Raw genomic sequence first — 54878 nt, forward strand, 5'->3', positions numbered from 1 at the left:
ACAGCTGATTTTCTATTCTTTTTGGGGTGGGTCAAGGATGAAAACATATGCAGAAACTTGGAGAACGCATCCGTCATGCACGGGGCAGAATGTCCCAGGAGGCTTTTGCCGGCCTGCTGGGCATCAGCAAGGGCGCTCTGGGCGGTTATGAACGTGGGGAAAATTGTCCCAATGCTGATGTTATCTTAACTATTTGTAATAAATGTAAAATCAATGTATCCTGGCTGATGTCTGGAGCCGGGGCCATGCATGCCCCGGACAACATTGATGAGGACGGCCAGCCGGAAAACAGACCTGCCCCCCTGGAAGACGGAAGCCGGACGGCCGGAGAATTGTCCTGCCAGATGGCGCCCGGCCAGGATTGCAAGGCAGAGAACAACGCCTTGCGGGCCCATTGCCGCTGGTTGCAGGAGCGCCTGGACCAGCTGGAAGCGGAGCGCCGGGATCTGAACAGGGAAAACAGGCTGTTATGGCAAAAAAATGCCGATCTTGGCGAACGGCTTGCCCGCCTGGAACAGTCACAGGAGATGGCCCGCGTGAACGCCCGTGCATCGGGAGAAGACACGACGGCAGCCCTGACTGTTTCCCGCCACGGCATGCGCTGCAACCGTCTGCAGGAAAGCTGCAAGACGGACAGGACCTAGGCAGAAGATCCTTCTGTCATGCGGCCGTTGCTGCAGGCATGCCCGCTTTCCTGCATGCCTGCTCACGGACAGGGCCTGCCCCATGCTCTTGACGGGACAGGCAGATATCGTACTCTGTCAGGGCTTAAACTGATTGCTTGAAATATGATAAGAAATATGTAAATATACTCTTTATGAGCAGATTATGCACAATAGGTGAAGCAGCGCGATTGCTTGGAGTATCCATTCCCACCCTTCGCAGATGGGAAGAGAGCGGAAAACTGGTTCCCGAGCGTACAGCCGGCAAACACCGTCGATATGACATCACAAAACTCAAGCCCGAGCTGGCGATCGCAGATACGACCCGTACGACCATTGCCTATGCCCGGGTCTCCAGTCATGACCAGCGGGAAGATCTTGAGCGGCAGAAGCAGGTGCTCGAACTCTACTGTGCACAACACGGCTGGAACTTTACGCTGCTTTCCGATCTCGGTTCAGGAATGAACTACCACAAAAAAGGATTGCGCCGTCTATTGGATGCCATCCTTTCCGGGGATGTCGGACGGCTGGTCATAACCCATAAAGACCGGCTGCTCAGATTCGGTGCTGAGCTCGTATTCGCCATCTGCGAAGCAAAAAATGTTGAAGTCGTCATCCTCAACCAGGGGGAGGAATGCTCTTTTGAAGAAGATCTTGCCAAAGACGTCCTGGAGATCATCACGGTCTTTTCCGCCCGGCTCTACGGCAGTCGATCCCATAAAAACAAAAAGCTTCTTGAAGACGTCAAAAAAGCAGTCGAGGATAATGCCCTGTGCTGATGGCCCACAAGATAGCCCTTGACCTCAACAATCATCAGCGGACGTACATGCTGCGTGCGACTGGTGTTGCCCGGTTCGCGTATAACTGGGCTCTTGAACAATGGGGCATCCAGTACAGGGCATGGCGCGAAGACGACACGCTTCCAAAGCCTTCCCAGTTTTCCCTCCGCAAACAGCTGAACGAGATCAAAAAGGAAAGCTTCCCCTGGATGCTCGAGGTGACGAAGTGTGCCCCTCAACTGGCGATCATCCAGCTTGGAGAAGCCTTCAAGAACTTCTTCGCGCATCGTGCCGCCTATCCGAAATTCAGGAAGAAGGGCGTGCACGACAGGTTCAGCATCTCCAATGACCAGTTCGCCGTTCAGGGAAAACGCATACGGATCCCCAAGCTTGGATGGGTCAGGATGCGTGAGGCTTTGCGATTTTCAGGAAAGCTCGTATCGATCACTGTTTCCCGCATGGCCGACAGATGGTTCGTGAGCATCACGGTGGATACGGAAGACAGACGACAGCAGCACAACGAGAACCAAGAAGCTGTTGGTGTCGATCTTGGGGTATCCGCCCTTGCGACGCTCTCCACCGGGGAAGTGGTACAGGGGCCGAAAGCTTACAGCAAGCTTGTCAAAAGGCTCGTGCGACTCTCACGAAGTCTTTCGCGAAAAGCGCGTGGGTCGAACAATCGTGAAAAAGCACGACGGAAGCTCGCCAGGCTCCATGCCAGGATCGCCAATATCAGGCAGGAAGGACTGCACCAGCTTACGACATCGCTTGCCAGAAGGTTCTCCATCATAGGCATCGAGGATCTGAATGTACGCGGGATGCTGAGAAACAGACGTTTATCCAGATCCATAGCAGATGGCGCCTTTTATGAGTTCCGTCGGCAGCTGGAATATAAAAGCGGCATATATGGCGGGACAGTTGTTGTGGCCGACCGCTGGTTCGCCAGCAGCAAAACATGTTCCGACTGTGGTCACCGGCTGGAAGCCTTGCCTCTGTCCATGCGTCATTGGGTATGCCCCGAATGCGGGACATACCATGATCGTGACGTCAATGCTGCCATCAATTTAAGAAACAATGCCGTGAGTTCCACGGTGTAAGCCTGTGGAGAGGAAGGCTCTGGCTTTCTTTTCGGAGAAAGTGAAACCGGCCTCGATGAAGCAGGAAGTTAGCATTGAATCTATTTGTCTAGTTATGAATAGATTTAAGTAGGTATAACAGAACGGCAAGACCTGACATCTGGAGCGCGCATGAACAGCAGTTATCCTCTGGTATTTTCCGTCACCTCGGGCAAGGGGGGCGTGGGCAAGACCAATATCTCGGTCAATCTGGCCCTGACCCTGGCGGCGCGCGGCAAGCGCGTGCTGCTTCTGGACGCCGACCTGGGACTGGCCAACGTGGACGTGCTGCTGGGCCTGCATCCCGAAAAGAACATCTTCCACCTGTTCCATGAGGGGGCGTCCCTGCGGGACATCCTGCTGCCCACGGAATACGGCTTCTCCATCCTGCCCGCCTCGTCGGGTGTCAGCGAGATGCTGGCGCTCAATCCGGGGCAGAAGCTGGAGCTGCTGGATGCCATGGACGAGCTGGAGGACGATCTGGATTTCCTCATCGTGGACACGGGCGCGGGCATCAACGACAGCGTGCTCTATTTCAATGTGGCGGCGCAGGAACGCCTCCTCGTCCTGACCCCGGAACCCACCTCCCTGACGGACGCCTATGCCCTGATCAAGGTGCTGAAGACGCAGCACGGCGTGGACCGCTTCCAGGTCTGCGTGAACATGGCGCAGGACATGAAGAGCGCCCGCGAGATGTTCGTGCGGCTCACGGACGTCTGCGACCACTTCCTGGGCGGGGTCTCTTTGGATCTGGCCGGTGTGCTGCCCCGCGACCCCGGCGTGCACGAGGCCGTGGTGCGCCAGCAGCCCTTCTGCCGCTGCCTGCCGGAAAGCCCGGTCTGCCGGGGGCTGGAAAAGATGGCGGACACCATCCTGCGCTGGGAGCCCGCTCCCAGTGCCGACGGCAACATCAAATTCTTCTGGAAAAAACTGCTCTACCGCTGAGACGTCCCTTGCGGGGACGGATGGCGGCCGGACGGAAGGCCATAAAAAAAACGGCGTCGAAAGACGCCGTTTTTTGTTGTGCATGAGCTGTCCCCGGGCTGCGGGGCAGGGGGCCGTCCTTACTTCACGGTCACCAGCTCGTAATCCACGTTGCCGATGCCGATCTTCCGGGCATGCTCGATCTGGCTGCGCCAGTTGGTCTTGGGATGGATATCGGTGAAGTGGTCGTTGTGCTCGTGGGCGCACTGGCCCAGCACGCTGGTGCTGATGGCGGGCGCGGCGTTGACCGCGTCGATACAGGCGTGGTCCAGGGCCACGGGGTCGAAGCCGGCGAACATGCCGATGTCGGGCACCACGGCGGCGTCGTTCTCGGCGTGGCAGTCGCAGTAGGGCGAGACCTGGTTGACGATGCTCACATGGAAGTGCGGGCGGTTCTGGATGACGGCCTTGGTGTATTCGGCCATGCGCTCGTTGAGGATGGTGCTCTCGGCGTCGAAGGTGTTGCTGATGGCGTCGAAGTTGCACACGCCGATGCAGCGGCCGCAGCCGGCGCACAGGTCATGGTCGATGCGGGCCTTGTGGTCTTCGCCGATGCTGATGGCCGACTGGGCGCAGTAGTGCGTACAGGTCTTGCAGCCGCGGCACTTTTCGGCGTCGATGCCGGGCTTGCCGATGCTGTGCATGGCCATCTTGCCCGCACGGCTGCCGCAGCCCATGCCGATGTTCTTGATGGCGCCGCCGAAGCCGGTCAGCTCGTGGCCCTTGAAGTGGGTCAGGCTGATGAAGATGTCGGCGTCCATGATGGCGCGGCCGATGAAGGCGCTCTGGAAGTGGTCACAGCCTTCCAGGGGCACTTCCATCTCGTCGGTGCCCTTGAGGCCGTCGGCGATGATCATCTGGCAGCCGGTGCTCAGGGGCGAGAAGCCGTTTTCCTGCGCGGCGGCCAGGTGTTCCAGGGCGTGCTTGCGGCGGCCCACATACAGGGTGTTGCAGTCGGTCAGGAAGGGGCGCCCGCCCAGGGAGGTCACCTTGTCGGCCACCACCTTGGCAAAGTTGGGACGCAGGAAGGACAGGTTGCCCGGCTCACCGAAATGGATCTTGATGGCCACGAACTTGCTGTCCATGTCGATGCTGTCGATGCCGGCCTTTTCGATCAGTTTTTTCAGCTTGTCCAGCAGGCCGGTGCCCACGGGGCAGCGCATGTCGGTGAAATAGACTTTGGAAGCGCTCATTGTCGTCTGTTCTCCAGCGTAGAGGTGTTGAGCGCCGCCCCGGAGGACGGCGCGGACGTTCGGATGTTACAGGCCGTACTGGCGGCCCAGGGAAAAGGCCTTGCCCAGCGGCTCGCCCACGCGGCAGTACTGTTTCTGACCGCCGTCGTAGAGCAGGGGATCGATGCGGTACATGTCGGGCTGGCCGCTTTCGTTGAGGCAGTCGCTCTCGATGCCCACGTTGAGGATGCGGCCCACGAACTGGGTATGGCTGCCCAGTTCCAGCGTGGCCTGCAGTTCGCATTCCAGCACCAGCGGGCACTCGTCCACATAGGGGGCATCCACCACCTTGCTGCGCACGGCGGTCAGGCCGGTGGCGGAGAATTTGTCCTCCCTGGCACCGGAGACCATGCCCGCAAAGTCCACCATGGCGGCCTGGGCCGCCGAGGGCACGCAGACCGTGAACGCCTTGCGCGCCACGATGGCCTTGTGCGTCCAGCGTTCGGGCCGCACGGAGACGGCGATGCAGGGCGGGTTGGAGCAGCAGATGCCGCCCCAGGCGGCGGTCATGATATTGGCTTTGCCTTCTTCATCATAGGCGGCCACCAGAAAGGCCGGCATGGGGTAGGCCAGGGTGACGGGACCAAGAGCTTTTTTCATGGTGTGACCTCCTTGTCATGCATGATGTGTTCCGCGCAACCGCTTGTGAAGGATGGCTGTATAGCATCGCCTGCGGCCTGTAGCAACATGTGGGGAGTAACATGTTTGCTGCAAAGGTGTCATTGTCTTTTCCTCTCGACATGCATCGCCGGGAGGGCCGCGGGGCTAGCCGTCCTCCAGGGGTTGCAGGGCGTGGTGCAGGCGCGGCAGCCGGCGCACGCCCGCCAGCAGGATGCCCAGGGCCACGCAGGGGGCGGCCGCCAGGGCCAGGAAGGCGGGGCCGTAGCCCAGCAGATGGGCCACCAGCCCGCCGTAGGAGGCGCTGCACGAAGCGCCGATGCCCTGCAGGGTCATGATGACGCCCAGGCCCAGGTTGACGTGGCCGGTGCCGTTGAGCAGCCGGGCGGCAAGGCCGGGCGTGACCACGCCCAGGATGCCCGCGCCCACGCCGTCCAGCATCTGGACGGGGATGATGCTCCACGGGCTGTGCCAGAAGCCCGCGATGCAGCCGCGCAGGGGCAGGGCCAGCAGCGCGCACCAGAGCAGGATGCCGTAGCCGCGCCTGCGGGCCAGACGGGCGGCCCAGAGGGCCACGAGGATCATGGTGCCCTGGGCGATGACCACGGTGGCGGCGGTATAGGCCGCGCCGTTGATGGCGAAGCGGGCCACGGCGGACTGGCCCAGCAGGGGCAGCATGTGGGCGTTGCCCAGATGGAAAAAGAGCATGACCAGCCCCACGCAGAGCACGGGCAGGGCCGCGGGGCCGTGCCAGAGGGCCGCGCGCTGTGCGGGCGTGGCGTGTTCCGCTTCAGGGGCGAGCCCCCGCGCCTGGGCATGGTCGATGTCGCGGGGCGCGATGCCGTGCAGGGCATAAAGGCTGAGGAGCAGCATGCCGCTCATGACCACGAAGACGCCGGGCACTCCGTACCAGTAGCCGATGGCCCCGCCCAGCATGGCGGAAAGGCCGTTGCCCGCGTGGTTCCAGGCCTCGTTGCGTCCCAGCTGGGCGGGCAGGTGGGACTGGCCCGCCAGCCCCAGGGTCAGGCCGCTGATGGTGGGGGCCATGGCGGCCGCGCAGACGGCCTGGACGATCTGGGCACCGCCCACCAGCAGGGGATGCTGGCAAAGGAAGATCAGGGCCAGGGCGGCCACGATGCCCAGCGAGGCCAGGGCCAGCAGCAGGCGCTTGCGGCGGGTGGCGTCGGCCAGGGCGCCCAGGGGCGCGGTGACGGCCATGCCCGCCAGACCGCCGATGGTCATGACGTAGCCGATGCTGTCCGGCGTCCAGCCGTGGCTTTGCAGGAAGATGCCCAGAAAGGGCCCCAGGCCGTCGCGGACGTCGGCCAGGGCGAAGCAGAGCAGGGAAAGACAGGTCAGGGAGCGCGTCTTGGTCGCCAGATCCGGCGGCAGGGAGCGAGGAGCGAAGAACGACAGGGCGGACATGCGGCCTCGGTAAAAGACTGAAGGTTGGAAAACAAAAATTGTTCCGAAAAAGTCCCGCGTTGGCAAGAGCAGGGGGCGCAGGGCGGCATGACGGGATCCGTCCGCAAAAAGGAGAGCGGCGGTGACGGGCCGGGGGACGCGCTGCCCGGGTCTCCGGCCGGTCCGTGTGCCGGCGCGCTGGCCGGAGGGGGCATTCTTTCATGCCGGGGACCCTTGCCAAAGGGGGAGGAAAAGGGATAACAGATCGCTTTTCATCAAAAATTTCTTTGTGGTTTGAGACCTTCCCCTTCAGGGAGAACAGAGCGGCTTGACAAGACGGCGAAGCCGATGGAAGCCTTTTCCGCAATTCCTTCCTTCAGGGAGGGGCGATCCGCGCGACCCCCATCCGTCGGTCGCGGAGCCAGTCGGCGGACGGGGCGACTGTGGATTGAAACATTTTCAGGAGAGGAGGCTGCTGTGGCATCTCCCTATATGGATGGTGTGCGCCGGGCCCTGCCCATCGTGCTGGGCTATGTGCCGGTGGCGTTCGCCTTTGGTGTGCTGGCCGTCAAGAGCAACATCCCGCCCGCTCTGGTGGTGGCCATGTCGGTGTTCCATTTCGCCGGTTCCGGGCAGTTCGTCTGCGCGGGGTTGTGGGGAGCCGGTGTGGGGGCCATGTCCGTCATCGTGGCGGTCTTCGTGGTCAACCTGCGCCATCTGCTCATGTCCGCCGCCATGGCCGAGCCGCTGGCGCCGCTCAAGCGCTGGCAGCGCTTTCTGTTCGGCTGCGAGATGACGGACGAGACCTTCGGCGTGCATATCACGGCCTTCCAGCGCGGCTGGAAGCTGTGCACGGCCACGCTCTTTACCTGCAACCTCACAGCCCACGCCTCGTGGGTACTGGGGACGGTCATCGGCGTGTTCTGCGGCGGCCTCGTCCATGACGTGAAGCCCCTGGGCCTGGACTATGCCCTCACGGCCATGTTCCTGGCCCTGCTGGTGCCGCAGTGCGTCAGCCGCCTGCATGTGCTGGTGGCCATCGTGACGGCCATCCTTTCCCTGAGCCTGAAGCTGGCCGGCATGGGCCAGTGGAACGTGGTGGTGGCCACGGTGCTGGGCGCCACGCTGGGCGTGATCCTGTTGCACCGCAACAAGAGCGCCCTGCCGGAAAAGAAAGAGGAGGACGCGGCATGATCTGGATACAGCAGCACGCGGAACTGCTTTTTTGCCTGGTGGGTTGCATGCTGGTGACGGTCATCCCCCGTGTGGGGCCGGTCATGTATCTGCATGCCGAGAGCCTGCCCGACCTGCTGCGCCACTGGCTCTCCTTCGTGCCCGTGGCGGTCATGGCGGCCCTGCTGGGCCCGGACGTCTTCATCTATCAGGGAGAGTTCATGCCCACGCATCACAACCTCTTCCTGATGACGGCCATCCCGGCCCTGCTGGTGGCCTGGTGGAGCAAGAGCTTTTTCGGCACCATCGCCTTTTCCATGGGCTTCGTGGCCCTGATGCGCTACCTGGGGTGGTACTGATGGCACACGAGTCCCGGCCGCACTGTCCCTTCCACCTGCGGGAGGCCCATCTTCCCCCGGCCCTGCGCAAACAGCGCAAGCCCGCGCCGCCCCTGCCGCCCCCGGCCCGCAGCGCCCGGCTGCTGGTGCGTCTGGCCGCGGAGGATACGGCCCTGTTCCGCTTTTTGCTGGAAGGCTATGACAACACGGCCTATTTCACCGTGCTGGAGCCGCGCACGGCCCTGCTCAAGCTGGTCTTTTCGCCGCACCGGGAAGAGGCCCTGCGCCGGGCCCTGGCCGAGATGGCCGAGAGCCTGGATTTTTCAGTGGAACCCTGGCCCCTGGACAGGGCCTGATACCGTTGACGGGGAGGTGCCCGGCAGGGCGGCCGTCCCCGGCGTCCCCGGCACGTCGTCTGCCCGTCACAGGCAGCGGACAGCCGGGAGACGGGAGTTTTTGCCATGGAGAAGGATGCCCCTTCAGATGCGGGGACCCGCGCGGACCAGTCCCGCCCCGCCGGGGAGGAGAGCGCCCCGGACGGACAGCTGGACGCCCTGCTGGCGACCCTGGCCGCCGCGAGCTTCGATGCGGAGCGGCAGGACGGGCCCGGCAGCCTGCGCGCCACCTGCGCCTTCCACCGTCGTGACGAGGCCTATGTGCTGCACCGCAAGGCCACGCTCTGGGCGGCGGAGACGCACGAATACGTGCAGGTCCACTGTCTGCCCCGGCTGGACATGGCCGCCTGGGAGCGCATCCGTGACGGGGCCCTGGCCTGGGGGCAGGAGCGCATCCGGCCCCACGACGAGCATATGGCCTCGTATGTGAGCGTCATCATCCTTTGTCGGACATGGCATCAGGATGCGGCGGCCGCCGTGGAGCGCTGCCGTGTCTGCAAGAGTTTCTGGCTGGGCCTGCGCGGCTGGATGCGTCTGCGCGCGCTGGCCCTCATCCTGCCTTCCGCGCCGTGGCGCGACACCGTCCCCCCCGATGCCGCCTGCGTCTGCAACAAGGCAGCCCGGGCCACCCTGCTGCCGCTGGCGCGCAGGGCGTTCCCGTCCCATTTTCCTCAAGAGCGTGCATCATGAATTCCCTGTATCTGCTCCTTGGCGGCCTGGCCCTGCTGGGGCTGGGCTATTTCGTTTACGGCGCCTGGCTGGAAAAGGTCTGGGGCGTCGATCCCTCCCGGCCCACACCGGCCCACCAGTTCCGCGACGGCGTGGACTACATGCCGTCCAAGGCTCCGGTGGTGCTGGGCCACCATTTTTCGTCCATCGCCGGGGCCGGGCCCATCAACGGCCCCATCCAGGCCGCCGTCTTCGGCTGGCTGCCCTGTTTCATCTGGGTCGTCGTCGGCGGCATCTTCTTCGGCGGCGTGCATGACTTCGGCTCCCTGTTCGCCTCCCTGCGCAACAAGGGCCGCTCCATCGGCGAGGTCATCGCCGGCAGCATCGGTCTGCGGGCCAAGCGCCTGTTCGTCATCTTTTCCTTCCTGACCCTGGTGCTGGTGGTGGGGGCCTTCGCCTCCATCGTGGCGGGCACCTTCAACGGATTCATGACCGATGCCTCGGGCGCGCTGGTCCACAACCACGTCAACGGCTCCACGGCCACCATCTCCCTGCTGTTCATCGTGCTGGCCGTGATCTTCGGCCTGCTGGTCTACCGTTTCGAGATGCCCCTGGGCAGGGCCACCCTGCTGGGCGTGGCGGGAATCGTGGGCGTCATCGCCCTGGGCCTGCGCTTCCCCCTCTACGCGGGCTACGATACCTGGATGTGGCTGCTGGGCCTGTACATCCTCGTGGCCTCGGTGACGCCCGTCTGGATCCTGCTCCAGCCCCGCGACTACCTCAGCTCTTTCCTGCTCTACGCCATGATGCTGGCCGCCGTGGTGGGCATCGTCGCCGCGCATCCGGTCATCGAGCTGCCCGCCTTCACCTCCTTCGAGGTCAACGGCCAGTATCTCTTCCCGGCCCTGTTCGTGACCGTGGCCTGCGGGGCCATCTCGGGCTTCCATTCGCTGGTGGCCTCGGGCACCACGTCCAAACAGTTGAGCAGCGAGCGTGACGCCCGCCTGGTGGGCTTTGGCTCCATGCTCATCGAAAGCGCGCTGGGCATCGCCTCGCTCATCGCCGTGGGCTACATCTTCACCCAGAACGGCCATGCCTTCACCAGCCAGACGCCCACCCAGGTGCTGGCCGACGGCCTGTCGCAGATGCTGGCCTGTGTGGGCCTGGGCAGCGAGAGCGCCCGCGGCGTCACTTACGGCCTCATCATCCTGGCCGTGTCCACCTTCTGCCTGACCTCGCTGGATACGGCCACCCGTCTGGGGCGCTACATGTTCCAGGAACTGTGGCTGGCCCCGGGCCAGAGCGTGAAGGACGTGCGCGGCTGGCGGGCCGTGCTGGTCAACAAATATGTGGCCACGCTGGTGACCGTGGGCCTGGGCATGAGCCTGGGCTTTGGCGGTTATGCCAAGATCTGGCCCCTGTTCGGTGCGGCCAACCAGCTGCTGGCCGCGCTGGCTCTGCTGGCCGTGGCCTGCTGGCTCCAGAACCTTGCCCGCCGCAACGGCATGTTCCTGCTGCCCATGCTCTTCATGCTGCTGGTGACGCTCTCCGCCCTGGTGCTGGGCATCGTGGCCCAGGGCCGTGCCCTGCTGGCCGGGACGGGCGGGGCCGTGGCGGCCCTGCAACTGGTCATCGCCGTGCTGCTGCTGGCGTTGTCGCTGGTGCTGGTGCACGAAGGTTGGCAGGCCCTGCGCCGCAAGGGGCGCCCTGCGGCGGAAAAGGCCTAGACCGGTCTTTCTCTCAATAGGCTGGCGGGGGCGGAGCTGCCTTTGAAGAGCTGCGCTCCTGCCCCGGTACACGATAAAAAAGGCGGATCCGTGGATCCGCCTTTTCACGTTCTGATGTCTGCCGGTCGTGCCGGGGCCGCCCGGCAGGATGGTGACTCGTGGCATGGTGATGCTTCGGCGTTGCCGCCGTCATGGCGCGGAGGCCATCCTGCAGACGGTCTGCTCCGGCGGCTGCCCGTCCCGGGGATCTAGCCGTTGAAGATGACCGGCTCCTTGCGCTGGGCTTCGGGCAGGTGCCCCTTGGCGTACCCCAGGCTCAGGGCGCTGACGAAGCGGCACTGCTCCGGTACCTTGTAGCGGGCCTTGATCTCCGGACGGTCCATGAAGTCCTGGGCAAAGCCGATCCAGCAGGAACCGATGCCCTTGGCGTGGGCGGCCAGCATGATGTTGGCCGTGCACAGGGTGCCGTCATACACGTACCAGTGCGAGGTCGTGTCCCCGTAGACGCAGATGACGTTGTTGGCGTCATAAAAGATGTTGTAATTGGGGTTGTCCAGCCATTCCCTGTACTGGGCCAGCCAGGGAAAGTCCGCAAAGTTCTCTTTGAGCCAGGCTTTGATCTCGTCGGAAAGGGCGGCGATCTTTTCCCGTCCCTCCAGGGTCACGAAACCCCAGGGCTGCATGCCGGAGCCGGTGGCGGCCTTGGTGCCGACGGTCAGCAGCTCCAGGATCTCTTTTTTGGGGATGGGCCGGTCCTCATAGGAGCGGCAGGAACGGCGGGTGAGGATGCATTGCAGGGCGTCCATGAAAGACCTCCCGGGTCGGAAAAGGAAGGGAACGTCCGCAGACTGCGCGGACACCCTGCCAGTATAGCGCGGGGGCTCGCAAAGGTCGAGCCGGAGGGGTCTCCGCAGGCGGTGTGTGGCGGACATCCCCGGAGGCAGTGGGCGGGGCCTGTACCGGGCGCTGGACATTGCGCCGCGCTTCCCGTACTCAGCGCAGGAAAGGCGCTGCCTGTGGGGCGGCCCCGCCATGCTTCTGATGCATTTTTCCTTCGTGTCCGTTTTTCCGGTGGACAGCGGGCGTTGCTCCGTTCCCCGGCGGCATGGGGAAGGTCCCGGAAGAGGACGGGAAGATGCCGCGGCGCCGGAACATCTTACTGGAGACGATATGACACGGACCTTTTTGGCCCTGATCTTCCTGCTTCTGACCGCTGTTGCCTGCCCGGCCGGGCAGCATCCCCTCACCGTGACCCGGACTGGCGACGATTTCTATGCCGCGTTCGACCGGGACATCCTCATCAAGACGAAGTTCTGTTCCGTCCGGGCGTTTCAGGAAAAAGCCCTGCTGCGCTCGGACCTCTTTGGCGAACTGGTGTTCATGGACGGCACGCGTTGCAGCGTGGACACGGTCTATGTCCGCAAGCGTCTGCGGTGGGGGACCCATAAGGTCACCGTCACCCGTGAAGAGGAGGGCATCTACAGCCTGGCGGGCTCCGAGACGCTGCTCTTCGCGTCACGTTGCTCCACGCTGGCCCTGCGGGACGAGGCCGTACTGGAGATGCAGGACAGCCTTTCCGGCATCTTGCATCTGCATGGCGGCACCTGCCGGGTGGAGGGCGTTTTCGAGGCCATCTCTTATTGATGCCGGGCCCCGCTCCGGCCTGGACGATCCCCCGGAAGAGACGACCGGGCCTGCCCGGCTTCCCCTCCCGGCTGCGGGCTTGTCCTGCCGGTGGATGGGGGGCTTGAGAAAAAGGAAAAGCCGCCGCAGACAGGTCTGCGACGGCTTTTTTTGTTCTGGTACCCGGAGCCGGGCTTGAACCGGCACAGCCGGTGGCCGAGGGATTTTAAGTCCCTTGTGTCTACCAATTCCACCATCCGGGCGTGGGCTCCTTTTTAGCTGGCAGCTCCTGCGGCGTCAAGGGGCGGGCGTTGCCAGACGGGGGCCGAGCCGCTACACTGCCCGAGGCTCCGCCGTCACAGGTGAGGCCCGGCAGGGGGGCACGTTTTCGTACGACAGTGCTTTGTCCGGGTCGTGCCGCACGCCCGCTCCTGTCGGGGCGGAAGGCAGGGAAAGCTCATCGGGACACGCGCCAAGGCCGTCACGGACTGTCAGACAGCTGCGAAGGAACAGCCGCGCTTTGGAGCGCGTCGCCCGCGCGGTATCCCGTTCGCGACAGACCGCCGTGCCGGTGCCGAGGCAAGGCATCCGCTCGGGAGTTCGTTTGGGCTCAGTCCGCTATCGTCCATGGCCGTGGCCGCCCGTGTTCGGGGGCGTGGCCGTGGACGTCGGCATCTGTGAGGCATTCGCCGTGCCGTGGACGGCTTTGAGGATGGATGCCTTTGTGCCCCTGTGTCCCTTGTATCGCGGAGCCGTGGAGGAAAGATATGTCATTCTGGAATACCTGCATCCTGGCCTATTGCCGTCTGGGCATCGCCGGGCTTTCGCCCAAGGCTCCGGGCACGGCCGGTTCGGCTCTGGCCGCCCTGCTGGCGCCGTTGCTTTTTCTACCCCTGCCGCTCTGGGGCCGTCTGCTTTTTCTGGCCGTGATCGTCGTGACCGGCGGTCTGGCCGCCACCCGTGCCGAGACCCTGCTGGGGCGCACCGACCCCGGGGAAGTGGTCATCGACGAGCTCGTGGGCGTCTGGATCGCCCTGCTGCCCCTGGGCGCGGGCCAGTGGTCGTGGCCCGGTCTGGTCTGGGCCTTTGCCCTGTTCCGTCTGTTCGACATCTGGAAGCCCTGGCCCGTGCACGCCTCGGAAAACTGGCTGCCCGCAGGCTGGGGCATCATGCTGGACGATATCCTGGCCGGTCTTATGGCCATGTGCTGCATGCTGGTGCTGCGGGCCCTGGGCTGGGTCTAGCAAGAGGGGAGAGAACATCTTCGCACGCTGCCGCCGCTGCCCGCGGCTGTCTTCGGCGCGACGGGTATGGGGCCGGAGGAACTGCTTTCAGCGGCCGGGCAGCGCGAAAAAAAGCCCCTTTCCTTTGCGCCTTCCTGTCACTCCGCGCGTTTGATGCGGGAGGGTGAGAGGAAAAAGGCAGGCCCGTCTCAGGTCGGATAGGGGGAGGCTGTACTCTTGGAGGAAACAAAAAAAGGACGCTGCGGCGTCCTTTTTTCGTATCTGTTGCAGGGAAAGGGGGAAGACGATTTCTCCTGAGCTCCCATGTTTGCCTGGGCGGGGCTGTGCGGCTGCGGGAGGGACGGTGATACTTCTCCGCCATCCACAGGACGCAACAAAAGCGCACCTCTGTCAGTACAGTCAGGGGTGCGCTGAAAAGGCGGGGCGGGTGCGGGCTACTTCATGCGGTAGGTGATGCGGCCGCGGGTCAGGTCGTAGGGAGAGAGCTCCACCTTCACGCGGTCGCCGGGCAGGATGCGGATGTAGAACTTGCGCATCTTGCCGGAAATGTGCGCCAGCACTTCGTGGCCGTTTTCCAGCTCCACACGGAACATGGCATTGGGCAGGGCTTCCTGCACCACGCCGTCAACTTCAATGGAACCTTCTTTAGCCATATTTCCTCCAGAAAAATTCAGATAAGCGGCGAATATCTACACAGAAGAGACAAGGTCTGTCAACGCTTTCGTGCGCTCTTGGCCTTGCGGGGAGCCGTCGCGGGCTCCACGGCGGCCCGTTCCCGCGGCGTGCGGCACAGCAGCCACAGGCCCGCGGCCATGAGCGGCAGGCAGAGCAGCTGGCCCATGGTCAGCCAGCCGAAAGCCAGGTAGCCCAGCTGGGCATCGGGCACGCGCACGAATTCCACGCCAAAGCGGAACACGGCGTAGAGCAGGGCGAAAAGACCGGAGACGGCGCCCGCCTTGCGCGGCCGGGTGGAGAAGATCCAGAGCACCACGAACAGCACCAGCCCTTCCAGCAGGCCTTCATAGAGCTGCGAGGGGTGGCGCGGCCAGGGCCCGCCGGTGGGGAAGACCATGGCCCAGGGCATGTCGCTGACCTTGCCCCAGAGCTCGCCGTTGATGAAGTTGCCCATGCGGCCCCAGAACAGGCCCTGCGGCACCAGCGGCGCGATGAAGTCCGAGACCTCGAGGAAGGACTTCTTGCGGGTGCGCGCGAAATACCAGAAGGCGCAAAGCACGCCCAGCAGGCCGCCGTGGAAGGACATGCCGCCGTTCCAGATGCGCAGGATCTCGCCGGGGTCGTCGATGTAGGCGGGCAGATCGTAGAAGAGCACATAGCCCAGGCGCGCGCCCAGGATGACGCCCAGCATGACGAAGGTCAGCAGGTCGTCCACATCCACGGTCTTCCAGCCGGAACCGGGACGGGAGGCCCGCCAGCGGGCCAGGCCCCAGCCCACGAAAAAGGCCAGCAAATACATGAGGCCGTACCAGCGCAGCTGCAGGGAGCCGATGCTGAAGGCCACGGGATCGATGGCAGGGAACTGCATCCGTCTTAGTCCAGGGGCTTGGCGTGGAAGGCGCCGCTGCGGCCGCCGTCCTTGAACAGCAGACGGACGCGGCTGATGACGATATCGCGCTGCACGGCCTTGCACATGTCATAGATGACAGCAGCGGCGGTCTGGGCGGCGATGATGGCTTCCATCTCCACGCCCGTGGGGCCGGTGGTGCGGGTCTCGGCCTCGATGCGCACGCTGGGCGGGGTGTCGCGCACCTCAAAGCGCACGTCCACGAGGTTCAGGTTCAGGGGATGGCAGAGCGGGATCAGTTCCGAGGTGCGCTTGGCGGCCATGATGCCGCCCACCTTGGCGCAGGTCAGCACGTCGCCCTTGGGCAGGGCGCATTCCTTGAGCAGTTTCAGGGTATTGGGCGAAAGCTCCACGATGGCTTCGGCAATGGCCACACGCTGGGTGTCGGGCTTGGCGCCCACGTCCACCATGGTGATGTTGCCGTCCTTGTCCAGATGGGAAAAATTGTCCTGCATGAGGCGTATCCTTGCATTAAGAGTGTGCCTTGCTGTGTAGCGCATGGACAGGCGCAAGGCAAGGCGGCCGGGGCCTGCCGGGCAGGCCGGGAGCGGAAAATGGCGGGCCGGAAATTTTTTTTGCAAAAAACACTTGCCAGGCAGAGGCAAATCCGCTACATACATCTCCGCGCCGAAGTGGTGGAATTGGTAGACACGCTAGGTTCAGGGTCTAGTTCTGGCAACGGAGTGGGAGTTCGACTCTCCCCTTCGGCACCAATGGAAAGCAAGGCTGGTAGAAATACCAGCCTTTTCCTGTTTCTGGGGCCGGGCAGTTTTTGTGCCGGTCAGGGATGACAGCCAGTGGCAGGCAGCAGCCTTGCCCCGGCTTTTTTTATGCCCCCTTGTCTTCCTTGGAAACAGAAGACAGCGTGCTTGCCTGTTGCCGGCAGCATGGAAACAAAAAGACGCGCTCTTCCCGTGGAGGAAAGGGCGCGTCTTCTGTTTTGGCGTACGGAGCGGGAGCGGCACTGTGCACGACGGCTGCAGGCTCCCGGAAGGGCGGGGCTCAAAATTCCAGCTTTTCCAGCCGCAGGCAGCGTCCGGCCACCACAAGGAAAGCCTCCCGTGCCTGTGCGGCAAGCATCTGGTTGGCCAGGCCCAGGCCATCGTCGAAAACACGGGCCAGACGTTCCGCCCGTATGCCGCCGAGGCCGGTCTCACCGGAGACCAGCACCCAGCGGCAGGGGAAGGCCCGCATGGTGTGCAGCAATTCGTCCACTTCTTCCGTGAGGCTGGTCTCGAAGGCCGCCGCATCCTGCGGATCGTCCAGCGCGAACAGGATGTTGCTCATCCAGAGGGTCACGCAGTCCAGCAAGATGGTGGGCACGGGGGCATCCGCGGCCTGTGCGGCCAGCAGGGGCGCCAGCTCCCGGCCCGGATGCCGGGGGCATTCCAGCGTGTGCCAGTGGGCGGGGCGGCGGCTGCGGTGGCGCCGGATGCGTTCGGCCATGGCAGGATCGTCTCCCAGGGGCCGGGCCGTGGCCAGATACCAGACAGGCCCCCGGGCCTTTGCCGAGACCAGGGCCTCGGCCAGCGCGCTCTTGCCGCTGCGGGTCCCGCCCAGGAACAGGGTCAGGTCAATATCTTCCATAGGGCTTCCTCCTTCAGGGGGCGGTCGTCATATCCTTACGGCAGGCAGCAGACCGCCAGCACGGCGCACTCCGTGGTCTCGATGAGGGCCCCGAAGACGTCGCCCGTGACGCCGCCGATGCGCTTGCGGGCCGCGGACAACAGCCGGAAGGCCACCAGTCCGGCCGCCAGCAGGCCGTAGAGGCCATGCCGTCCCATCACGAGACAGGCCGCAAGGCAGAGCCCGAGGGCCGTATAGGCGTAGCGGGGCTTCATGCCGTCGTGCATCATGGAGCCCAGACCGCCGGGCCGGGCCGAGGGCAGACGCATGCCCACGAAGACCTGGCAGCGGCCCAGCAGACCGGCCAGGCAGCAGGCCCCCAGCGCATGCAGGGGCGCCGTCCCGGCCAGTGCCGCCAGCGCCGCGACCTTGGTGGAAAGGACGAAGAACAGGGCCAGGGCGCCGAAGCTGCCCAGGCGGGAATCCTTCATGATGGTCAGACGGCGTTCGGGCGAGGTCTCCACCAGCAGGCCGTCGCCGCAGTCGGCGACCCCGTCCAGATGCAGCCCGCCGGTGATGACGGTCCAGACAAGGGCGGCCCCGATGCCGCAGAGCGCGGCGGGCAGGCCCAGCCGGGCAGCCAGCAGCAGGGCCAGAGCGGCCAGAGCGCCCACCAGCAGGCCCACGGCGGGCAGCCAGGCCACCACACCGGAGAGCGTGGGGGGCAGAGGGGCGGAGCCCACGGGGATGCGGGTAAAAAAGGCCAGACCGGCGCGGAATGAGGTGATGATGGACATGCGGTATCGCCTTGCTGGAGGTTGAAGGAAAAAAGTCGTCGTCCTCAGATGCAGGCCACTGCCGCCGGCAGCAGGGAAGCCAGCGTCGCGAAGACCAGCAGGGAGCCCCACATAAGGCGCACGGCCTGCCGGATATGCCGGGCCGTGGCCAGCGGGGTGCCGTCGCCCAGCCAGGGATGATCGCGGTACAGGGGGCCGTACCAGGCCGGGCCGCCCAGACGCAGGCCCAAGGCCCCGGCAAAGGCGGCTTCGCTCCAGGCGGAATTGGGACTCTCGTGGGCATGGCGGTCGCGCCAGCCCACCCGGCGGCAGGCACGGGCATCGAGGCCGGGCAGCAGGGCCGCGGCCAGCACGATGCAGGGCAGGGCCAGCCGCGCCGGGCACCAGTTGAGCACGTCGTCCAGGCGGGCGGCGGCTGTGCCGAAGCAGCGATAGGTCTCGTTGAGCTTGCCCCACATGGCATCCAGCACGTTGGCGGCACGGTGGCAGGCGGCCAGGGCAGCGGCCCCGGGCAGTCCGGCCAGCAGCAGGCCCGCCGCCGCCCAGAACAGGGTGGAAAGGATGCCGTCGGTCAGGTTCTCGCCCACGCTCTCCACGCAGGCCCGGGCCACGCCGTGGGCATCCAGCTGTTGCGGGTCGCGTCCCACCAGCATGGACACGGCCCGGCGGGCCGCCTCCAGATCGCCCTGTTCCAGCGGCAGGGCCACACGGCGGGCGTGTTCGTCCAGGCAGCGGGGCGCCAGACAGAGGGAGACCACGACCACACAGACGCTCCAGGCGGCCGCGCCGCCGAGCATCTCTCCGGCAAGCCGGACAGGCAGTGCCGCCAGCAGGCCCACCGGCAGGACCACGGCCAGACAGGCCGCCAGACCGGCCAGTGTCATGCGTGGCCCGTTGGGACCGCGGCGGAAGACACGTTCCATGATGGCGGCCAGGGCCCCCATGCCGCAGACGGGATGGATGCGGGCCGGGGGTTCCCCCAGCAGTCGGTCCAGCAGCAGGGCGGCGGGCAGGAGAAGGAAGGCGGCCAGTGCGCTCATCGCCATGCTCCTGATGTCCCCGTGGCCGCTGCCGGCGAGATAGGGGAGAGCGTCGCCAGCGCAGCAGCGGCGCGGGAAGGGCTACAGCCGGACAGCGGCTGCTTCCGGGGCTGGGGGCGGAAAGAGATGCCGTTTTCCCCGTGCCGGAGGGCAGGGACAGGATAAAACGTGGGCCGGGAAGGCTGGGGGGCAGTGCTGCGCATGTGGGTTCCTTGCGTTTTTCCGGCCTTGGCCGGGCCGCCAGTCTGCGAAAAATCGGCTGCCTGCGCAAGGGGAGGGCAGGTGCCATCCGCTCTTGTCCGCCTCCATCCCGCGCGTCCAGCATATCTCCCGCAAAGGCGGCACCCGCCGGATGGCGCAGATCCCGTCATGGTACATGGCCGGACGCCCCCTGTGCCTGCTTGCGGGGCTGTTCCGCGGACGGCAGCCATCTCGTCCGCTGTCCGCAGGGCGGCGAGTGTTGCGTTTCCTCTGCCTGCAGGAGGGGCAACAGTCTCCGAGAGCCTGTGAGCGCTGCCTTTTATCATCCTGATTTTGTTTGTTAAAATAAAAAAATGGGAAAAATCGAAAAAAAAGCTTGCCAGCGGGGGGCGAATCCTGTAGACAGATTTTCGCGCCGAAGTGGTGGAATTGGTAGACACGCTAGGTTCAGGGTCTAGTTCTGGCAACGGAGTGGGAGTTCGACTCTCCCCTTCGGCACCAATGGAAAGCAAGGCTGGTAGAAATACCAGCCTTTTCCTGTTTCTGGGGCCGGGCAGTTTTTGTGCCGGTCAGGGATGACGGCCGGTGGCAGGCAGCAGCCTTGCCCCGGCTGTTTTCGTATGCCGGGCCGTCCGACGGCGCTGGTATCCCGTATCCGAATCGTTGCAGGACAAAAAAGGAACGCGCCTCATCCCAAAAGGAAGAGGCGCGTTTTTGTTCACTGTGCAAAGCAGGGACGGGGCTGCCGGGTGTATCTCAGGGCCGTGTCCGTTCGTCGCAGCGCGATGGGAACAGGCCCCGAGGCCGCAGGCTCCTTTGTCATCAGGGCGTATCCGCCCTCCTAACGCAATCCGGCCAGCCAGGGCAGGAAGGCGGGCTGGGACGGACGACGAGGGGCCTGCCAGCCGGAATCGCGGCGGCTGTCGGAGAAATAGAGGCGCTCCTGCAACAGGCGCGGGCCCATGTTGCCGGGCTCCATCTGCACCATGAGCTGGAAGGGGATGCCGGCATTGGGGCGCATGGCCATGATCTTCTGTACCAGTTCCAGCTGCGAGCCGAAGCGCTCGTCATGCAGCAGCCACTGGCTGGCGCCGGGCATGTCCGTGGTGCGCTGGCCTTCGGGCAGCGGCGTGATGACGGGCAGCAGCAGGAACTGATCGAAAGTCCGGCAGGCCACGGACTGACGGGCCAGGGCGGTCATCAGGCCGGAGGGCGCGGCCACGCGGGTCTCTTCCTGACCATGGGGACGGCCCAGGGCATCCAGCCCCTGGATGCGGACCACCAGCTCTTCCTGCCTGTCCGCCGGGGGCAGCAGGGGATCGAGCTGCGTCTGCCAGGCCGGGGCGTCAGCGGGGCGGGCGGGCAGCTTTTCCAGATAGAGCGCCCGCCAGAACAGGGGGGCGAAAGCATCGGGCAGCACCACCAGCTGGCGGATGTCACGTCCCTGGGCGGCCAGGGAGGCCTGCATCTGCTGCGTGTGCCAGATCTGGCATCCCAGGGCCAGGGCCGGGTAGAGGAGGATGCTCCAGAACAGGGCCAGCCGGACGCCGGGCTTGCCGTCCGAGACGGTGAGCGAGGCCGTATCCTGGAAGGGGAAGGGGATGGCCCCCTGGGCCTGGGCACGCTTCTTCTCCTGCCGCAGGCCGTGCCAGATGCCCCAGAGCAGGGGCAGGGTCATGAGCAGGTCGATGATATAGACGGCATTGAGGCGCAGGCGCTCCCCGGAGAAGGGCAGCCAGACCAGCGTGCCGTAAGTGGTCAGGGCATCGAGCCAGATATGCAGCAGGACCATGAGCATCATGAAGGCCCAGACCCCGCCGAACGACCAGGCGTTGCGGGTATCGTAGCGCCAGAGGGGCCGGGCCAGGATGGCCAGCAGCAGGCCCATGAGCGGTGCCGCCGCCAGGGCGTGGGTGATGCCGCGGTGCAGCAGCAGGGTCTGCAGGGGGCCGCTGGCGGCCAGGATGTCCAGATCGGGCGAGGCAGCCGCGAAGGCTGCCAGGGGCAGGGCCCAGCGGGTGGCGGGGCGCTGCGGCATGGCCAGCATGGCAAGGGCGCCGCTGGCGGCATGGGTGACAGGATCCATGATGTTCCTCTACTGACGGAAGGGGCTGCGCTGCCGGGGGACGGCCCGGTAGGCGGGATCTTCGGGCGAGATGTCCCGGCCCATGTGGCGCATGTACATGTTGAACTGGCTGCGCTGCATGGACTGCATGACGTCCGGCCGGTTGAAATAATACAACATGGTCTGGGTGCTGTTGTTGCCGGTCATGGGCTGGCGCATGCTGTCCGCACCGCTGACGCCGGCCGGCACGGTGTCGGGCTCCGAGGTCCCGGTGCCGATATCCTTGGGGCCGCAGGCGGCCAGCAGGGCCGCCAGGACGCAGATGACCAACAGGAAAAGGGGCGAATGTCTCATATTCCACCTCGGCCCGACTATACGGACTGGCGGCGTGGCTGGCAACCGCACTGGGGACTAGCTTTTACCGTAAAATAGTGTAGGGTGCAAAAAATTATTATTGGTAATTGCGTATGCAACAATTTCTTATCTCGGCCCTATGTTTATGCCTGTGCCTTGCCGCCACATCTGCCGCTGCGTCAGGCAGGGACCTGCGCGTCGGCCTCAGCGATGAGTATCCGCCGCTGTCGTATATCGACGAGGACGGGCAGCGGCGGGGATTCGAATACGAGCTGGCGGATTCCCTGTGCCGACGTCTGGGGCGCACCTGCGTCTGGACGTTCACCACGCAGGCGGACCTGGTGCAGGGCCTCAGGAACGGCAGTTTTGACCTGATCTTCGCCCAGCGCCTGGAGCCGAAGCAGGAAGGGCTGCTCTACAGTACCCCGTACTACCACTCCCGGGCCATGTGCATCGGGCGTCCCGGCGGGCGCGGTCCGGAAGAGGCGGGGGCCCGCATCGGTGTCTATCAGGGCTCCGTGCTGGTGCAGCGGGCCCGGGGCTTCTGGCCGGAGGCCGACATCGTCACCGGCAGTGTGCAGGAGCTCATCAGGCGCCTGCGGCAGGGCAGCATCGATGTGCTGTTCATCAATGATCTGGCCGGTTATGCCTTTTTGCTGACGGACGAAGGGCTGGAATTCGACCGCCTGGATGTCCCTTTCGATGCCGAAACCAGAGCCACGGGGAGCTGCGTGGCGGTCAGGGCCGGGCGCCCCGAACTGCTGGATGCCGTGAACAGGGCGCTGAAGGCCCTGCTTTACAGCGGGGAGCTCCACAACCGCAGCCGCAGTTATTTCCAGTATATCATCTACTGACACCGGGCGGCGGTACGCTGCCGGATCTCCATGATATCTTTCCCGGAGGGGAGTTTTCCAAAGTTTTGCCATGATCGGCTTTATCCGCAACAAATCTTTGCCGGCCCGCCGCTACCTGGTCCTGCTGGTGCTGCCCTGGTGCCTGATGCTCCTGCTGACGGTGGCTGTGCTCTGGCCCTATCTTGTCGGCTTCCGCACTACTGTGAAGACCTTGCAGGACGTCCAGCTGCCCGGGATCCTGGAAGCCCAGCGCACCCGGACCAATCTGAACATGCTGCGCAAGCAGCTGGCCATCATCTATCTGGCCGAGGCCCCTCTGGAACGGCGGCGGGCCCGTCTGCATGCCCAGGCCCTGCTGGCCGGCATGGCCCATGATCCCTCGCCCGTGGCTACTGAAGTCCTGGCGCTGGGGCCGCGCATCCGGCAGCTCTATGTGAGCTGCATGGAGGCGGACAAGGGCCTTTCCCGGCTCCATCGCCACGAGATGGAGATGATGCTCGCCCTTAACAGTCTGGAACAGGCCACGGGGCGCAAGATGGCCGGGGAGGTGATCTTTTCCCATACCGGCCGGGACGGCGTGCGTCATGGCCGGATGGCCTTTGAAAAGATGCAGCGCCTGATGGCTCCGGTAGAGCAGATGTGCGCAGGATCGGAAGAGTTCCGGGACATCTGCGACCAGTTCGGGAAGCACAAGCGCGCTCTGGGCGAGGCCTGGCGGGAAAAACTCGCTATCGACGCCCAGGCCCGCGCCCTCTGGCAGTCTTTGGAAGACGAGCTGCTGCGTCTGGTCAATGAGGTCTCCTCGCGCGAATTGCAGCGCTCCCTGGAAGAGGCGGAGTCCCTTTCCGAAGCCACGGACTACATCGTCTGGAGCATCTTCCTCTTCACGCTGGGGCTGCTGGCCTTTTTGCTTGTCCTGCTCCTGCTGCTGCGGCGCGACCTGCTGCGGCCGTTGGTGCGCATCGCCGGGAACCTCTCCCGCCTGCGTGACGGCATGCAGCCGGAGCCCATCCCCGCTGTCCGCATCACCGAATTGCAGGAGGTCGTGGACATTGTGCCCGACATCGGCGGCTACCTGGGCTCCCTCAGGGAACGCAGCTGCCGTCTGGAAGAGGAGAAGGACGCCTACTCCCGCATGAGCCTCATGGACAGCCTGACGGGCATCCCCAACCGGCGCGCCCTGGACATGCGGCTGGCGGATCTGGCGGAGCTGCGGCAGGCGGCCAGCCTCATCATGCTGGATGTGGACCTGTTCAAGATCTACAACGATACGCTGGGACATCAGGAAGGAGACGCCTGCCTGCACCGGGTGGCCCAGGCCATGCGCGACGGCCTGCGCGGCGGCGACCGCGAGATCTTCCGCTACGGCGGGGAGGAGTTCGCCGTGGTCCTGGACGAGGTGTCGCCGGAGCATGCCCTGCATGTGGCCGAGCGCCTGCGCCAGACCGTGGAGCAGCTGGGCATCCCCCATCCCGGCAATCCCTCCGGGCATGTGACCATCAGTCTGGGCGTGGCCGCCGTCGCGATGCTGACGCCCGAGACCCTGCCCCGGCTCCTGGAGACCGCCGACAGCGCCCTGTACAGCGCCAAGGAACACGGCCGCAACAGGGTCCACCTTGCCGGAGAGCTCGTGAAAAAGTCCGCTTGCCTTGCGGCGGGCGACAGGCTATAGCTCAGTTTTCCATTCCATCAGGAGATAATGCATGCGCCCTGCTTCTTGCGGCATCACCCCCGAAGGCTGGCCCACCATCGGCATCACGGCCCTGACGGCCCTTGTTTTTGCCTGCCTCGGCTGGCCGGTCCCCGCTGTCCTGGCTCTGGCCCTGTGCTGGTTCGCCTTCCACTTTTTCCGTGACCCCGAACGTGTGGTGCCCACCGCGCCCGGCCTGGCCGTCAGCCCCGCCGATGGCCGCGTCATCCGCATCGAGCGCAAGCCCGATCCCCTGACCGGTGACGAACGCACCTGCATCAGCATCTTCATGAACGTGTTCAGCGTGCATGTGAACCGCTCGCCCGTGACCGGCGTGGTGGAGCAGATCCGCTACTGGCCGGGCAAGTTCGTCAACGCCGCCTACGACAAGGCCGCCACCGACAACGAACGCTGCGGCTACCTGCTGCGCGGCGAAGACGGCGCCGCCTGGACCATGGTGCAGATCGCCGGGCTCATCGCCCGCCGCATCGTCTGCCGCGTGTCCGAAGGCGATGCCCTGGAGCGCGGCCAGCGCTACGGCATGATCCGCTTCGGTTCGCGTGTTGACCTTTACCTGCCCGAAGGCTATGTTCCCTCTGTGAACATCGGCGAGCAGGTCTTTGCAGGCCAGAGCACGCTTGCCACCAGAAACTGATTTCGAGTCAAGTGGAGCATGGTTGTGGACACCCAGCCGCAAGAAAAAAAACTGCCCGTACACAAGAGCATCTACCTCCTGCCCAACCTCATCACGTCGTTGAGCATGTTCATGGGCTTTTTGTCCATGGTCTGGGCTGTGCAGTCCCGTTTTGAAGAAGCGGGTCTGGCCATCGTGCTGTCCGCTCTGCTGGACGGCATGGACGGCAAGGTGGCTCGCCTGACCCATACGGCCAGCGAATTCGGTGTCCAGTATGACTCCCTGGCCGACCTCATCGCCTTCGGTCTTGCTCCGGCCTTCCTGCTCTGGCAGTGGCAGCTGGAGAGCCTGGGCCGCTTCGGCGTGGTGGTGGCCTTCCTCTTTGCCGCCTGCGGTGCCCTGCGTCTGGCCCGCTTCAACATCAGCACGGCCGTGACCGGCAAACGCTTCTTCATCGGCCTGCCCATCCCCGCCGCGGGCTGTACGGTGGTGGCGTTCCTGTATTTCGCCGGTATCCTGCCGGAGTTCTTCCTGCCCGCCCTGCCCTATGTCAGCATCGTCATCGCGCTGGGCCTGGGCGTGCTCATGGTGAGCCGCGTGCGCTACTTCTCCTTCAAGGAGTATGATTTCCTGCGTGCCCATCCGGTGCGCTATCTGCTGGCCGTCATGGTCATCTTTGGCCTGGTCTACGCCCAGCCGCGCCTGTTCGGCTTCCTGCTCTGCGCCGTCTACATCTGTGGCGGCCTCTACTACTCTTTTGTCATTCTGCCCCGTCGTAACCGTCAGCTACTACGCGCCCTGAATCTGCAGGACGAGGAGAAAGCTGCGTAACGGTTTGTCGCCCCGCGGGGGCGGATCGAGAACCTTCTGATCGCCGCCGGCAGGGCGGCCGTTATGCAGTAGCATAACAAACAAGCACCCTTCGCGGGTGTCCGATCAGAGGAGTCAGATCCATGTCCAACCGCGTGTTCTTTTTTGACACCACCCTGCGTGACGGCGAACAGTCGCCGGGCGCGACCATGAACCTTCAGGAAAAGCTCCGTATTGCCCACCAGCTCGAAGTGCTGGGCGTGGACATTATGGAAGCCGGTTTCCCCGCCTCCAGCCAGGGGGATTTCGAGTCCGTGCAGCGTATCGCCCGGCAGGCGAAATCCATCCAGGTGGCCGGCCTGTGCCGCTGCATGGACAGCGACATCGACCGCTGCTGGGAGGCCGTGAAGGACGCCAAGAATCCCCGCATCCATACCTTCCTTTCCACTTCGCCCCTGCACATGAAGTACAAGCTGCGCAAGGACCCCGAAGTGGTGCTGCAGATGATCGAAGCCGGGGTGCGCCGCTGCGCCGGGTACACCGACAACGTGGAGTTCTCCGCCGAGGACGCCTCCCGTTCCGAACGTGACTTCCTCTGCCGCGTGGTGGAGACCGCCATCAAGGCCGGTGCCACCACCATCAACCTGCCCGACACCGTGGGCTATGCCCAGCCGCAGGAATTCGCCGACCTCATCCGCTACGTCATCGAGAACACGCCCAACAGCGACAAGGCCATCTTCAGCGTGCACTGCCACAACGACCTGGGCCTGGCCGTGGCCAACACCCTGGCCGCCCTCAGCGTGGGTGCCCGTCAGGCCGAGGTGACCATCAGCGGCATCGGCGAGCGCGCGGGCAACGCCGCCCTCGAAGAGCTGGCCATGGCCCTGCGCGTGCGCAAGGACTACTACGGTCTGGAGCACGGCATCGTCACCGAGCAGCTCTATCCTTCCTGCCGCCTGCTCTCCATGACCATCGGTCAGCCCATCCCCAACAACAAGGCCATCGTGGGCGCCAACGCCTTTGCCCATGAGTCCGGCATCCATCAGGACGGCATGCTCAAGAACCGCGAGACCTACGAGATCATGACCCCGCAGTCCGTGGGCCGCAACGAGAGCAACCTCGTCATCGGCAAGCATTCCGGCCGCAATGCCGTGCGCAACAAGTTCGAGAGCCTGGGCTACAGTCTGGATGACGACCAGCTGCAGATCGTCTTCGAGGCCGTCAAGGCCCTGGCCGATCGCAAGAAGACCCTGCACGACGATGACCTCATGGCCCTGGTGCAGGAAGAAGTCTACCGCATGCCCGACCTGTACCGCCTGCGCCATGTGAGCGTGCAGAGCTCCGACGCCGGCGGCGTGCCGCCCACGGCGGCCGTGCTCATGGACGTGGATGGTATGGAAAAGAGCGGCGCCGGTTTCGGCGTGGGCCCCGTGGACGCCATCTTCAATGTCATCAACGACATGCTGGGCCGTGAACCTCAGCTTGAGCAGTATGCGGTCAACGCCGTCACCGGCGGCACCGACGCCCTGGGCGAAGTGACCGTGCGCCTGCGCGAAGGCGAGTTCTCGGCTGTGGGCCGCGGCGCCCATCCCGACATCCTGGTGGCCACGGCGCGTGCCTATGTGAACGCCCTCAACCATCTGGCCAAGAAGGAAAAGGAAGGCGAGCGTCTGCACTGCCAGCACAGCTAGCGAGTGTTCCTGAGGGGAGGGGGCACCCCTCGCCTAGCGCGAGAGAGGTGCCCCCTCCCCTCAAACTCCCCTCCTCAGCGCGCTTTAGTTGGGGCTAGGTGGCTCTTGGGCCACAAGGCCCCGTGGGTACGCCCTGTGTCCCTGTCCGGGAATGACCCGCCGGGGAGAGGAAAAGGCAGCCAGCAGGAGAGCCCTGCATATTTTATGACCGCCCCTGTGGGAGCTCTGCCCACCTCCCGGATCTTTCCGGGGTGGTGCCGGGAGACCTTCAGCAGGGAAAAGCTGGCGCATCGCCCCGTCTGTCATCCTCCTGAATAAAGCGCATTTGGGGGAGGATGGGGGGGCCGGGGGGAAGGAACCCCCTTGGGCGCTAGTCAAAGGGGGTTCCTTCCCCCCGCAATCGCATTCCGTATCAAGGAGAACCATCATGCCTCAGACGCTTGCGCAAAAGATCCTGCAAGCCCACACCGACGACGTCATCGAGCGCGACGGACAGATCGTCCAGTGCCGCCTGTCCCTGGTGCTGGCCAATGACATCACCGGCCCCCTGGCCATCAAATCCTTCAAGGGCATGGGCGCCAGCCGCGTGTTCGACAAGGACAAGATCGCCCTGGTCATGGACCACTTCACGCCCCAGAAGGACATCGCCTCGGCCAACCAGGTGATGATCAGCCGCCAGTTCGCCCAGGAGCAGGGCATCACCCACTACTACGAAGGCGGCGACTGCGGCGTGGAACACACCCTGCTGCCCGAACGCGGCCTGGTGGGCCCCGGTGACGTGGTCATCGGCGCGGACAGCCACACCTGCACCTACGGCGGCATCGGCGCCTTCGCCACGGGCATGGGCTCCACCGACATCGCCGCCGGCATGGCCCTTGGCGAGACCTGGATCAAGGTGCCCCCGACCATCCGCGTGAACATCAACGGCCAGATGCCCAAGTGGCTGCGCGGCAAGGACCTGATGCTGCTGCTCATCAAGACCATCGGCGTGGACGGTGCCCTGTACAAGGCCCTGGAATTCGGTGGTTCCGTCATCGATGCCCTGCCTGTGGAAGGCCGTCTGACCATGGCCAACATGGCCATCGAAGCCGGCGGCAAGGTGGGCCTGTTCGCCGTGGACGAGCTCACCCGCCAGTACTGCGCCGAGCACGGCCGTCCCGGCGTGACCATGAGCCTTGCCGCTGACGAAGGCGCCGTGTACGAGCGCGTGGTGGACATCGACGTGACCGGCCAGGAGCCCGTGGTGGCCTGTCCGCACCTGCCCTCCAACGTGAAGAACGTTTCCGAGCTCAAGGACCTGTCCGTGCAGCAGGTGGTGGTGGGCTCCTGCACCAACGGCCGCATCAGCGACATGCGCGATGCCGCCGAGATCCTGCGCGGCCGCAAGGTGGCCAAGGGCGTGCGCTGCATCATCCTGCCCTCCACCCCCGCCGTGTGGAAGCAGTGCCTCAAGGAAGGCCTGATGGAAGTCTTCATGGATGCCGGCTGCATCGTGGGCCCCTGCACCTGCGGTCCCTGCCTGGGCGGCCATATGGGCATCCTGGGCGACGGCGAACGCGCCGTGGCCACCACCAACCGCAACTTCCGCGGCCGTATGGGCAGCCTGGATTCCGAAGTCTACCTGTCCAGCCCCGTGGTGGCGGCCGCCAGTGCCGTGGCGGGCTGCATCGCCGGCCCTGACCAGCTCTAAGCCGTTTTTTCAGAAAGGATCACGTCATGAATTACAAAGGTACGGCCCACAAGGTGGGCGAACATATCGATACCGACGCCATCATCCCGGCCCGCTTCCTGGTGACCTCTGACGCCAAGGAACTGGGCGCCAACTGCATGGCCGGTCTGGAACCTGACTGGGTCAAGCGCGTGAAGCCCGGCGACATCATGGTGGCCGGCCGCAACTTCGGCTGCGGCTCCTCCCGCGAGCACGCCCCCATCGCCATCCTGGGCGCGGGCATGCCCGTGGTCATCGGCCACAGCTTTGCCCGCATCTTCTACCGCAACGCCTTCAACATGGGCCTGCTGCTCATGGAAGTGGGCGACGACGTGGACAAGATCAATGACGGCGACGAGCTGGAAGTGGATGCCGCCACCGGTGTCATCCGCGACCTGACCAATGGCGCCGAGATCCAGTGCCCGCCCCTGCCGGCCTCCATGGCCGCCATCCTGGCCAAGGGCGGCCTGGTCAACTATGTGAAGGAACGTCTGGCCGCCAAGGGCTAGGCGGACAGCTGCTGGCTGAGGGGGAGAGGGGCCCCTTTTGGAAAAGGGGCCCCTCTCCCCCTCAAACTCCCCCTCTCCTCCCGAAAACTTTTGTTCCGGTCGATAACGGGGCAGGGCAGGACGGTGATCGTGCCCTGAGTACCTGTCCCCCGGTGGTTTTGGGAGAGCGTGCCGTGGAGGCAGGGCAAGAGCGGAGGCTGCGGAAGGCGTGCCCTTCGCGGCTTTCTGGGGAGCAAGGACAGTTTTTGCACACAAGCGCAGTGCTGCGGCGCTGCATGAGGATATCAAGATGAAAAAGACCATTTGTCTGTTGCCGGGTGACGGCATCGGTCCCGAGATCGTGGCCCAGGGCGTGGCCGTCCTGGAAGCTGTGGCCAAAAAGTTCGGCCATGAATTCGACTTCGTGCCCGCCCTCATCGGCGGCGCGGCCATCGACGCCACCGGCGAGCCGCTGCCCGCCGCCACGGTGGAAGCCTGCCAGAAGGCCGACGCCGTGTATCTGGGCGCCGTGGGCGGCCCCAAGTGGGACAATATCGAGCCTGCCCGCCGTCCTGAAAAGGGTCTGCTGGGCATCCGCAAGGCCCTGGGCCTGTTCGCCAACCTGCGTCCCGCCCTGCTGCTGCCCGAACTGGCCGGCGCCTGCCTGCTGCGTTCCGACATCGCGGCCCGCGGTCTGGACCTCATCGTGGTGCGCGAGCTGACCGGTGACATCTACTTCGGCGAGCCCCGCGCCATCGAAGAACGTAACGGCCTGCGCGTGGGCTACAACACCATGATCTACGACGAGAACGAGATCCGCCGCATCGCCAAGGTGGCCTTCGAGACCGCCCGCCAGCGTCGCAAGAAGGTCTGCTCCGTGGAAAAGAGCAACGTGCTGGAGACCTCCCGCCTCTGGAAGGCCGTGGTGCAGGAAGTGCACGCCGACTACCCCGACGTGGAACTGAGCCACATGTACGTGGACAACGCCGCCATGCAGCTGGTGCGCGATCCTTCGCAGTTCGACGTCATCCTCACCGGCAACATCTTTGGTGACATCCTCTCCGACGAGGCCTCCGTCATCACCGGTTCGCTGGGCATGCTGCCTTCCGCCTCCATGGGCGCCCAGGCTCCGGCCCTGTTCGAGCCCATCCACGGTTCCGCGCCCGACATCGCCGGTCAGGACAAGGCCAATCCTCTGGCCACCATCCTGTCCGCCGGCATGATGCTGCGTCTGGCCTTCGGTCTGTCCGAAGAAGCCGACGCCGTGGAGAATGCCGTGCGCCAGACCCTGCGTGACGGTTTCCGTACCGGCGACATCATGGAAGACGGCTGCACCCTGGTGGGCTGCGCCGAGATGGGCCGTCTGGTGGCCGAACGCCTGTAGTCTCTGGTTCTGTTTTTCCGGAATGGAGCGGAGCTGCCCTGCGGGGCGGCTCCGCTTTTTGTTTTTGAGGGAAGGGGGAAAGCGTTGCTGCGGCGGTGCTCAAAAGGGAAGGCCAGGCCTCTGGTCACGACAGCGACCGATGGCGGGAAGGGAGGGGGACGGGAGAGGGGCGATGGCAGGAAACAGGCCTCTGCCACGGCAGGAAGGGAAGCGGCACGAGAAGGGGCCCAGGAGCAGCTAGGCGTCGTGCGTCCGTGAGCCAGGCGCATACGGCACGCCATGCCCCGGGATGGGGATTGCGGGGAAAGATCGGGGCGTGCAGGCCGACGGGAAGAGTCGTCGGAGACGGTCAGCAGGAGACGGGCTTGCGTGCCATGAGGACCGCCACTGCCCCTGAAAAAAACATTTGGGCAGGGAGAAGGGGAGTTTGAGGGGGAGAGGTGTCCAAAAAGATGGCCTTCTCCCCCTCGTATCTACTCCCCATGCTTTCTTTTCTGCAGCCAGGCCTGGATCTGCGGCCCGGTCATGACCAGGACCACGGCGGCGCAGATGACGGCCACGCCGCTGAAGACGGCGAATGTGGCGGGCTCGTCGAAGACGAGGATGCCCACGGTGACGGCGGTGAGCGGTTCGCCCACGCCCAGGATGGAGGCCAGGGTGGAACCGATGCGCTGGATGGCCAGGATCAGGGTCAGGTTGGAGATGACCGCGGTGATGATGGCCAGCAGCAGGCTCAGGGCCAGCTGTTCCCAGGTACCGATGATCTCGAAGGTCCCGGAGATCAGGGCATTGACGAGGGACACGCCGGTACCGAAGAACAGCACCCAGAAGGTGATGCTCAGGCCCGAGATGCTGTGGATGCGAGCCACATGCAGACCCGAGATGTAGAGAGCATTGCACAGGGCCGACGCCAGCAGCAGGCCTACGCCCAGCGGGTCAAGGCTGCCGCCGTCATCACCGCCGCCGCTGCCCAGCAAGGCCACGCCAAGGATGGCCAGCAGCACGGAACTGGCCGTGATGATGGAAAATTTTTCATGGAAGAAGATGGTCATGATGAGCATGACCATCAGCGGATACAGGAATTGCAGGGTGGCCGTGACGCCGCCCGACAGGTAGAGCAGGCCCCAGATCATGAGCAGGGCGGCCAGGGCGTAGAGCACGCTGAACAGGGCCAGCAGGCCGAGGTCGCGCGCGGGCGCGGCAAGGCGCTCCTGGCGCAGGATGAGAATGAGCCCCAGGCTTATGGAGGCGAAGAGGAAGCGGTAAAAAAGGACACAGTCCGCGGACAGGCCGCTATGCAGCAGGGGCAGACTGAACAGCGGGATGAGACCGAAAGCGGCGGAGGAAATAAGGGCAAGCACAAAACCCATGACAGCTCTCCATGACGAGGGATTTGCGGTTTTCCAAATGACTCACGATTTTCGACATTGCCCCAAAGAAAACGGGAATACAAGGGGTTGGGGCTGATCGAAGGCCAAAAAAAAGGGCGCTCGGGGCGCCCGGAAAAAAGGGAGCGGCAGAGCGCTAGTTGCCGGCATCGTCCAGGACGACCTCGGCCTCGGGGTGGCCCTGGCGCAGCGCTTCATGCATGGCGGCCGCGTCGGCAAAGGCGAAGAAGGGGCCCACCTGGTCATCCTTGTAACGCACGAAATAGGCCTGTCCGTTCTGCAGGGGGGTGCCGCTGGGGTCACTGACCACTTCCAGATCGACCTTGCCCACGCCGCGGTCGTTCATGTTGATCTGCTGGGCGGCAGCATAGGAAAGGTCGATGATGCGGCCACGCACGTAGGGGCCGCGGTCGGTCACGCAGACCATGACGCTCTTGCCGTTGCTCTTGTCGGTGACGCGCACCACGGTGCCGATGGGCAGGGTGCGGTGGGCAGCCGTGAAGGTGTACATGTCATAGCCTTCACCGCTGGCGGTCTTCTTGTTGTGGAAGTCGGCCCCGTACCAGGAGGCCATGCCGGTCATGAAGGCATCGGCGTTGCTCTGGGCACGTTTGAGCCAGACATCACGGCTGGAGGAAGCAGTCTTTGCATCGCCGGCATAGGCGGCGGACATGGGGGAGGCCAGCAGCAGACAGGCCAGCAGCAGCGCCAGCATCCCCATGGAAGAATGTGAGGTCATAGAAACTCCTTGGTTGAAGCAGGTACGCGGCGTGGTTGCCCACGCGGCGCAGGTCGTCGGACGACCCACCCCGTCAAGGCTGCACAACGGGGCTTGCCTGAAACGCCAAACAAAAAGATTGAGGCATGATGCCTGAAAAAAAGCTCTGTGTCAAACCAGGCAAATTTTGCAAGAGAAAGTCTGGAAAATTTCCTGTCCAAGATGAGTAATTAACAGTTGATATGCAGTTAGCCGGTAACTTTATATCGACTGTTATTTTTTGATATATAAAGTTAGTTTTTGCAGATATAAAGTTGATATAAAGTTAAAAGTTTCTGCAATTCTTATGTATATTGTGAAAGGGGGCAAGAGGCCCCTGCACGGGCTGTCAGGGGGGGCTGAATTGCATATTCCGCTTTTGGGAACACGCATGCGAGAGGTGGGAGGAGAGGACAGAAGGACTGTCCGGGCCGGAGCGGATCCGGCCTTCGGCAGGGGCTTTTCGGGGCCTTCGATATCATGGCCACCACAGAGCGGCGTCAGGGCACCTGCCGTGGAAGGCTGGTTGCCGACGGGTCGCCGACAGGACCGCAGCAGCGGTGCGGGCAACAAAAAAGGGCGCCCCTTGCGGGGCGCCCCAGGTGTTCGCGGCAGGGCCGGGACTTACCAGTCCAGGGTGCGCTTGAAGGCGGTGGTCAGGTCGTCCACGCTTTCCTGCAGGACGGTGACGCCGCCACGGGTCATGGTCAGGGTGTTGTCGTCGGTGACGGTACCGATGCGGCGGCAGATCTGCCAGCTGCCCAGCATGTCGAGGATCATGGCCAGGTCGGGGCGCACGCTGACGATGAGGCGGCTGGCCGATTCGCTGTACAGCAGTTCGGTCAGGGTCATGTCTTCCATGGCGGGCACGGCGTCCAGGTCGATGTTGGCGCCCAGGCGGCCGCCGATGCACATTTCGGCCAGGGCCACGGCCAGACCGCCGTCGGAGCAGTCATGGCAGGCGGACAGGGCGCGCTGGCCCATGAGGCCGTGCACGGCGCGGTAGCGCGGCATGGCGGTGGAGGCGTCCACATTGGGCACGCGGCCGCCGGTGAGGCCCAGTTCGGAGCAGGCTTCGCTGCCGGCCATTTCACGCCAGGTACCGCCCAGCATGTAGATGTGGTGACCGGCGGCCTTGAAGTCCGAGGTCTGGGTGGCGATGACGTTGTTGATGACGCCCATCACCGAGAACAGCACCGTGGGCGGGATGGAGATCTTTTCGCCGCCGCCGGTGTAGTCGTTCTTCATGGAGTCCTTGCCGGAGATGCAGGGCACGCCGAAAGCCAGGGAGAACTGCTGCAGGGCCTTGCAGGCGCGCACCAGCTGGGCCAGCTTGTAGCGGCCGTCGGGGGTCTTCTCGCTCTGGACGGGGTCGCACCAGCAGAAGTTGTCCACACCGGCCAGGGCATCGGGGTTGCCGCCCACGGCCACGGCGTTACGGATGGCTTCGTCCATGGCGTTGGCCATCATCCAGTAGGTGTCGTAGTCGCTGAACTTGGGGCAGATACCGTGGGAGATGACCAGACCGGCATCGGATTCCAGCAGCGGACGGATGACGCCGGCGTCGGAAGGACCATCGTTCTTGACGCCGCACAGGGGCTTGATGGCGCTGCCGCCGCGCACTTCGTGGTCGTACTGGCGGATGATGTATTCCTTGGAGCAGATGTTCAGGCGGTTCAGCATGCGGCGCAGGAAGGCGCCCTGTTCGCTGTCGGGCATGTCCACGCGGATGTCTTCCACCTTGGGGGCTTCCCACACGGCTTCCAGTTCCAGCTGGGGCACGCCGTCATGCATGAATTCCATGGGCAGGGAGGCCACGGGACGGTCGTTGTAGCGCACGTCGAAGAAGCCGCTGTCGGTGTAGTGGCCCAGGGCGGTGGCTTCCACGTCCATGCGGGCGGCCAGTTCCATGAACTCGTCCAGCTTGGCGGGCGGCACGGCCAGGGTCATGCGTTCCTGGGCCTCGGAGAGCAGGATCTCCCAGGGGCGCAGGCCGTCGTACTTGAGGGGGGCCTTGGCGATGTCCAGCACGCAGCCGCCGGTGTCTTCGGCCATTTCGCCCACGGAGGAGGAAAGACCGCCGGCGCCGTTGTCGGTGATGGCGTTGTACAGGCCCAGGTCACGGGCGCGCATGATGAAGTCGTACATCTTGCGCTGGGTGATGGGGTCGCCGATCTGCACGGCCGTGGCCGGGGAACCTTCGTGCAGTTCCTCGGAGGAGAAGGTGGCGCCGTGGATGCCGTCCTTGCCGATGCGGCCGCCGGTCATGACGATGATGTCGCCCACTTCGGCCTTCTTTTCCCAGCCCTTGCGGCCGTTGACGTCGGTGGGGATCACACCCACGGTGCCGCAGTAGACCAGGGGCTTGCCCAGGTAGCGTTCATCGAAGACCAGGGAGCCGTTGACGGTGGGGATGCCGGACTTGTTGCCGCCGTGTTCCACGCCTTCGCGCACGCCTTCCAGCACGCGGCGGGGATGCAGCAGGCGCGGGGGCAGTTCCTTGTCATAGAAGGGGGAGGCGAAGCAGAACACGTCGGTGTTGCAGACCAGTTCCGCGCCCATGCCGGTGCCCATGGGGTCACGGTTGACGCCCACGATACCGGTGAGGGCGCCGCCGTAGGGGTCCAGGGCGGAGGGGCTGTTGTGGGTCTCCACCTTGATGCAGGCGTCGTAGCCGTTGATGAAGGCGATGACGCCGGCGTTGTCCTTGAACACGGACTTGCAGTAGTCGTCGTCGCCCAGGCGCTTGCGGATGGCGGCCGTGGCGTCACGGATGCAGGTCTTGTACAGGTTGTTGACCTCTTCGCGCTGGCCGGTCTCCTTGTTCTCGTAATGGATGCGGGAGGCGAAGATCTTGTGCTTGCAGTGTTCGGACCAGGTCTGGGCCAGCACTTCCATTTCCACGTCGGTGGGGTCGGCGGGCAGACCGGCGGCTTTGCGGCGGGCCTGTTCGTCAGGGGTGGCGAACTGGTCGCGGATGCAGTGCAGCTCGCGCAGGGTCAGGGCCCAGGTGTTGTCGCGGCTGGCTTTCTGCAGGGCCTCGTCGTCCATGCTGGACAGGGGCACCACGTCCACGGTGTCGTTGGCTTCGCCGGTGACCTTGGCGGCCTGGGCTTCGAAGCCGGGCTGGGCCTGCCATTCTTCGGCGCTCTTGACGCGGAAGCGCTGGATCAGGGTGTTGCAGAGCAGGTCGCGGGCCAGGGCCTCCACCTCTTCACGGCCGAGCATGCGGTCGGGCGTGCAGGTGATGCGGTACTGCACCGAGGTGTAGACGCGCAGGCTGTCACGGGCGATGCCCAGCACCATGGCGGCGGTGTCACGGGCGGTGCGGCCTTCGTTGTCGGTGACGCCGGGGCGGTAGCCCACTTCCACGATCCAGTGGGGGGCGGGTTCCACGAAGGGCAGCGGCTCCAGCGAGGCCTGCTGCAGGATGGGGTCGTGCCAGATGCCTTCGTCCACCAGACGGTTCACCTGGGCGGCATCCAGACCGTCCACGGTGTAGACTTTGATCTGACGGATGGCGGCAACGGGGATCTGCAGCGCCTTGAGCAGATGCAGCGCCGTCTTGCGGCCCTGGGTATCGGTAATGTTGGCATGAAGCCCGGTTTCCACACGATAGAGCATACGGTCCTCGCTTTGGCGGCGGGAATCCCGCCGGTTCTCCGTAATAAGGCGATTATTTTTTGCGGTCGCGAACGTAGTCGGCCATTTGTTGCAGGATGTCCTGTTCCGGTCCCGAGGGCAGGGTGGCCAGGGCCGCGCGGGCCTTGTCCAGATAGCCTTCGGCAGCCATGCGCGTGGCCTGGTCGAAACCGGCCGCACGGATGCCGTCAGCGATGCGCTCGGCGTCGCTGTCGGTGAAGGAAGCGTCATTGAAGGCCTGGTCGAAGGCCGCGCGGGCGGCATCGTCCAGGCTGTCGCGGTACATGCGCAGGGGCGGGGTCAGCTTGCCCTCGCGCACGTCGCCGCCCGAAGGTTTGCCCGTGACGCTCTGGGGGGCGAAGTCCAGGGCGTCGTCCACGATCTGGAAGGCCATGCCGATGTTCTCGCCATACGCGGCGGCGGCTTCCACCAGGGCATCGTCGGCACCGGCGCGCAGGGCGCCCAGCTGGCACGAGGCCCGGATCAGCCAGGCCGTCTTGCCGCGGATGATCTCCTCGTATTCCTCGGCGGTGGTCTCCACCTGATGCTGGGCCGCGATCTCCAGGATCTCGCCGGCGGCGGTGCGGCTGGTGGCCTCGGAGAAGCAGAAGCACAGGCGCGGGTCGCCGCACTGGGCCACCAGGGCATTGGCATGGGCCAGCATGGCATCGCCGGCCAGGATGGTGCTGGTGGCGTTGAAAATGGTGTGCGCGGCGGGTTTGCCGCGACGGGTATCGGCATTGTCCAGCACGTCGTCATGCAGCAGCGTGGCGGCATGGAGCATCTCCATGGTGACGGCCAGATCGTAGATGTCTTTTTTGTCATAGCCCAGCAGGCGGGCCATGAGGATGGTCAGCAGGGGGCGCAGGCGTTTGCCGCCCGCTTCGAAAATGTGGCGGGCGATGGGGCGCACGGGATGGGGCAGGCCCTCGGCGGCCCGGGAAAGAGCCTTGTTGATGGGGGGCAGTTCCAGTGCCAGACGGGCTTTCAGAAGCAGCATAGCGACATCTCGGTTTATGGTGCGGGGCGCCAGATATCCGCCAGACGGCGCATGGCTCCCGGAAAATCCGTTTCATGCGGTGCGCGCGGCCCCACCCGGTTGGAAACGCTGCGTACCTCCACACAGGCGATGCCCTGGCGGGCGCAGGCCAGCGCCACGGCAAAACCTTCCATATTTTCCAGCAGGGCCCCGGGATGGGCCTGCCGGAGCTGTCCCACACGCTGCCGGGAAGCGCTGACGCCCGCCACGCTCAGGGACGTGGCCGCGGGCAGGGAGCGCAGCCCATACAGGCAGGCGGGCAGCTGCGCGGGAGCGGCCAGGGGCAGACGGTCGAAGACCGGCCCGTGCGGCCCTTCCCACTGGGGAAAACCGAACGACGGGCCGTCCACAGCCGTCCCGTCGTGCAGGCCGTATTCCGGCCAGATCTCTTCCTCCACCCGCCAGAGCGAACGGAGGGGCGCCCGTTGCAGGTCCATGCTGCCGGCCACGCCCACGTTGAGCACCAGTGAGACCGCATGTCCGGCCTGTCGGGCCCCGGCCAGTGCCAGCCCCATGCCGAGGGCGGCGTTGACGGGCCCCACGCCGGTGATGCAGGCCAGGGCCGGCAGGCCCAGGTGCAGGGGCAGCAATTCCTGCTCCGGCAGGCCGGTCTGCGCCGCCGGGCCGCATGCCGCTCCGGGAGCGGGCCCCAGGGCCTGTTCCGGCAAGGCGGACAGCAGTTCGCGGGCGGTGGCGGCACAGACCAGCAGCACGGCGCTTACAGTCTCCAGTAGTCGATGCCCGCGGCGCGCATGGCCTGCGGGTCGAAGAAGCCCTTCACGTCCATGAGCACGGCCTTGTTGCCGTCCTTGCAGCGGGCCTTGATGTCTTCGGGCGTCAGGGCGGCGTAGGCCTTGTGGCTCACGGCCAGCAGCACGGCATCCAGGTCGCGCAGCTGGTCCAGATCCACCAGCTCCTGCCCGTATTCGCGCATGGCTTCGGCCGGGTCGGCCTCGGCGTCATGCACCAGCGGGACCACATTATATTCCTTGAGTTCGCGGATCACGTCCACCACGCGGGTGTTGCGCAGGTCGGGCACGTTCTCCTTGAAGGTGAAGCCCAGGATGCCCACGCGCGCGCCGCTGACCACGTTGCCGTTCTTGATCAGGCGCTTGACCAGGCATTCGGCCACATATTTGCCCATGTTGTCGTTGGTGCGGCGACCGGCCAGGATGACTTCGGGGTGGAAGCCCATCTCCTCGGCCTTGAAGGTCAGGTAGTAGGGGTCCACGCCGATGCAGTGGCCGCCCACCAGACCGGGACGGAAGGGCAGGAAATTCCATTTGGTACCGGCGGCTTCCAGCACTTCGAGGGTGTCGATGCCCAGGCGCTCGAAGATGATGGCCAGCTCGTTCATGAGCGCGATGTTCAGGTCGCGCTGGGTGTTCTCGATGACCTTGGCGGCCTCGGCCACCTTGATGCTGGAGGCGCGGTGGATGCCCGCCTTGACCACGGAGCCGTAGACCTGGGCCAGCAGGTCGGCCGTGGCCTGGTCGGAGCCGGAGACGATCTTTTTGATGGTCTCCAGAGTGTGGACCTTGTCACCGGGGTTGATGCGCTCCGGCGAGTAGCCCACGGTGAAATCCGTGCCGTAGGTCAGGCCGGATTCCTGCTCCAGGATGGGCACGCAGATCTCTTCGGTGAGGCCGGGGTAGACCGTGGATTCATAGACCACCACGCAGCCCTTGGGCATGTGGCGGCCCACGGTGTGGCTGGCGCCCACCACGGGGGTGAGGTCGGGGGAGCGATGTTCGTCGATGGGGGTGGGCACGGCCACGATGATCACGGCGGCCCGGGCCAGGTCGGCAGGGTCGCAGGTGTACTCGATCGTGGCGGCGGCCAGGGCTTCGTCGGTCACTTCGTTGGTGCGGTCATGGCCTTTGCGCAGCTCTTCGATGCGTCCGGCGTTGATGTCGAAACCGAGCACGTTCATGTGGCGGGAAAAAGCCACGGCCAGGGGCAGGCCCACATAGCCCAGGCCCACCACGGCCAGGGTCTGTTCACGATTCTGCAGGGCAGCGAAATCCACCATCGTTTTATCCTTTACAAAAATGCCTGTTTCCGCCATGTGAAAGACATGACTTTTGACTGGAAACCATTTCTTGCGGCATTGGGTTTGGCCATCCTTCTGGAAGGCCTGGTCTGGGCTCTGGCTCCCGACGCCATGCGACGGGCAGTGATCCTCATCGCGCAGATGCCCAAAAGCTCCATACGGGTCCTCGGGCTGGCGGCGCTGGCTCTGGGCCTCTTTCTTGTATGGCTGGCCCGCAGCGCCTGAGCTTGAGGCTTTTTTCCGCATGCATGACGGCGTCCCTTGGGGGCGCCGTTTTTTTGTGCCGGAGGATGGCGCCGGGTCGTCCCGCCTGCGGCGGGGAAGCCGGCGCTATCGCAGCGCGCTGGCCCGCTAGAGGGCCTTTTCACCCACATGCAGGCAGACGATGCCCGAGGTGAGCTTGATATGCCAGGCCCGCGCGAAACCGGCATCGGTCATTTCCTTTTCCAGGGCCGGGGCCGTGGGGAAATTGCGGATGGTCTCGGCCAGATACTCATAGGCGCCCGGGTCGCGGGAGACCATCTTGCCGATACGCGGCAGGATCCTGTCCAGATAAAAATTGTACAGACCGCCCCAGATACGTTCGCTGCCGGAGCCGAACTCCAGGATGCAGGCGCGGCCGCCGGGGGTGAGCACGCGCAGCATCTCGGCAAAGGCCTCGGAGCGCGGCTTGATGTTGCGGATGCCGAAGGCCATGGTCACGCAGTCCACCGAAGCGTCGGGCAGGGGCAGCTTTTTGGCGTCAGCGGCCACGGGCATGATGGCCCGGGCGTTGTCGCCCTTGAGCTTGTGCAGGCCGCGCTGGAGCATGGGCGGGCAAAAGTCCATGGCGGGCACCTGCACATGCGGGTATTTGCGGCGGATGGCCAGCGAGACGTCCAGGGTACCTGCGGCCAGGTCGAGCACGCGGTTGGTGCTGCCCACGCGCACGTTCTTGGCCAGCACATGGCGCCAGTAATAGTCGATGCCCAGGCTCAGCGTATGGTTGAGCAGGTCGTAGAAGCCGGCGATGCGGCCGAACATGCCGGAGACGGCAGCGTCATGCTGGGGGCGGGGATCAGTCACGTCCGGCCTCCCTGGGCGCGTTGCCCTGGCGGATGGCTTCGCAGACCACGCGGTACACGGCGGGAAAGACCTCGGCGAAGTTGCCCGGCGAAACCGTGCGCGTCTCGATGAATTTGGCGGTCAGCTCCTTGGCGACCTGAAGGGCTTCCTTGCTGTCTTTGTCCATACCTGGCCTCGTGGCATACAAAATGAAAAACCCGTCCACTGGGGAATGGCCTTGACCCACAACGGGAAAACGCCGGACGGGTAAAGGAACGGAAACGGCGGCCCCCGCCCCTTTTGTTTTTGATTCGGGCCTGTACAGGACTGCTGCCTGCAAAAGGCCGTCCGTCAGCATATGCGCTAACGGTGCGCTTGGCAAGTCGATGCCCCCGCGGGAGCGGGGGCGGAAAAGGCCGTGCGCGCAGGGAAAAAGGCCGCTCAGGCCTGGTCCCCCATCAGGCGCCGGATCTCTTCATGCAGGATCCGCGCCGCAGCGGCGGCGGCCGCCTTTTCCACGTATTTGTCAAAATCCGTCATCAGGTCGCCAAGCTGGTGCTCCAGGGCTTCCACCCGCTGTGCCAGCATCCGCCGCTCTTCCTCAAGACGGGCCACGCGTTCGCTGTCCGCAGTGGCCGGGGCCTCTCCGGAAGCGGCCGGAGCGTCCTGCAGGGCCTGTACCTGTTCTTCCAGATGGGTGAGGCGTTCCACGGTCTCCATGAGCAGGGTGCCGTCACTGTGGCTGCCCCCGGTCTGGCTCTCCAGACTGTCGAGACGCTGCAGCATCTCCTGGCGTTCGCCCTCCAGCGCGGAAAGGCGCTCCATGCTTTCCATAAGCAGGACGCTGTCGGGCGCTCCGGCCATGCTGCCGGAGGCGGTGTCTTCCGTGGCGGGCAGGGCCTGCACCTGCTCTTCCAGATGGGTGAGACGCTCCACGGTCTCCATGAGCAGGGTTGCGTCGCTGTGGCCGTTCCCGGCCTGGCCTTCCAGGGCGCTCAGGCGACGGTCGAGCTGGCGGCAGCTTTCTTCCAGGCTGCTGATGCGCTCCAGGCTTTCCGGCAGCAGGGGGCTTTCGGTGCCGGTCTGCGCTGCCAGAGCGGCCAGATGCAGGCCCGTATCGCCGATCACGGCCGCGGAGGCATCCAGCTGGGCCTCCCAGTCCCGGGCGGGGGGCACGTCCTCGACGGCGGGCGCGGGGGACGGCACGGGCTCGTGATCCTGGACAGGCAGCAGGAGCAGGTCGTCAGGAGCCGGGGCGGCCGTTGCCGGAGCCTCGTCGGGCAAGGGGAGGGGCTCAGGCGTTTTGGGGCTGTTTTTCGGCAGGTCAGGGCCTTTTTCGATAAGGTCCGTCAGTTCGATGATCTCGTTTTGCTCGGCAGATGCGGCCATGGGCGCCTCTCATGCAGGATGGTTGGTGATCCGGTTCCTCAACGGCTTGCCCTGCATAGCAGCTCATGCTCCAAAAGGCAAACCGCCAAAAAGAAAAGCCGCGGTTTCCCGCGGCTTGCAATGCGAAAATGGATGACGGCCTACGGATGGCACTTGGACTTGGCGCAACCGGTGAGGTCCTTCTTCAGGTCAGGCTTTTCGGCCACGACCTTGACGTGACAGGACAGGCAGCTCTGATGCTTCAGGGGGGCATCGGCCTTTTCCTTGGCGTGCATCACATAGTACAGGCTGTTGGTCCCCTTCTTGTCCTTCAGGTTGTCATGACAGCCGGCGGTGGCGCACTTGGCATAGCTTTCCTTGCCGTCCACAGGGTGGTGGCAGACGACGCATTCCACGGTCTTGTGGGTGGAGTGGTTGAAGGTCACCGGCTTCTTGGGATTGGAACCTTGCAGGACGAGACCGTCAGCCGGGACAGGGGGCTGGGCCGCGATGGCGGGCACGGACAGGGCCAGAGCCAGGACACCGGCAGACAACAGGGCGAACTTCATGACAACCTCCTCACAGGCTAGTCGAACCTTGGGACGCGCGGAACGGCTCCGGGACGTCACAGACAGATAACAAATCAATACGCCGGTTTGCAGAATGTGTCAACGTGGGTGGCGGAAAATCCGCACGGCCTTCGGGCAGGCGGGAACGCCGGAAAAACGTCCGCCTGCCGTGAAGTTGTAGCGCGATTTTATAAAATTTTTCTTGAAAATCGAAAGATTACGCGCTGCCTTCCCGTTCCCCGCCCGCACTGAACAGCGGCAGGGTCCGGTGCGTCAGGTGGACATTGTCCGGCACAAAAATATTTTTTTCCAGCCGCAGGCCCGCATCCACGCGTACCTCCCGGCCCAGATGGGCCCCTTCCTCCACGATGACGCCCTCACCCAGGTGCGCGCCTTCCCCCAGATGGACATGGTCCTCCAGACGGCAGCCTGCCTCCAGACGCGATCCGGCCCGCAGCACGCAGCCCGTACCGGTACGGCAACCCGCTGCCAGCGAGGCATCGGCAAAGATGAGGTTCCCGGCGCCGACGAGGACATCCCGCTCCCTGTGGGCATCAGGATGGACCGCACTGACCAGAGTGAAGCCCAGTTCCCGCAGGGCGTCGTGCAGCAGACGGCGCAGTTTGGCAGCCTGCTTGTGCGGGGCCGTGACCACGGCCCGGGAGAAGTCCGGCCGCAGGCGGGCCAGGTCGGCGTCCCGGCCCAGCGGAGGCACGCCCGCCTCTGACGCGAAGTCACAGTGCGGACCGTGGATGACGCCCGCAGGGACCAGCCCGGCAGCCTGCAACAGCGGTACGGCCGCGGCGCACAGGCTGCCGCCGCCCACCAGCAGGACCGCGTCCCGCCCTTCGTTCATGACGATCTCAGACATCATCCCTCCGTAAAATGCTGTTCGACAGGGCCACGGCCAGGGTCAGCTGGCCGGCCACCTTGGTTTTTTCCACCAGCAGACGGGCGGCCAGAGCGTCCGTGCCGTCTGTTTGCTGTCCGTTTTCTGTTCCCGCCGGCGGGCCGTCCTTCAGCGCACTCCGGCTCACAGGCGACGCCCCCCCGCCATCCGCCTTCATCATACCGGTCGCGGCCATCCGCCGGGCCGCCAGCAGGCAGGCCGCCTCACAGACACTGAAGGGTGCGCAGGCGAAGCGTTCCCCTGCCGCCGTGGACGGGTGCGGTGTGCTGACGGCGGCCAGTTCCGCGGCATCGAAGGTCAGCAGGGGCAGGCCCAGACGCCGGGCCAGTTCCTGCAAGGCCGGTTCTCGGGCCTTTTCCGTCACGGTCGCTAGGGCCGCCAGAGCCTGGGGTTCCAGTCCGTGGCGCAGCAGCAGGCCTTCCACGGCTGTGGCCACCAGCGGCGCAGGGATACCCTTGCGGCAGCCCAGCCCCAGTACCAGCGAGGGCAGGGCCACCCGCAGGCGGCCTTGCCGTGCGGGCAGACGTTGCCAGTGTACGCAGACTGCGGGCCCGTCCTGTTCCGGCAGATGCTCCTGCCGCAGGAATCCTCCCCCTTCGCCGTCCGTCACCGCGCCGCAGGGGTCCCACAAGGGCAGGGGCCGCCCTTCCAGCCAGCAGGCCTGGGCCGGAGGCAGCTGGTCCCAGTCCAGGATGCGCAGGCCCGCTGTCTGGAGGAAAAGGTCCAGCGCAGGGCGCTCGCCGCAGTCCGTGGCCGTGGTGATGACAGGCACGGCGTCCAGCAGGGCGGCCACATGGTGGCACAGGCTGTTGCCGCCGCCCCAGTGTCCGGCCAGCAGGCTGATGACGAAACGGCCGTCCGGCGAGATGACCAGGACAGGCGCGTCCGTGCTCTTGTGTTCCAGCAGGGGCGCCACGGCCCGCACGGCGATGCCTGTTGCGCCTATAAAGATCTGGGGAACTTCTGCGGCCTGCCGGGCTGCATCCATGATGCCGGCAAACGGCAGGCAGTCTTCCGGGGCAAAACGTTGCGGCGCGGACAGGCGGCATTCCGCCAGCGTCTCGCCCGACGGCCCGCGCCACGGCGCTGCGGCCATGGCTTCCCGCAGGCGTCGGGCCAGCGGCAAGGCCGCGCTGCTCAGGACATGACAGATACAATGCATGGGATTTCGGTGGGGTTGGTGGTGGAAGAGGGGCGAAGGGGAAGGGGGGCCCTTTTGGAAAAGGGCCCCCCTTCCCCTTCGCGCTCCCCCATCCCCGCCGAAAACTTTTACTCAGGTCGGTATGGCACGTCCCCGTCGCCGGACGCAAGGCCTGTCATCTCCCCAGACTGGGAAAGGAGCGGGTGAGGCAGGCGGAGAAAGAGCGCCGCCGGTGCGGCAGATGCCCGACAGGCAACAGGGTACGGATGACCGCGGGGGCTTCAGGGGAATCTTCAAAAGAGAAAAATGGAAGGAAGACTGGCAGAAGAGGGCTTTTGTCTGCCATGCAGCGACACACAAAAGTAGCCGTTGGGGAAACAGACCGGAGGCGGCAACCCGACAGACGCTGCGTACCGGCTGCTGTCCTCTTCATCGTAAAAAAACAGCCCGCCAAAAAGCCGGGAGACCGGCATCAGGGAGCAGGCCCGCGTGTCGGGCAGGCCGTCAGGGACCTGATGAAAAGGTTTTGGAAAGGAGAGGGGGACCGACCGAAGGCGGCCGCAGGCCGTGCCCGTTACGACACGGCAGCTATGGCCAAGGATAGGAGGGGCAACGAGACAGACGCTGCCTACTGCTGTTTTATCAATAATTTTGATGTGATAGCTGCCGCTGAGTTACGGGCATCGAGAGCAACGCTGCGAGGGGGAGAGGGAGAACCTTTTCGCCGGCAGATTGTCAAATGAATTGCACCGCAAGCAGGATACCCTTTTCCCGCAGCTGCTCGACAGTCGAAAGATAACCGAACTTCTTTCTTGGGCGGTGGTTTATGAGAGCCACCGCCCTTGCTATCTCTTCATTGGTCAGCCGGGAAAAATCCCTCCTTCGGGGAAAGAACTGCCGCAACAGGCCGTTGCTCTGTTCGTTCAGCGCACGTTCCCCCGGACAGCCCGGATGGCAGAAGTAACTTTTTACCTGAAGGGCCTCATCGACCTGCCGGAAGCCGAAGAACTCCTTGCCCCTGTCATAGGTCAAGGTATGCCGATAGCGTGCGGGGACGCAGGAAAACAGCTCCTTCAGGCAGGAAGAGACGCACTCCACGTTTCGTGTCCGGCAAAATGCAGCCATGAGAAAGCCGCTTTTGCGTTCCACAGCCGTCAGGATATAGCCTGAATGCCGATGACCATGTATGAGATCGCATTCCCAGTGACCATAAATATTGGCGCCTGGGCGGTCGTCTATGTCCGGCAAATCGGGCAGATAGCGAACAGCGGACTTGGTGCGCCTGGAAAAGACTTTTCCTGGCCGCTTCAGACGAAGATATTTCCCATACCCCTTGAAAGGCCGTACCTTGCTGGAATCGCTGTCTTTCTGTATCCAACGGTAAATAGTCTTGAAACTTATCAAGGGAAGGTTGAGGCAGGCGGCCTGCAGACGCAAGCGCCCCGCGATCTGTTCGGGAGACCAGCGTTCCCGGAGTTTTTCCTGGACGTAGGCCACCAGCTCGGGTGTACGCCTGGAAGCCTTTTTGTCCTTCGTGTTCCGCCAGACAGCCTTGCGTTGCGCCATATCCGCCTGATATTTCCCGTCTTTCCCGCTGTTGCGTTTCAGCTCCCTGCTGATGCTGGAAGGCGCGTAGCCCAAGATCCCCGCTATTCTCCGAATGGAAAGATTCCCGGCAATGAGGCTGGCTAGTATTTCCCGATGTGTTTGTGTAAGCTGGTGATGACCCACGACAGTCTCCTCATTGTGAGGTTTGTTTTTTTCCAACCTTGACTGTTGTGGGTCTTCCTGTTTTACGCAAGCCCCGTGTTGCGTTTCAATTTACAATCTGCCCCGAAAAGGTTCTCCCTCTCCCCCTCGCTTAATCTTCAAACTTCAATGGCAGCCTAGAAGCTGACCTTGCGGGCGGCGTCCAGGGCCTTGTTGAAGTCGTCGTCGGTGTGGGCGAAGGAGACCATGCCGGTCTCGAAGCCCGAGGGCGCCAGGAAGATGCCCTGCTGGCGCATCTGTTTGTAGAAGGTGGTGAACAGCTGCTGGTCGCACTGTTTGGCGGTGGCGAAGTCCACCACTTCCTGCTCGCTGAAGTAGGGGCAGAACATGGAGGCGATGGTGGGCATCTGGATGGGCACGCCCTTGGCGCTGAGGATGGCGCGCAGTTCGCCGGCAAAGGCGGACACGCGGCGTTCGAGGGCATCGTAGTCCATCTGGCGCAGCTGGCGCAGGGTGGCCAGACCGGCGGCCATGGCCAGCGGGTTGCCGGAAAGGGTACCGGCCTGATAGACGGCGCCGCGCGGAGCCACGTTTTCCATGTACTGGCGCTTGCCGCCGAAGGCGCCCACGGGCAGGCCGCCGCCGATGATCTTGCCGAAGGTGGTCAGGTCGGGATCGATGCCGAAGCGGGCCTGGGCGCCGCCGAAGGAGGCGCGGAAGCCGGTGATGACTTCGTCGAAGATGAGCAGGGCGCCGTACTGGCGGGTGATCTCGCGCAGGCCTTCGAGGAAGCCGGGCTTGGGCAGGACGAGGCCCATGTTGGCGGCCACGGGTTCGACGATGATGGCGGCGATGCCTTCGCCATGCTGGCGGAAGATCTCGCGCACGGCCTCAAGGTCGTTGTAGGGGGCCAGCAGGGTGTCGGCCACCACGGCGGCGGGCACACCGGGGGTGCCGGGGATGGAGAAGGTGGCAAGGCCGGAACCGGCGGCGGCCAGGAAGGGGTCGGCATGGCCGTGGTAGCAGCCCACGAACTTGAGCACCTTGTCGCGGCCGGTGACGCCGCGGGCCAGGCGCAGGGCGCTCATGGTGGCTTCGGTGCCGGAGTTGACCATGCGCACCATTTCCAGGCTGGGCATGTCGGCCACCACTTCTTCGGCCAGGGTGACTTCGTCGGGGCAGGGAGCGCCGTAGCTGGTGCCGCGACCGGCGGCCTCACGCACGGCGGCGGTGACGGCGGGGTGATCGTGGCCCAGGATCATGGGGCCCCAGGAGAGGATGAAGTCGATGTACTCGCGGCCGTCCACGTCGATGATGTGGCTGCCGTGGGCTTCGGCGATGAAGAGGGGCAGGCTGTCCACGTTGTGGCAGGCGCGCACGGGGCTGTTGACCCCGCCGGGGATGAGCTGGCAGGCTTTGTCAAAAAGCGCGCGGGATTTGTCGTCCATTGGCGTCAGGCTCCTAAAAATAGGTCATGGAGATTTTTTTGAGCTCTTTCAAGCTCTTGAGGATGGCGTACTCACGCAGGGGCGTGGTGGCGATCAGTTCCTGCGCCACGTCGAGGCATTCCTGTTCGCTGCGGCCGTGCACCATGGTGTACAGCTCGTAGGGCCAGTCGGGAGCGGCGCTGGGACGGTAGTAGACATGGGAGATGTGGCTGTGGCGGGCGGCGATGGCGCCGCATTCTTCCACCAGCTCGGGGGCCACTTTCCAGCCTACCATGGCATTGTGGTTCCAGCCGGTCTTCTGGTGTTTGATGCTGGCCCCGAAGCGGCGGATGGCACCGCTTTGCTTGAGGCGGGAGAGCAGGTCGAGGACCTCCTCTTCCGTGCAGCCCACGGTGCGGGCGATGTCGGCATACGGGGTCAGGGAGTCGGGCAGGTCGGCCTGCACGATACGCAGGATGGCACGTTCTGTTTCGGTGAATTGCTGGGCCATGGATTCCTCACAGGACGCAAAACGCCGCGCCTGTGAAAGCGCGGCGGATGCGCCCGAAAAGGCCCGGCAGCCTGGGCTGCTCGCGGCTTAACGGTTGAAGGAGCGGGCGAAGAGGTCCTGGATGGCGTCGCGGCCGTTGTCTTCCAGGAAGCGGGTGCCCGTAGCGGCAAAGTGGGCATACTCGATGACGGGCTTTTCCACCGGGGTCCAGACTTCTTTGTCCCAGGTGAACCAGCCGTTCTTGGGCTGGTCGAACACCAGCAGGGGCTTGTTGCAGATCTTGGCGAATTCGGCGCCCCAGCCGGTACCGCCCTTGACGGTGTTGTCGGGCTGGATGGCACCGATGACGATGACCTGGTTGCCGCTGCTGACCTGCCAGCAGATGGACTGCAGCACTTTGCGGAAGATGGGGGCACGGGTATACTCGCGGTTCATGAGCTTGGAGACGTAGGTCAGGCTCACGTCCTTGAGCGCCAGCTCTTCGGAGGTAAGCACGCGCACGCCGCGCTTGCGCTCGATCTGATGACCTTCAAAGCTGTAGTTGACTTCTTCGATGCCCCAGCCTTCGGCCAGAGCGCCGAAAAACTGTTCGGTCCCGGCAGCGCCGCCGCTGTAGAGAACACACTGTTTGGGATTGAGCATGCAAGCCTCCTCATTAAGATTGCTTCGTGCGGTACTCCCGGCACGTCTTTCACATCATGGCAGAATTTGCCGCGCTCGGCAAGGCGGGGGAGCCTGTCCCGTGCCCTGCGGGAGGGGAGGATGGGCTGTTTTTTCCGGTGTCCGTCATGGTCCTTTGCCAATAAAAAAAGCCCCGGAAGCGATGCACCCGGGGCGTTTCTTATGTCCGCGGGAATTCCCTAGTAGCGGGGAGGACGCGGGGCGCGGGGTTTGGCTTCGTTGACGCGAAGGGTGCGACCACCAAAGCTGTAGTTATCCAGAGCTTCAATGGCAGCCTGAGCTTCACCGTCTTCCATTTCCACGAAGCCGAAGCCACGGGCACGGCCGGTTTCCCTGTCGCTGACCAGTTTCACCGACAGAACTTTGCCGTATTCGGCAAAAAGATCCTGTACCTGTTCTTCAGTAGCGGCCCAGGGGAGGTTCCCAACATAGATGGACTTGGACATGAAAAAACACCCTCTCGAAAGTGACAGACACACCGCATGTGATCCCCAAAACAGCTTGAAGACCTGCGGCAATTGAGAAAACAGAAACATGCTTTGCAGGGCTTGTCAACGCAGACTGACGGAAAAAGTCCGTTATTTCTTGATTTTTTCGATTTTTTGGCCCTGTTTTCGGGGGGCTTTCGGGCGGCGAACAGGCTGATTTATCAGGCAAAGAAGGGGGGGATAGGCCAGTGTTCGCGTTTTTTTTCACAAAATCATTTTTCTTTGCACAAAGGTGCCGGGATGGCTGGAAAAATGCTGGTTGAGCGCACAATCTTCTGGCCTGGAAGGAGCGGGACGGACGCACCGCTGCGAAGGAGGTCCGGCAGGGGAAAAACAGGGGGAGGATCGCTTGCGACAGGGGGCGCAGGAAGACACCGGGAGCGATACTCCCGTGAGAGGGGGCAGGGCAGGAAGGATGCGTGTCTCCCCAGGCAGGGGAGGGAAGCCATAGCGGGACCCTGGCGGGGATGGGGGGGCTGTGGCCGTGCTTTTGCCCCAACCACCTTGCCGGGGATGGGCGCGGGGTAAGGCGGTTTTGGGGCCGGTATGAGCGGAAAGCGCCACAGCCGCAGCCCCGACGACGGACGGCGCGTGACGGAGAAGGGGACAGCTCCCACGGGACCTTCCCCAAACGGGCCGCTGGTCGTTCCTGCCGGCGAGGCAAGGGGACCTGCGGCCGGCGGCAGCGACGCCGTGAGGGCTCCCTCCCCGGGCCGCTCCGCACGGTCCGCGCCGGCGGTGACAAAAGGAGCCCCGCGGGCATCGGCAGTGATGCGGGCGGGGCTCCTCGATCCGTGACTGGTTATTGCGGCGTTTCCGAGGGGGCCCAGTCGGGGGCCAGGTCTTCGAAGGCCGTATAGGGCGACATGTAGAGCAGCTCGGCCACGCCCACGGGACCGTTGCGCTGCTTGCCGATGATGATCTCGGCGATGCCCTGCACCGGCCGGTCGGCAGGCTTGGTGAACTTGTACACGTCGTCGCGATAGACGAACATGATGACGTCGGCGTCCTGTTCGATGGCGCCCGATTCACGCAGGTCCGAGAGCATGGGACGCTTGTCGCCGCGTTCTTCCACTTTTCGGTTGAGCTGCGAAAGGGCCACCACGGGCACGTTCATCTCCTTGGCCAGGCCCTTGAGGGAGCGGGAGATGTCCGAGATCTCCAGTTCGCGCGAGTCGGTGCGGCGGCTGGTGCGCATGAGCTGGAGGTAGTCCACGATGACCAGGCCCAGGCCCTTTTCGGCCTTGAGGCGGCGGGCACGGGCGCGCAGCTCCAGGGTGGTCAGGGCCGGGGTGTCGTCGATATAGATGGGCGCGCGCGAGATGACGTCGGCCGCGGCGTAGAGGTTGCTCCAGTCGGCGTCGGTGAGCAGGGCCGGACGGCGCAGCTTGGACATGTCCACCTTGCCCCACACGGCCAGCATGCGCTGCATGAGCTGTTCCTTGCTCATTTCCAGCGAGAACACGGCCACGGGCACGCCCTGGCGGATGGCGGCATTGAGGCCCATGCAGAGCGAGAAGGCCGTCTTGCCCATACTGGGACGGGCGGCCACGATGATGAGGTCCGAGGGCTGGAGACCGGCGGTGAGCTTGTCCAGGCGCGTGTAGCCGGTGGTGACGCCGGTGATGACGTCGCGGGAGTCGGCCAGCTTGGACAGGTTCTCGAACACGCTGTCCACCAGTTCGCGGGCGCCGGTGAAGTCGCGGCCCGTGGTGCGCTGCGAGATGGCGAACACGGCCTGTTCGGACTCGTCCAGCAGGCTGCCCACCTCGCGCGAGGCATCGTAGCAGTTGCTGATGATGGACGAGCAGGCATTGATGAGGCCGCGTTGCAGGGATTTGTCGCGCACGATGGTGGCGTAATATTCGGCATTGGCGCCGGAGACCACGGCCTGGGCCAGGTCGGCCAGATAGACGGCCCCGCCGGCCTCTTCGAGGGCGTTGTTGCTCTTGAGCTGCTCGGCGGTGGAGATGAGGTCGATGGGCGCGCTTTTGCGGTACAGGTCCAGGAAGGCCCGGAAGATGGTGGCATGGGCCGGCAGATAGAAGTCCGTGTCCGCGATGAGGTCCACGATGACGTGCATGAGCTGGGGCCGCATGAGGATGCCGCCCAGCACGGCCTGTTCGGCTTCGGGGCTGTGGGGCGGCACGCGCCGCAGCAGGTCGTTCTCCGCGGTGCGGGCGCGGTCGTTGCCCTCGCTGGTGCGGGGCGCGCCGGACTGGCGGGGGGACGGGGAAGAGGCGGAGCCGAAAGGTTCGTTGCTGGCCATGATGATCTCGCGGGTTCGGGATGAGTGATGTTGCCTGAAAGGCATACGGGTTGCGCTGGTGCCTGTCAATGCGGTGCTCGTGTCCGGGAAGGGCCGGGCTCCGCGCCTGTCCGCTCCGGCGTGCGGCGGACGTGCCTGCATCCGCTGCGTAGCCGGACAGGGCCTTGCGGGCGACGGGCGCGCAGGGATGCCGGGGCCGTCGCCCGCCTTCGTCCGACGGAACGGAGCGCGGGAACGGCGCCATCGGGCAAACCTGGGGGCAGGCTGCCCGCGGGCACATGGGCCTTGCCGCGGGACAGGGCGTGCATGGGCCGGAAGGTGATGCCCCATGCCGCGACGCGAGGGATGCAGACGACAGGCATGAAAAAAGCCCCGCTCGATGAGCGGGGCTTCGATCAGCATTGGGCCGGAAGGCCGACGCCTGCCTTATTCGGCTTCGGCGGCGGGAGCTTCAGCTTCGGCTTCGGGCTGGGCTTCTTCTTCCACCACGGGATGGTCGGAAACGACCTTCACCGGCACGGTGGCCACGATGCTGGCGTGCAGGCGCACGCGCACGGGATGATCACCCAGGGTACGGATGGGGGCGTCCATGAGGATGCGACGACGGTCCACATCCACGCCCAGAGCGGCCAGGGCATCGCCGATGATGCTGCTGGTCACGGAGCCGTACAGCTTGTCGTTGTCGCCCACGTGCATGGGGATGACGACTTCCAGAGCTTCCAGCTTGGCGCACAGGGCCTGGGCGTCAGCGCGCAGGGCATCCATGCGTTCCTGGAGCTTCTTGCGTTCCAGTTCAAAGGCCTTCATGTTGGCTTCGGAAGCCACCATGGCCAGGCCCTGGGGCAGCAGGAAGTTACGGCCGTAGCCGGGCTTCACGGTGACGACGTCGCCAAGGTTGCCGAGATTTTCCACGTCGGCGCGGAGTATCAGTTTCATGTGCGCCTCCTTAGATCATGCTCTTTTTCTTGACGGTGGAATCATGCGTGGCGGTGTAGATGAGCAGGGCCATCTGGCGGGCACGCTTGATTTCGCGGGTCAGCAGACGCTGATGGTGCGCGCAGGTACCGGTGATGCGGCGGGCGATGATCTTGCCGCGTTCGGTGATGAAGTCGCGCAGGATGTCAGGGCGCTTGTAGTTCAGGGGCAGATCCTTGTCCGCGCAGAAGCGGCAGAACTTGCGACGGGGGGCAAACTTCTTCTTGAAAGCCATTACGCGACCTCCACTTCTTCAGACAGTTTGACGGTCACGAACTTGAAGATGCCGTCGGTGATGCGCACGTTGCGTTCCAGTTCGGCCACCAGTTCGGCGGGAGCCTGGTACACGAGGCGCACATAGTAGCCGCGCATCTGCTTGCGCACGGGGTAGGCCAGATCGCGCATGCCCCAGTGATCCACTTCTTCCATCACGCCGTTTTCGCGTTCCACCACGCCGGTCAGGGCGGTCAGGATGCCCTCACGGGTCTCAGCGGACAGCTCCGGCGAAAGGAGGAGCAGGGTTTCAAATTTCCGCATGGTTATCTCCTTTTGGACTGACAGCCCGTACCCCTCTGGTACGAGCAAGGGAAGACGCTCTATAGCCGCAAGCGGCGCGTCTGTCAAGTTTTTGGCCGCAAAAGCGGCGGAAAAATCTTTTTTTGAGCGGCTGCGGGGCCGTTGCGCCGTCCGTCACGGGCAGGGGAAGGTTTGCCCGCATATCCGGGACGGGTGCCGTATGCCGGGCGCTGCGCCACGGCTTACTTGTGGTACACGCGCGGGCTGCCCTGGCCCAGCAGGCAAAGCAGCTCGTACGAGAACCCGCCGCAGGCTTCGGCCAGTTCGTCGATGCTGACGGGCGTCTCGCCCGGTGCGGCAGGGCCGCCCAGCAGCCAGGCCAGGTCACCGGCGCGGGCCGACAGACCCGTGACGTCGATCATGAACATGCCCATGCAGATGCGGCCCACCTGGGGCGCACGGCGGCCGTTGACCAGCACATGGATGCGGCCGGAGGCGCCGCGGGGATAGCCCGTGGCATAGCCCGCGCCCACCACGGCCACGCTCATCTCGCGCGGTGCGATGAAGGTCTGGCCGTAGGAGATGCCTTCGCCGGGCTTGAGGTGGCGCACCTGCAGCAAGGGGGCGCTCACTTCCATGACGGGTTCCAGACCCGCGCCGCGTTCCTCCCAGGCCGTGCCCCGGAAGGGATTGCCGCCGTAGAGCGAGAAGCCCGGGCGGCAGAGCTCGAAGCGGCTCTCGGGCCAGCCCATGGTCCCGGCCGAGTTGGCCAGGGAGCGCTTGAGGGCCGGGTAGGCCGCCCGCAGGCTGTCGGTCATGGCCGTGAACTTTTCCAGCTGGCGGCGGGTGAAATCTTCCTTTTCCGGCATGTCGGCACAGGGGAAGTGCGAGACGGCCAGGGTGGGCTTGAGGCCGGGGCAGGCGCGCAGGCGTTCCAGCAGGGCCGGGATGTCTTCCGCGCTGAAGCCCAGGCGGCTCATGCCCGTATCCAGCTTGATGGCCACGCCCCAGGGATCGGCGGGGCTGCTCAGGGCGGCGGCCTTTTCCAGGGCCTCGAAACCGGTGATGAGGGGCGTCAGGCCGCAGGCGCTGGCCTGCTGCCAGTCTTCGTCGTTCTGGCAGCCCAGCAGGGGCAGGATGGTCTGGGCCAGGCCGTCCTGGCGCAGGCAGATGCCCTCTGCCACGGTGCCCACGGCAAAATGGCGGGCGCCGGCGGCGTCCAGGGCGTGGGCCACTTCGGTCATGCCGTGACCGTAGGCATCGGATTTGATGACAGGCATGAGTCTGTCGGGCCGGCCCATGCGGCTGAAGTTGCGGACAAGGGCTCCCAGGCGGATATGACAGCGGGAAGGGGTAAAAGTGCAGCTCATGACGGCTCCTCGGATGAAAAACAGGGAGGCAGCATAGCAATATTGCCCGGCAGGCACAAGGAAAGTCTGCCGTGATTCCGGCAACGGCCGGGTTTCACAGGCAAAAAATCCCGGCCCCGGACGGCTTGTCTTTCCGCGCCCATCCGGCTAGTCTGCCCGCCATGACACAATCCGTCTATACACTCGAACACAG

At 64.6% G+C, this 54878-nt stretch carries 56 protein-coding genes and 3 tRNA genes (1 of these 59 running past the window's edge); 24 read left to right on the plus strand and 35 right to left on the minus strand.

Going from position 1 to position 54878, the window contains the following annotated elements; all coding sequences use genetic code 11:
* From ACQRAG_RS10260 to ACQRAG_RS10280, 5 genes are all read left to right on the plus strand, one after another.
* On the plus strand, positions 1 to 189 hold a 189-nt coding region (locus tag ACQRAG_RS10260; RefSeq protein WP_427805319.1), incomplete at its 5' end, for a hypothetical protein.
* Positions 117 to 644: a helix-turn-helix domain-containing protein gene (locus ACQRAG_RS10265; RefSeq protein WP_427805318.1), complete on the plus strand. Its 528-nt coding sequence runs from the start codon at positions 117 to 119 to the stop codon at positions 642 to 644. The genes ACQRAG_RS10260 and ACQRAG_RS10265, both read left to right, overlap by 73 nt.
* 173 nt (positions 645 to 817) lie before the next feature.
* Entirely contained in the window at positions 818 to 1441 is a 624-nt protein-coding gene (locus tag ACQRAG_RS10270) for an IS607 family transposase (protein ID WP_289616471.1), read from the plus strand.
* Positions 1441 to 2538 carry an RNA-guided endonuclease InsQ/TnpB family protein gene (locus ACQRAG_RS10275; protein WP_239463964.1) on the plus strand — a complete coding sequence of 366 codons (1098 nt, stop codon included), beginning with the start codon at positions 1441 to 1443 and terminating at the stop codon, positions 2536 to 2538. The genes ACQRAG_RS10270 and ACQRAG_RS10275 overlap by 1 nt, the downstream gene beginning before the upstream one ends.
* 150 nt (positions 2539 to 2688) lie before the next feature.
* Complete coding sequence (locus ACQRAG_RS10280; protein WP_302260505.1) at positions 2689 to 3501, plus strand: MinD/ParA family protein; 813 nt, start codon at positions 2689 to 2691, stop codon at positions 3499 to 3501.
* Between the two features lie 119 nt (positions 3502 to 3620).
* Here the strand turns inward: ACQRAG_RS10280 and ACQRAG_RS10285 are convergent, their stop codons facing one another.
* The 3 genes from ACQRAG_RS10285 to ACQRAG_RS10295 all read right to left on the minus strand — a co-directional run bounded on the left by ACQRAG_RS10285 (position 3621) and on the right by ACQRAG_RS10295 (position 6815).
* Positions 3621 to 4733, minus strand: coding sequence for a DUF362 domain-containing protein (locus tag ACQRAG_RS10285; RefSeq protein WP_204626014.1), 1113 nt, complete (start codon positions 4731 to 4733; stop codon positions 3621 to 3623).
* Positions 4734 to 4799: 66 nt separating this feature from the next.
* On the minus strand, positions 4800 to 5372 hold the full coding sequence (locus ACQRAG_RS10290) for a flavin reductase family protein (protein WP_204626015.1): 573 nt from the start codon (positions 5370 to 5372) through the stop codon (positions 4800 to 4802).
* A 165-nt stretch (positions 5373 to 5537) separates the two neighbouring features.
* Positions 5538 to 6815, minus strand: a complete 1278-nt coding sequence (locus tag ACQRAG_RS10295; RefSeq protein ID WP_303876878.1) for an MFS transporter — start codon at positions 6813 to 6815, stop codon at positions 5538 to 5540.
* 456 nt (positions 6816 to 7271) lie between these two features.
* On the opposite strand from ACQRAG_RS10295, the gene ACQRAG_RS10300 reads away from it, so the two are divergent.
* From ACQRAG_RS10300 to ACQRAG_RS10320, 5 genes are all read left to right on the plus strand, one after another.
* Positions 7272 to 7988 carry an AzlC family ABC transporter permease gene (locus ACQRAG_RS10300; RefSeq protein WP_246118332.1) on the plus strand — a complete coding sequence of 239 codons (717 nt, stop codon included), beginning with the start codon at positions 7272 to 7274 and terminating at the stop codon, positions 7986 to 7988.
* Complete coding sequence (locus ACQRAG_RS10305; RefSeq protein WP_006008850.1) at positions 7985 to 8326, plus strand: AzlD domain-containing protein; 342 nt, start codon at positions 7985 to 7987, stop codon at positions 8324 to 8326. The genes ACQRAG_RS10300 and ACQRAG_RS10305 overlap by 4 nt, the downstream gene beginning before the upstream one ends.
* Positions 8326 to 8661 (plus strand): DUF4911 domain-containing protein, encoded by a 336-nt coding sequence (locus tag ACQRAG_RS10310; RefSeq protein WP_303876879.1) that lies wholly within the window; start codon positions 8326 to 8328, stop codon positions 8659 to 8661. Before ACQRAG_RS10305 ends, ACQRAG_RS10310 begins: the two co-directional genes overlap by 1 nt.
* Before the next feature lie 105 nt (positions 8662 to 8766).
* Positions 8767 to 9390, plus strand: a complete 624-nt coding sequence (locus ACQRAG_RS10315; RefSeq protein ID WP_204675128.1) for a hypothetical protein — start codon at positions 8767 to 8769, stop codon at positions 9388 to 9390.
* Entirely contained in the window at positions 9387 to 11096 is a 1710-nt protein-coding gene (locus ACQRAG_RS10320; protein ID WP_289616462.1) for a carbon starvation CstA family protein, read from the plus strand. The genes ACQRAG_RS10315 and ACQRAG_RS10320 overlap by 4 nt, the downstream gene beginning before the upstream one ends.
* Positions 11097 to 11344: 248 nt before the next feature.
* On the opposite strand, the gene ACQRAG_RS10325 is transcribed toward ACQRAG_RS10320, so the two are convergent.
* Positions 11345 to 11902 (minus strand): nitroreductase family protein, encoded by a 558-nt coding sequence (locus tag ACQRAG_RS10325; protein ID WP_168936147.1) that lies wholly within the window; start codon positions 11900 to 11902, stop codon positions 11345 to 11347.
* Between the two features lie 364 nt (positions 11903 to 12266).
* Between ACQRAG_RS10325 and ACQRAG_RS10330 the strand changes: the two genes are divergently transcribed.
* Complete coding sequence (locus tag ACQRAG_RS10330) at positions 12267 to 12740, plus strand: hypothetical protein (RefSeq protein WP_427804100.1); 474 nt, start codon at positions 12267 to 12269, stop codon at positions 12738 to 12740.
* 156 nt (positions 12741 to 12896) lie between these two features.
* Here ACQRAG_RS10330 and ACQRAG_RS10335 read toward each other — a convergent pair.
* A tRNA-Leu gene (locus ACQRAG_RS10335) sits at positions 12897 to 12982 on the minus strand.
* Positions 12983 to 13486: 504 nt separating this feature from the next.
* On the opposite strand from ACQRAG_RS10335, the gene ACQRAG_RS10340 reads away from it, so the two are divergent.
* Positions 13487 to 13963: a phosphatidylglycerophosphatase A family protein gene (locus ACQRAG_RS10340; protein ID WP_427804099.1), complete on the plus strand. Its 477-nt coding sequence runs from the start codon at positions 13487 to 13489 to the stop codon at positions 13961 to 13963.
* A 434-nt stretch (positions 13964 to 14397) separates the two neighbouring features.
* Here the strand turns inward: ACQRAG_RS10340 and infA are convergent, their stop codons facing one another.
* The 3 genes from infA to moaC are packed head-to-tail and all read right to left on the minus strand — an operon-like array spanning position 14398 to position 16000.
* Positions 14398 to 14616, minus strand: a complete 219-nt coding sequence (gene infA, locus ACQRAG_RS10345; protein WP_006008898.1) for a translation initiation factor IF-1 — start codon at positions 14614 to 14616, stop codon at positions 14398 to 14400.
* Positions 14617 to 14675: 59 nt separating this feature from the next.
* Positions 14676 to 15506, minus strand: coding sequence for a prolipoprotein diacylglyceryl transferase (lgt, locus tag ACQRAG_RS10350; protein WP_419008775.1), 831 nt, complete (start codon positions 15504 to 15506; stop codon positions 14676 to 14678).
* A gap of 5 nt (positions 15507 to 15511) precedes the next feature.
* Positions 15512 to 16000 (minus strand): cyclic pyranopterin monophosphate synthase MoaC, encoded by a 489-nt coding sequence (moaC, locus tag ACQRAG_RS10355; protein WP_168935853.1) that lies wholly within the window; start codon positions 15998 to 16000, stop codon positions 15512 to 15514.
* A gap of 171 nt (positions 16001 to 16171) precedes the next feature.
* Here moaC and ACQRAG_RS10360 point away from each other — a divergent pair.
* A tRNA-Leu gene (locus tag ACQRAG_RS10360) sits at positions 16172 to 16258 on the plus strand.
* Positions 16259 to 16547: 289 nt separating this feature from the next.
* On the opposite strand, the gene ACQRAG_RS10365 is transcribed toward ACQRAG_RS10360, so the two are convergent.
* Genes ACQRAG_RS10365 through cbiB form a run of 3 tightly spaced genes read right to left on the minus strand, consistent with a single transcriptional unit; the run spans position 16548 to position 18948 of the window.
* Positions 16548 to 17132 carry a bifunctional adenosylcobinamide kinase/adenosylcobinamide-phosphate guanylyltransferase gene (locus ACQRAG_RS10365; RefSeq protein WP_304026175.1) on the minus strand — a complete coding sequence of 195 codons (585 nt, stop codon included), beginning with the start codon at positions 17130 to 17132 and terminating at the stop codon, positions 16548 to 16550.
* A gap of 35 nt (positions 17133 to 17167) precedes the next feature.
* Entirely contained in the window at positions 17168 to 17908 is a 741-nt protein-coding gene (gene cobS, locus ACQRAG_RS10370) for an adenosylcobinamide-GDP ribazoletransferase (protein WP_168935855.1), read from the minus strand.
* A gap of 44 nt (positions 17909 to 17952) precedes the next feature.
* Positions 17953 to 18948 (minus strand): adenosylcobinamide-phosphate synthase CbiB, encoded by a 996-nt coding sequence (gene cbiB / locus ACQRAG_RS10375; protein WP_427804098.1) that lies wholly within the window; start codon positions 18946 to 18948, stop codon positions 17953 to 17955.
* 615 nt (positions 18949 to 19563) lie between these two features.
* Here cbiB and ACQRAG_RS10380 point away from each other — a divergent pair.
* Positions 19564 to 19650 (plus strand) — tRNA-Leu (locus ACQRAG_RS10380).
* A gap of 340 nt (positions 19651 to 19990) precedes the next feature.
* Here ACQRAG_RS10380 and ACQRAG_RS10385 read toward each other — a convergent pair.
* Positions 19991 to 21235, minus strand: coding sequence for a metal-dependent hydrolase (locus tag ACQRAG_RS10385; RefSeq protein WP_297230765.1), 1245 nt, complete (start codon positions 21233 to 21235; stop codon positions 19991 to 19993).
* 9 nt (positions 21236 to 21244) lie between these two features.
* Complete coding sequence (locus ACQRAG_RS10390) at positions 21245 to 21568, minus strand: chemotaxis protein (protein ID WP_204626353.1); 324 nt, start codon at positions 21566 to 21568, stop codon at positions 21245 to 21247.
* A 113-nt stretch (positions 21569 to 21681) separates the two neighbouring features.
* Between ACQRAG_RS10390 and ACQRAG_RS10395 the strand changes: the two genes are divergently transcribed.
* The 8 genes from ACQRAG_RS10395 (at position 21682) to leuB (ending at position 30827) form a co-directional block, all read left to right on the plus strand.
* On the plus strand, positions 21682 to 22422 hold the full coding sequence (locus ACQRAG_RS10395) for a substrate-binding periplasmic protein (RefSeq protein WP_289616456.1): 741 nt from the start codon (positions 21682 to 21684) through the stop codon (positions 22420 to 22422).
* Positions 22423 to 22492: 70 nt separating this feature from the next.
* The gene (locus tag ACQRAG_RS10400) at positions 22493 to 24094 is read left to right on the plus strand and encodes a diguanylate cyclase (protein ID WP_304021079.1); all 1602 of its coding nucleotides are present in this window, start codon (positions 22493 to 22495) and stop codon (positions 24092 to 24094) included.
* A gap of 31 nt (positions 24095 to 24125) precedes the next feature.
* The gene (locus ACQRAG_RS10405; RefSeq protein ID WP_168935861.1) at positions 24126 to 24767 is read left to right on the plus strand and encodes a phosphatidylserine decarboxylase family protein; all 642 of its coding nucleotides are present in this window, start codon (positions 24126 to 24128) and stop codon (positions 24765 to 24767) included.
* Between the two features lie 18 nt (positions 24768 to 24785).
* Positions 24786 to 25577, plus strand: a complete 792-nt coding sequence (gene pssA / locus ACQRAG_RS10410; protein WP_168935862.1) for a CDP-diacylglycerol--serine O-phosphatidyltransferase — start codon at positions 24786 to 24788, stop codon at positions 25575 to 25577.
* 122 nt (positions 25578 to 25699) lie between these two features.
* Positions 25700 to 27247, plus strand: coding sequence for a 2-isopropylmalate synthase (locus ACQRAG_RS10415; RefSeq protein WP_006008917.1), 1548 nt, complete (start codon positions 25700 to 25702; stop codon positions 27245 to 27247).
* A 427-nt stretch (positions 27248 to 27674) separates the two neighbouring features.
* Positions 27675 to 28937 (plus strand): 3-isopropylmalate dehydratase large subunit, encoded by a 1263-nt coding sequence (locus ACQRAG_RS10420; RefSeq protein ID WP_168935863.1) that lies wholly within the window; start codon positions 27675 to 27677, stop codon positions 28935 to 28937.
* A 26-nt stretch (positions 28938 to 28963) separates the two neighbouring features.
* Positions 28964 to 29464: a 3-isopropylmalate dehydratase small subunit gene (locus ACQRAG_RS10425; RefSeq protein ID WP_006008919.1), complete on the plus strand. Its 501-nt coding sequence runs from the start codon at positions 28964 to 28966 to the stop codon at positions 29462 to 29464.
* A gap of 289 nt (positions 29465 to 29753) precedes the next feature.
* Positions 29754 to 30827: a 3-isopropylmalate dehydrogenase gene (gene leuB, locus ACQRAG_RS10430; RefSeq protein ID WP_006008921.1), complete on the plus strand. Its 1074-nt coding sequence runs from the start codon at positions 29754 to 29756 to the stop codon at positions 30825 to 30827.
* A gap of 473 nt (positions 30828 to 31300) precedes the next feature.
* On the opposite strand, the gene ACQRAG_RS10435 is transcribed toward leuB, so the two are convergent.
* From ACQRAG_RS10435 to ACQRAG_RS10460, 6 genes are all read right to left on the minus strand, one after another.
* Positions 31301 to 32197 (minus strand): DMT family transporter, encoded by an 897-nt coding sequence (locus ACQRAG_RS10435; protein ID WP_304022815.1) that lies wholly within the window; start codon positions 32195 to 32197, stop codon positions 31301 to 31303.
* A gap of 154 nt (positions 32198 to 32351) precedes the next feature.
* On the minus strand, positions 32352 to 32954 hold the full coding sequence (locus ACQRAG_RS10440) for a septal ring lytic transglycosylase RlpA family protein (RefSeq protein WP_204626359.1): 603 nt from the start codon (positions 32952 to 32954) through the stop codon (positions 32352 to 32354).
* Positions 32955 to 33596: 642 nt separating this feature from the next.
* Positions 33597 to 36596, minus strand: coding sequence for a phosphoribosylformylglycinamidine synthase subunit PurS (locus tag ACQRAG_RS10445; protein WP_168935866.1), 3000 nt, complete (start codon positions 36594 to 36596; stop codon positions 33597 to 33599).
* A 52-nt stretch (positions 36597 to 36648) separates the two neighbouring features.
* The gene (locus ACQRAG_RS10450; protein ID WP_427804097.1) at positions 36649 to 37614 is read right to left on the minus strand and encodes a polyprenyl synthetase family protein; all 966 of its coding nucleotides are present in this window, start codon (positions 37612 to 37614) and stop codon (positions 36649 to 36651) included.
* Positions 37615 to 37628: 14 nt separating this feature from the next.
* Positions 37629 to 38366 carry a futalosine hydrolase gene (gene mqnB, locus ACQRAG_RS10455; protein WP_427804096.1) on the minus strand — a complete coding sequence of 246 codons (738 nt, stop codon included), beginning with the start codon at positions 38364 to 38366 and terminating at the stop codon, positions 37629 to 37631.
* A gap of 5 nt (positions 38367 to 38371) precedes the next feature.
* On the minus strand, positions 38372 to 39685 hold the full coding sequence (locus ACQRAG_RS10460) for a nucleotide sugar dehydrogenase (RefSeq protein ID WP_204675026.1): 1314 nt from the start codon (positions 39683 to 39685) through the stop codon (positions 38372 to 38374).
* A gap of 84 nt (positions 39686 to 39769) precedes the next feature.
* Here ACQRAG_RS10460 and ACQRAG_RS10465 point away from each other — a divergent pair, with 84 nt between their 5' ends.
* Positions 39770 to 39931: a DUF2065 family protein gene (locus tag ACQRAG_RS10465; RefSeq protein WP_246118333.1), complete on the plus strand. Its 162-nt coding sequence runs from the start codon at positions 39770 to 39772 to the stop codon at positions 39929 to 39931.
* Between the two features lie 126 nt (positions 39932 to 40057).
* Here the strand turns inward: ACQRAG_RS10465 and ACQRAG_RS10470 are convergent, their stop codons facing one another.
* From ACQRAG_RS10470 to alr, 16 genes are all read right to left on the minus strand, one after another.
* Positions 40058 to 40729, minus strand: a complete 672-nt coding sequence (locus tag ACQRAG_RS10470; protein ID WP_168935875.1) for a ubiquinone/menaquinone biosynthesis methyltransferase — start codon at positions 40727 to 40729, stop codon at positions 40058 to 40060.
* A gap of 34 nt (positions 40730 to 40763) precedes the next feature.
* Positions 40764 to 40937: a hypothetical protein gene (locus tag ACQRAG_RS10475; protein ID WP_006008942.1), complete on the minus strand. Its 174-nt coding sequence runs from the start codon at positions 40935 to 40937 to the stop codon at positions 40764 to 40766.
* Positions 40938 to 41191: 254 nt separating this feature from the next.
* A complete protein-coding gene (locus ACQRAG_RS10480) occupies positions 41192 to 42139 on the minus strand; it encodes a hypothetical protein (protein WP_303740339.1) in 948 nt (315 codons plus the stop codon).
* A 140-nt stretch (positions 42140 to 42279) separates the two neighbouring features.
* Complete coding sequence (locus ACQRAG_RS10485) at positions 42280 to 42687, minus strand: cytochrome c3 family protein (RefSeq protein ID WP_168935871.1); 408 nt, start codon at positions 42685 to 42687, stop codon at positions 42280 to 42282.
* A gap of 217 nt (positions 42688 to 42904) precedes the next feature.
* Positions 42905 to 43558: a hypothetical protein gene (locus ACQRAG_RS10490; protein WP_427805315.1), complete on the minus strand. Its 654-nt coding sequence runs from the start codon at positions 43556 to 43558 to the stop codon at positions 42905 to 42907.
* Positions 43551 to 44759, minus strand: a complete 1209-nt coding sequence (locus ACQRAG_RS10495; protein ID WP_427805316.1) for a cobalt-precorrin 5A hydrolase — start codon at positions 44757 to 44759, stop codon at positions 43551 to 43553. The genes ACQRAG_RS10490 and ACQRAG_RS10495 overlap by 8 nt, the downstream gene beginning before the upstream one ends.
* A 714-nt stretch (positions 44760 to 45473) precedes the next feature.
* Positions 45474 to 46469: an IS30 family transposase gene (locus tag ACQRAG_RS10500; protein WP_303900160.1), complete on the minus strand. Its 996-nt coding sequence runs from the start codon at positions 46467 to 46469 to the stop codon at positions 45474 to 45476.
* Between the two features lie 155 nt (positions 46470 to 46624).
* Positions 46625 to 47896, minus strand: coding sequence for a glutamate-1-semialdehyde 2,1-aminomutase (hemL, locus tag ACQRAG_RS10505; protein ID WP_168936162.1), 1272 nt, complete (start codon positions 47894 to 47896; stop codon positions 46625 to 46627).
* Between the two features lie 13 nt (positions 47897 to 47909).
* Positions 47910 to 48386 (minus strand): siroheme decarboxylase subunit beta, encoded by a 477-nt coding sequence (gene ahbB, locus ACQRAG_RS10510; protein WP_006008957.1) that lies wholly within the window; start codon positions 48384 to 48386, stop codon positions 47910 to 47912.
* Positions 48387 to 48473: 87 nt separating this feature from the next.
* Positions 48474 to 49028 carry a hypothetical protein gene (locus tag ACQRAG_RS10515; RefSeq protein WP_303930447.1) on the minus strand — a complete coding sequence of 185 codons (555 nt, stop codon included), beginning with the start codon at positions 49026 to 49028 and terminating at the stop codon, positions 48474 to 48476.
* 218 nt (positions 49029 to 49246) lie between these two features.
* Positions 49247 to 49513, minus strand: coding sequence for an RNA recognition motif domain-containing protein (locus ACQRAG_RS10520; RefSeq protein ID WP_006008963.1), 267 nt, complete (start codon positions 49511 to 49513; stop codon positions 49247 to 49249).
* Between the two features lie 844 nt (positions 49514 to 50357).
* Positions 50358 to 51824: a replicative DNA helicase gene (dnaB, locus tag ACQRAG_RS10525; protein ID WP_239465104.1), complete on the minus strand. Its 1467-nt coding sequence runs from the start codon at positions 51822 to 51824 to the stop codon at positions 50358 to 50360.
* A gap of 426 nt (positions 51825 to 52250) precedes the next feature.
* Complete coding sequence (rplI, locus tag ACQRAG_RS10530; RefSeq protein WP_006008970.1) at positions 52251 to 52760, minus strand: 50S ribosomal protein L9; 510 nt, start codon at positions 52758 to 52760, stop codon at positions 52251 to 52253.
* A gap of 10 nt (positions 52761 to 52770) precedes the next feature.
* Positions 52771 to 53034: a 30S ribosomal protein S18 gene (rpsR, locus tag ACQRAG_RS10535; RefSeq protein ID WP_006008972.1), complete on the minus strand. Its 264-nt coding sequence runs from the start codon at positions 53032 to 53034 to the stop codon at positions 52771 to 52773.
* Positions 53034 to 53336, minus strand: a complete 303-nt coding sequence (gene rpsF, locus ACQRAG_RS10540) for a 30S ribosomal protein S6 (protein ID WP_427804093.1) — start codon at positions 53334 to 53336, stop codon at positions 53034 to 53036. Before rpsF ends, rpsR begins: the two co-directional genes overlap by 1 nt.
* Before the next feature lie 221 nt (positions 53337 to 53557).
* On the minus strand, positions 53558 to 54685 hold the full coding sequence (gene alr, locus ACQRAG_RS10545; protein ID WP_168936159.1) for an alanine racemase: 1128 nt from the start codon (positions 54683 to 54685) through the stop codon (positions 53558 to 53560).
* 161 nt (positions 54686 to 54846) lie between these two features.
* Between alr and tgt the strand changes: the two genes are divergently transcribed.
* A protein-coding gene (gene tgt / locus ACQRAG_RS10550) for a tRNA guanosine(34) transglycosylase Tgt (RefSeq protein ID WP_006008977.1) crosses the window boundary here: on the plus strand, positions 54847 to 54878 show its start. It continues 1105 nt past the right edge of the window; only the first 32 of its 1137 coding nucleotides appear in the window; it begins with the start codon at positions 54847 to 54849; its stop codon lies beyond the right edge, outside the window.

The organism is Desulfovibrio sp. SGI.230 (assembly GCF_050313065.1).
Classification (GTDB): Bacteria; Desulfobacterota; Desulfovibrionia; order Desulfovibrionales; family Desulfovibrionaceae; genus Desulfovibrio.

Coding starts and splice junctions, on each gene's coding strand:
- ACQRAG_RS10270 (WP_289616471.1), top strand. CDS start 818: ATGAGCAGATTATGCACAATAGGTGAAGCAGCGCGATTGCTTGGAGTA.
- ACQRAG_RS10275 (WP_239463964.1), top strand. CDS start 1,441: ATGGCCCACAAGATAGCCCTTGACCTCAACAATCATCAGCGGACGTAC.
- ACQRAG_RS10280 (WP_302260505.1), top strand. CDS start 2,689: ATGAACAGCAGTTATCCTCTGGTATTTTCCGTCACCTCGGGCAAGGGG.
- ACQRAG_RS10285 (WP_204626014.1), bottom strand. CDS start 4,733: ATGAGCGCTTCCAAAGTCTATTTCACCGACATGCGCTGCCCCGTGGGC.
- ACQRAG_RS10290 (WP_204626015.1), bottom strand. CDS start 5,372: ATGAAAAAAGCTCTTGGTCCCGTCACCCTGGCCTACCCCATGCCGGCC.
- ACQRAG_RS10295 (WP_303876878.1), bottom strand. CDS start 6,815: ATGTCCGCCCTGTCGTTCTTCGCTCCTCGCTCCCTGCCGCCGGATCTG.
- ACQRAG_RS10305 (WP_006008850.1), top strand. CDS start 7,985: ATGATCTGGATACAGCAGCACGCGGAACTGCTTTTTTGCCTGGTGGGT.
- ACQRAG_RS10310 (WP_303876879.1), top strand. CDS start 8,326: ATGGCACACGAGTCCCGGCCGCACTGTCCCTTCCACCTGCGGGAGGCC.
- ACQRAG_RS10315 (WP_204675128.1), top strand. CDS start 8,767: ATGGAGAAGGATGCCCCTTCAGATGCGGGGACCCGCGCGGACCAGTCC.
- ACQRAG_RS10320 (WP_289616462.1), top strand. CDS start 9,387: ATGAATTCCCTGTATCTGCTCCTTGGCGGCCTGGCCCTGCTGGGGCTG.
- ACQRAG_RS10325 (WP_168936147.1), bottom strand. CDS start 11,902: ATGGACGCCCTGCAATGCATCCTCACCCGCCGTTCCTGCCGCTCCTAT.
- ACQRAG_RS10330 (WP_427804100.1), top strand. CDS start 12,267: ATGACACGGACCTTTTTGGCCCTGATCTTCCTGCTTCTGACCGCTGTT.
- ACQRAG_RS10340 (WP_427804099.1), top strand. CDS start 13,487: ATGTCATTCTGGAATACCTGCATCCTGGCCTATTGCCGTCTGGGCATC.
- infA (WP_006008898.1), bottom strand. CDS start 14,616: ATGGCTAAAGAAGGTTCCATTGAAGTTGACGGCGTGGTGCAGGAAGCC.
- lgt (WP_419008775.1), bottom strand. CDS start 15,506: ATGCAGTTCCCTGCCATCGATCCCGTGGCCTTCAGCATCGGCTCCCTG.
- moaC (WP_168935853.1), bottom strand. CDS start 16,000: ATGCAGGACAATTTTTCCCATCTGGACAAGGACGGCAACATCACCATG.
- ACQRAG_RS10365 (WP_304026175.1), bottom strand. CDS start 17,132: ATGGAAGATATTGACCTGACCCTGTTCCTGGGCGGGACCCGCAGCGGC.
- cobS (WP_168935855.1), bottom strand. CDS start 17,908: ATGTCCATCATCACCTCATTCCGCGCCGGTCTGGCCTTTTTTACCCGC.
- cbiB (WP_427804098.1), bottom strand. CDS start 18,948: ATGAGCGCACTGGCCGCCTTCCTTCTCCTGCCCGCCGCCCTGCTGCTG.
- ACQRAG_RS10385 (WP_297230765.1), bottom strand. CDS start 21,235: ATGGATCCTGTCACCCATGCCGCCAGCGGCGCCCTTGCCATGCTGGCC.
- ACQRAG_RS10390 (WP_204626353.1), bottom strand. CDS start 21,568: ATGAGACATTCGCCCCTTTTCCTGTTGGTCATCTGCGTCCTGGCGGCC.
- ACQRAG_RS10395 (WP_289616456.1), top strand. CDS start 21,682: ATGCAACAATTTCTTATCTCGGCCCTATGTTTATGCCTGTGCCTTGCC.
- ACQRAG_RS10400 (WP_304021079.1), top strand. CDS start 22,493: ATGATCGGCTTTATCCGCAACAAATCTTTGCCGGCCCGCCGCTACCTG.
- ACQRAG_RS10405 (WP_168935861.1), top strand. CDS start 24,126: ATGCGCCCTGCTTCTTGCGGCATCACCCCCGAAGGCTGGCCCACCATC.
- pssA (WP_168935862.1), top strand. CDS start 24,786: ATGGTTGTGGACACCCAGCCGCAAGAAAAAAAACTGCCCGTACACAAG.
- ACQRAG_RS10415 (WP_006008917.1), top strand. CDS start 25,700: ATGTCCAACCGCGTGTTCTTTTTTGACACCACCCTGCGTGACGGCGAA.
- ACQRAG_RS10420 (WP_168935863.1), top strand. CDS start 27,675: ATGCCTCAGACGCTTGCGCAAAAGATCCTGCAAGCCCACACCGACGAC.
- ACQRAG_RS10425 (WP_006008919.1), top strand. CDS start 28,964: ATGAATTACAAAGGTACGGCCCACAAGGTGGGCGAACATATCGATACC.
- leuB (WP_006008921.1), top strand. CDS start 29,754: ATGAAAAAGACCATTTGTCTGTTGCCGGGTGACGGCATCGGTCCCGAG.
- ACQRAG_RS10435 (WP_304022815.1), bottom strand. CDS start 32,197: ATGGGTTTTGTGCTTGCCCTTATTTCCTCCGCCGCTTTCGGTCTCATC.
- ACQRAG_RS10440 (WP_204626359.1), bottom strand. CDS start 32,954: ATGACCTCACATTCTTCCATGGGGATGCTGGCGCTGCTGCTGGCCTGT.
- ACQRAG_RS10445 (WP_168935866.1), bottom strand. CDS start 36,596: ATGCTCTATCGTGTGGAAACCGGGCTTCATGCCAACATTACCGATACC.
- ACQRAG_RS10450 (WP_427804097.1), bottom strand. CDS start 37,614: ATGCTGCTTCTGAAAGCCCGTCTGGCACTGGAACTGCCCCCCATCAAC.
- ACQRAG_RS10460 (WP_204675026.1), bottom strand. CDS start 39,685: ATGGTGGATTTCGCTGCCCTGCAGAATCGTGAACAGACCCTGGCCGTG.
- ACQRAG_RS10470 (WP_168935875.1), bottom strand. CDS start 40,729: ATGTTCGGCCGCATCGCCGGCTTCTACGACCTGCTCAACCATACGCTG.
- ACQRAG_RS10475 (WP_006008942.1), bottom strand. CDS start 40,937: ATGGACAAAGACAGCAAGGAAGCCCTTCAGGTCGCCAAGGAGCTGACC.
- ACQRAG_RS10480 (WP_303740339.1), bottom strand. CDS start 42,139: ATGGCCGCATCTGCCGAGCAAAACGAGATCATCGAACTGACGGACCTT.
- ACQRAG_RS10485 (WP_168935871.1), bottom strand. CDS start 42,687: ATGAAGTTCGCCCTGTTGTCTGCCGGTGTCCTGGCTCTGGCCCTGTCC.
- ACQRAG_RS10490 (WP_427805315.1), bottom strand. CDS start 43,558: ATGTCTGAGATCGTCATGAACGAAGGGCGGGACGCGGTCCTGCTGGTG.
- ACQRAG_RS10495 (WP_427805316.1), bottom strand. CDS start 44,759: ATGCATTGTATCTGTCATGTCCTGAGCAGCGCGGCCTTGCCGCTGGCC.
- hemL (WP_168936162.1), bottom strand. CDS start 47,896: ATGGACGACAAATCCCGCGCGCTTTTTGACAAAGCCTGCCAGCTCATC.
- ahbB (WP_006008957.1), bottom strand. CDS start 48,386: ATGGCCCAGCAATTCACCGAAACAGAACGTGCCATCCTGCGTATCGTG.
- ACQRAG_RS10515 (WP_303930447.1), bottom strand. CDS start 49,028: ATGCTCAATCCCAAACAGTGTGTTCTCTACAGCGGCGGCGCTGCCGGG.
- ACQRAG_RS10520 (WP_006008963.1), bottom strand. CDS start 49,513: ATGTCCAAGTCCATCTATGTTGGGAACCTCCCCTGGGCCGCTACTGAA.
- dnaB (WP_239465104.1), bottom strand. CDS start 51,824: ATGGCCAGCAACGAACCTTTCGGCTCCGCCTCTTCCCCGTCCCCCCGC.
- rplI (WP_006008970.1), bottom strand. CDS start 52,760: ATGAAACTGATACTCCGCGCCGACGTGGAAAATCTCGGCAACCTTGGC.
- rpsR (WP_006008972.1), bottom strand. CDS start 53,034: ATGGCTTTCAAGAAGAAGTTTGCCCCCCGTCGCAAGTTCTGCCGCTTC.
- rpsF (WP_427804093.1), bottom strand. CDS start 53,336: ATGCGGAAATTTGAAACCCTGCTCCTCCTTTCGCCGGAGCTGTCCGCT.
- alr (WP_168936159.1), bottom strand. CDS start 54,685: ATGAGCTGCACTTTTACCCCTTCCCGCTGTCATATCCGCCTGGGAGCC.